The organism is Cytobacillus dafuensis, from assembly GCF_007995155.1.
Taxonomy (GTDB): domain Bacteria; phylum Bacillota; class Bacilli; order Bacillales; family Cytobacillaceae; genus Cytobacillus; species Cytobacillus dafuensis.
Genome location: NZ_CP042593.1, coordinates 228,050 through 285,720, shown reverse-complemented (window position 1 = coordinate 285,720; position 57,671 = coordinate 228,050). Strand labels below are relative to the sequence as shown.

The following is a 57,671-nucleotide window of genomic DNA, read 5'->3' as shown; positions in this document are numbered from 1 at the left end:
CTACATTTATTAAAGTAGAATACCTAATTCCAACTTTCAACAATTTCATTGTTCTTATCATAACCATAAGCATTTTCAACTTTCCCCAAAAATTCTACTGCACTTATTGTTAGATACGATGGAAATTCAGTAATAAATGTATTGTTTCTTGCTTTAATTTCCTGAGTTTCTCCATTCTTATATTCAATAACAAACCTTTCTACTTCATATTTATCTGTTTTAATTGCACCATGAATTATATTACCTACACCTTCAAAATAATTAGCTGATATAAAAAAAGGTAAACCGCTCTCTGATTCAAATGTTATTCCTACACTTTGTTCATTGTCATAACTGTATTTTCCCTTCTCATAATGATAAACACCCAAGATATGTTGAGTCTGGTCTAAATAGTAGACTAATTGTTTATCTTCATCTTGGTTGATGATTTCTATCGGAGTTTTCCATTGACTTTGTACTGCTTTTTCCAGCGAATCGTAACCATTATTACAGCCAGATAAAGTAAATAAAATGATAATAAGTACAGCCAAATACTTCATGGAAGCCACCACCTGTATGTTCCTTCTATTTCTGAATACTTTGTCACTTCACCAATTTCGCCGAGAATTACCGAAGTTTTACACTATAATGTCTCATTGATTTGGGTATTCCCTTTAACTCGAGTACCCCACTGTATATTAAATGACGAATCCTATATTCTAAAAAGGAATAATTTATATACGAATCCATTTGAGTCAATATTTCGCCAATCACACTTCCAGTCTTAATAAAATCTTTCGTACCTTGCTTATGATGCAGCTTTCCTATTGTTTCGATGATGAGTGGATCATAATGATGTTTTGGTACACCTTTAATTTCATCATCTATCCATAAACGTAACACTTCTTTAGTTTGGGACAGTTTTTCCCATTCCTTATGAAATTGAATACGCTTTTTATCTGATAATGGTTTGTTCTCTTTGTTATTTTCAAATAATAGTCTTAAATTTTTTGAAGCCATTTGGCCTGTATGGAAAATAGGTTGCTCTTCTTCGGTAGCACTATATCTCACATAGAGTTCTATTGAGTTCATAAGAAAAATCTCATTTGTCTTTTCTCGCAATAAATAGAGTAAAAGACGGAGACCAGTTTGTTCATCAGCATTATTCCCATACCAAATATAGATTGGAACATCATTTGCTATATCCTCAATCTCACGCAATGTATTGGTAAATTTATTTTCATATTCATAGTCTTCCTGCTCAAAATTAATATTTTCAAATAACCATTCTTTTCGGTATGATTGACCAATTTTTTCATCTAATTTCCACAATGGTCCAATCGAAAAGGAGTCTGGAAATCCAATTACAGTCTTTGGTCTTTCAAGACCTACTCTTAAAGATCCGGCTGCAGATTCTGAATTAACGATATGGACCGCACCAAGTTGATTCCCCATCCCCTTTAAATATCGCTTTTTTTGAATATGTTTATTTATTTCCTCCACCATCTTGTTCATATCTTCCTGATTTATAAAGAACCCTCTTCCTTCGACTGGTTGGTGTTCTTCGTGATTAAATTTCTCAAATTCAACTTTATTATTTATTTCATACGTCAACCACACGTCAATTTTGATCATATCTGATATGGTTAAATAATTATTTGTTTTAATTTGATAGACAATAACTACATTTGGTTCAATCAAAAAATAGATAAATGGGTGATTAATTTTTGTTTTAATTGGAATCAACTCCTTTTCTATAACTCCTGCTGAATTCTCCTTCAACAAACCTCCCTCAATGAAAAAAAGAAACCAAACATATTATTGATTACCCTTTTGGCATCCCCCTATGATTTCGAGAGTCTACTAAACATCTTTGAATTCATCATCTTCAAAAATGAAATGGCCGGTTTAGGATCATTCCAATCCCATATGGCATATGTCTTTTTCTTAAATAATGTAGGAATAATTTGTGGAATGGATAGTTGTCCCGTTTTCATATAATCTTTTATTGCTAAAATATCTTCATACGCATAACAAAACGCTATATTAGTATCATGTTCTATTGCTTTTGTTCCAATTTCTTGTTTCGTTAGCTCTAAATAAGTTATATAAGGAAAGTTAACGCCAACTTTATTGAGCATGTTATTAAGGGTCGTAATCCTCGCATTGATTTCAATTAAATAAAACTTTCCTGTTTCGGCATCCTTTTTGAACTCAATCTCTGCAAAACCTTTATAATGAATATCTTCTAAAAACTTCGCACCTATCTCATACAGCTCTGGAACATATTTTTGAACAGTATACACGGAAGCGCCGAAGTTAATTGGGAACTGTCGATATTTTTGACAACTAACCCAATGTGTGACTTTCGATTCTTGATTTAAATAGGCATCAAACGTGTACATATGGTCATCGAACCCTGGTATGATTCTTTGTACAATGACTTCTAAACCAGCATCATTCGCTTTTTTGATCGCTGCTTCTAGCTCTTCTCTATTTTGGACTTTAAAAACCTTCCGTCTAAATATTGCGACGAATGCAGGTGAATCAGTGGGTTTAACAATACAAGGATATTTTATGTTTTCTTCGATTTTTTCAATGAAATTCTCTTCTTCTACACGTACTGTTTCTGGTATTAGAACACCTTTTTCCTTTGCTATTTCATTCAATATTTCTTTATTCATTATATTTGTCCAAAGTCCCTGCTCTGTTTGCGTAATCAGATAATATTCTTTTAATTCTTCTAGGTGTTGATCAATGACCTCAACGTATGAATCATGACATGGAATAAGTACGGGAGGGACACTTTGCCTTTTTGCATAATCTATTAAAAATTGAACAAAATCATCTTTCTCATTTTTGTAATGGGGAGCACTAAGCCTCTCTGAACAATATTTAGAATCCGCAGCGTAATTATGTTCACTAGAATAATCCACTGCCACCGTATGAATCCCGTGCACACCTAAGCAACGAATGGCACTTAAACCAATATAATAATTGCAACCTAAAATAACAGCTTTATTATTCATTGCACAACCCCTCGAAAGTAGAATGACTTTTAAAAATCTTGATTTTTTGAATTTTTTGTTTATATTAGATGTGTTAATATTAACAAATTTTTACATGAAGGAGGAATGTTTTTTCATTTGTTACCCACTCCTGCATCACTACAATATTTTTAAATGATTTAACGTAGAAAACGATAATATAATGTCAATAATTGATCTAGTTGTTCTTTCACAAACAAGTGAAAATAGATTATACTGGACTAAATATCATATTCAAAAAGGAGGAGATTCTATGACTGAGAATAATCAATCTGAAGCACCTAAAAAGAAAATCAGCCTGCAGGAGGCAATGAAGCAGCAGCTTGAAAACAAAAAGAACCAAGCCTCCGCTGGTAAAGGAAAAGCGCATGGCGACCTTTCAACAAAAAAATTAAAAAGCCAGCAAACCAAAAAAACAAGCAATACCCGCAGAAAAATGGGTGTCTAATGAACGGACAAAACCGGAAGGACGTATTACCAGGCATGCCTGTTGATATTGTTTTAAAAGCGGATCAAAAAACGGGGAAGCTTACGAGAGGCATCGTGAAAGATATTCTCACCAAATCAAGCACCCATCCACACGGTATTAAAGTTAGGCTAACCGATGGACAGATTGGCCGTGTGCAGGAAATTCACTCTGAATAAAGTGATAAAGCATTCAAGGACAGTGCCCTGAATGCTTTTTTACTTCTTTTTTGATAATTCATGATCAATGATTTCTTTTATTTCCTTGTTTCCAATTGCTCCAGAATGAAATGTATTCGAATCAGCCCAGTAAAGTTCTCTAAAGGTGACTCCATTGTTTAGTTCAATCTCTAAGAAAACACGTTTTCCTTCTTGTTTCCCCTCTTTATATAATTTTTCTACATCCTCTAACTTTAATTGATACCAGGCATCTAGAAATTTATCTTTTGAAGATTGCGAGAAAGTGTGCATTCGACTCCCATCTTCTGTACTTTCGATATAAATATTTTTCACCAGCTGATCCATTGCGTATAATTCGCCTGCGGTTTTGGCCTTTTTATTTTCTTCTGCTACAAACACCCTATCATTCGCTACGACGACAAATGAAGATGGATATCCTTTTATTTCAAAAATTGGTGTGCCCTTCTCTAAATAAGCAGCATCACCATTTTTTGTCTTGTGATTACTACATGCACTATCCGCCATCTTGTAGGTTACTTTCCCAATCTCACTGCCTTTTTCAATTGATAGAGGAATATTCCCATCAGTCTGATCAGGAAAATGATGCTGATATTTTATATCATTGATCATTACCATATCGACCCATTCAATTTCACTATCTGGGCAACCACTTAACGGTCTGAAGGTGCTGCAAGATGATAATAGAATCATTAAGATCACAAGGATTGATATGTTTTTTATGATATTCATACTCTCCCCCATTTATGGTTAAATGACCCCGTACTTTTTTAATGCAAACTCGATCCCGTCTTCACTTGATTTTTTCGTGACGAAATCTGCATCTTTTTTTAACTGTTCAGTCCCATTCCCCATCGCTACACCAAGTCCTACTAGTCCCAACATATCTATGTCATTATCTCCATCACCAAACGCTATTGCTTCAGATTGATCAATCCCAAAATACTTTAAAACTTTTATGATCGCTAAAGATTTTGATATCTCTTCTTGCAATACATTCAACACAAAAGGATGCCATCTTTTAAAGGTTAGATGCGGGAATTTTTGAATGTATTTCTGGGCAGTTTTGTCATCGGCATACAAGCACATTAGATATACGTCTTGATTATAAATATGTTTATTGATAGCAGGATAATCATTCAATGACAAAGTTTCCTTTAATGCTTTTAAGATTTCAGTACCTTGCACACCGTTCATGCTAAAATCTTCAGTGAAGAATGACAGACCATGGTTCTCTGTGTATGCAAAATCAAACACTTCTTGAATGATATTTTTATCCATCGGCACTTTATGAATAATCTCTTGATTGTGCTTCACATACCCGCCATTTGCGGTGATGAAGGTATCTATTCCCAATTCTCTTATTTCATTGCACATAGATAACGGTCTTCCTGTTGCCGCTACCACTCTTATTCCTTTGTTTTTTAATGCTTTTATTGCTGCTTTAGTATTATTTGAAATACTGCCATCTTCATGGTGTGTAATCGTTCCATCAACATCGAAAAATACAATTTTGAAATCCATACAAATCCCCTGTCCCACATTATTCCTATTCTCTTCATATTTGGTCTATTACCTATTTGGTCGAGAGAACTTGATATCAAGCCAATTTACTCTTAATTAATTTAGCCTCTCAATCGCTTTTCTAGGTCGCTCATCTTGCGGATACTTTTGTTCGAAATAATGAATGACATGTTCAGTACAATCTGTAGCCCAGAGTACAGGCAGTTTGGTGATTTACTACTTTAAGAAGCTCTTCAATTGCCTCTTTCGTATCTGAATCTACAAATTTTTGCCCTGTCATTTTATCCCACCCATTTTAAAATTCATTACTTACTACATTTCTGTACAACAAAGATTAAATCCTTCTTCCAAAAATCTGCATTGGCTAATAAAAAAAAAAAAAGAGCTGCTATCTGCTCAATCTCCCTTGAACCTTAGCAACTCCTACTTCTGTTTTATTTAGGTATGCCGATTTCTTCTAATGGATAATATCGAAATTTCACTTCTCCAATAACCGAATCATAGGGAACAAGTCCGAAAAATCTACTGTCCTTACTCACTAAACGGTTATCTCCCATTACAAATAACATATCTTTAGGGATAATGGATTTTCCTGTTTTTTCTTCCAATAAAAAGTCCTCAGTCAGATTATTAAATGGATTATCTTTTTTATTTTCTATCAAATACGGTTCTTCTATTGCTTTCCCATTAATATAAAGAACATCATCTTTCATCTCAATACGATCTCCTGGAAGGCCAATTACCCTCTTAATATAGTGTTCACCCTCAACATCTGGTGCATCAAACACTATCATATCAAATCGTTGAATTTCAGCCGTTTTGCTCAAAACCACTTTATCTTGGTCTTGAAAGGTAGGTTCCATTGATTCACCAAATACAGTCGTAGTTGTGAAAAGAAATTGTTTACAAATAAAAGCGATAATGAAAGCAAATGCAATTGATTTTATCCAAGAATAGATTTCTTGTTTTGTAGTTTCTTGCATAGTTTCCCTCCTTACATAATTCTTGTTTTTATCTATATTAATCGTACCCTAAGTCATGGAAAATGAACAAGGTTTAGCCAGTATCTTATATATGACTTGACCCGCCGACTAAACAGTTTGCTCAATAGGCGGCTCTAATTCTCCATCATCAAATCGATAATCCAAAAAGTAAATTTTGAAAAGAAAATTAGCAATCATAAAAAGAACAAGTGCTGCTATTACAATAGATAGAAATATTACGCTCCCTATACTACATTTAATTATTTTTGATTCAGTCTCCATATCTGCCCATTTCGTAAATTTAGTCATTTTATTCACCTTTAAGACACATAGTTTTTAAATCATAAGTCATTCTTATGGTACTCAATTCTTGTAGCGATTATAGCAGATGATTTTGGTAAGTTATCTTCGCTCATACAACTGAAATTCACTTTCTGTGATTTTGGCTGCCACGTAACTTCAAGAAAGAAAAGAGCATTACTACTTTTCTAGTAACACCCCCATTCGTTGAAGAAACTTCCTATTTATCACCTAAGTAAATGGTGTTCAATTCGGTTTCAATAATTCTACGACCTTCACTTTTAACAAAGTAAGCCTTCGCTTTTGGCCTTGAGCTTACAGTCTTAGTTAAAGATTCATCTACAAAGTGTAACGCTGCTCCGTCATCAGCTGCATAGCCTTCTTGCATTTTTCCCTCTAAGATTAATTGATGATAAGAGGGTCTCCTTTTTTCCTCTCCATCATAGTGAGGGCTATGGCTTCCCTTCAAAAAACCTAAACAATTTATTTTATGTAGTGGTGCGTTTATTGGGTCTGTTAGTCCTTCTTCAAACCAGCAATTTGAACCAGCGCTTAGTCCAGAAAGAATCGTCCCGTTTTCATACGCTTTTCTCAAAGCTTTATCTAATCCCCATTCCTTCCACAAAAGAAGCATATTTCTCGTATTGCCTCCACCCACATATATAATGTCTTGCTCAAGTACATATTGCTCTAAATCTTCAAAGTTGGGCTCAAATAACGATAAGTGTGATGGCTGACATTGTAATGTTTTAAATGCCTCATAAAATCTTTCAATATAGCCTGCTGCGTCTCCGCTGGCAGTAGGAATAAAACATACTTTTGGCAACTCTTTCTTAACTTGAGCTAGTATATACCGGTCGAGCAGAAGGTTATCTGGCTCCATTGAGAAACCGCCTCCACCCATTGCTATAATCTGTCTCATTTATTAACCCTCACATTCTATAAGGAATATTCCAATGATATGACACTATTTTTATGTTGATGGCATCCGTTTGCACTCATAATTTTTCTCATGGAGAGGTTTTCTATTTTTGTTGCCCCAAGATAAGATTTTGCCTTAAATTCATGATGCAACCTGTATAACCCTATTAAATGCAGGTCCTTTCCAAATCCTTTTCCAAGAAATTTAGGATGAATTCCTATCCAAAAAATCCGTCCTTCTTGATCTGTTTCAGGTTCAATATGAGGAAACACCACACCAATAGGGTCATTGTCAATGACATAGACAGTAAACATTTTATTCACTTGTGTTGGTAATTCACTTCTCATACTCATAAGAAATTTCTCTGTTTTATCTACACCCATCACTTCAGATAAAAACGATATGGCCCTCGGCTCAGTTATTGACCATACTTCATAAGGTGGAACCGAAATAGCCAATCGCTCCGAAAAATCCTTAGTAAATATTACTCTTTCACCAACGATTTTCATTTTTTCTTTCGTATTGCTCAAATTGTTTAAGAGAGTCATAGGACATTCTAATAATATTTTTTTATGTTCACTTCTTGTTATGTTCGATATAAGCCCATTTATAAGAACGTCTATTTCACTGGAATTATTTAATTCATCATTGAAATTTTCTAAAAGAATATCAAAATCATTTTTCATAATATGGACTCCAGCTTTTTTTAGCTGTTCTAATAGTCTTTCCAATTTAATCAGACTCCCTCTACAATTGTTGGAGCAAGCATACACTATGGATCAATGAATTTTCTTAATAAAAATTAAGCATCCCTCTTTTAAGGAATGCATCTGTTTGTTTAGGCACCATTTATTTTTTTAAGTTCAATCATACCTCCAATAAATCCAATAAAGCCACCGACCGCTAATATTATAGGGGCATATGCTAAACTTGATATTGGATTCTCACTCACTAAACCATATACTCCAAAAAGGCATAAAATAAAGCTACCAACTAATCCAAGAATTACTCTTATCCTTTTATTAATTTCAAACACCTCCAAAAGATCTAGGGAATATTCGTGAAAAAGCACCTATTACAGAAATGGGCAAAGTCTTAACCTACGCGAAACCGTTACGAAGAAGAGGAATCACTGTTATAGCTGTCCATAACCATTGGCTTTTTTCAAACCACCTTTAATGTGCATGCATTGGGCAAATGTTATTGAAGCCAGTTACTTATAACGGCAAGCTCATTGTAACTGTTCTTATGCTAAAGCCCATTTTTTCGTATAATTTAATAGCATGATTCCCTGCAAATGCACTTAGTCGAACTTCAGGATATCCATCTTGTTTTAGATGGTCAATGGCCGTTTTCATTAACCTTTTAGAAATCCCGTTCCCTCTAAATTCTTCTAAAACAAATAGTTCATAAATAAATCCATTCATCCTATCGGTAAATTGATCTTTGCTTGCCCCTATAAGAATCCAGCCCATTAAATGATCGTTTTCTGTTGCTATTAAATAATAGCAACCCTTTTCAAGTAGCGGTTCAACAAGATGTTTAATTTTTTCATTTGTCGGCTTTACTTCACCCAAAGTGCCATCAAATACAGCTTGTGGAGAAAGTAACATAACCTTATTAAGCTCTAAATCGTTAGGTTTTCTAATATCCACTTGTTATTACGTCCCTTCATTATCCTTTTATAATATTAACCTAATACTCTAGAATCCTTTTTTATATAACACCTTCTACTTTATCTTTACCATGTTTGTTTAGTAGGTCGGTATGTCTTTGAAATAGCTCTTTAGCGTACTTACTTAATAAGTGAGAGTCGATTTTTTTCCATTTTTCAAGATTACTCTCATAGTCTTGGTTAAAGATTGCCTTTGATAAATTCGTACAAATGACAAAACTTGAATAAGGATGAGGATTTTCTTTATTATTGTCTGCATCTGATAAAAACTTCTTCATTAAAACTTTATTATTTAAAGGGTGATAGATGAGCTCTACTAATTTTGCTCGGTACTCTAAGTCTCGAGAAAGTAGGCAGGGGAAGTCTTCATAATCTGAAAAATGTTGTGCTTCATGAGCAAGGTATGAGTATAAAAAATCCGGTTTATCTAGAACTTTCTCATACCTTTCTTTTACACAATACAACGCATTTTTAGTTGCCCATCCCCCTGCTGTCCTTCCACCAAATGTAGCAAAATGCAGCCAGCTTTGCATAATAAAATCTGACATAAAAATGACATTTACCTTTTTAGAGCCAGTCGGAAGTGAAACTTCATATTCAACTGACTCTTCTTTCCCCCATATGTACGGACCCCTAAAAGGCGGAGTAACTCCTCCAAGAAAATAGAAACCTTTCATCTTAAACTCTTCAGCTAATCGATCTTCAACAGAATCTATATCACCAAAAGTCTCATTGGTTGGTAACAACTCTATTAGTTGCTTCATTAATAGACTTTCAGCATCCTTCTTATTCATTTTATTGGTTAATACGGAAATAAAGTATTGGTTATATACTTTGATGATACTTCTAATCCATGTATCTTTTACTTTATATTGAAATACTGGCTTCTCAGAAAAAAAGCGATTGTAGAATTTTTTTGTAAGCTTTTCTAAGCTTTTATTTTCATCCAATCTTTGCAGATAGTCATAAGCTTTATTAATATCGCCTTTTAAACAATATGAGTATAGTTGCTGTTTCAAAGAGAATAACCCCATTTTTAGAATTTTTAAATATTATTATGCGTTACATAAATGAAACTTACATACCCAAGTGGTCTCATCAGGCGTTCATGAGACCATTAAATGCTTAGATCATATGGCGAAGTGGTCTCATCAGTCATTCATGAGACCACTAAATGCTTAAATCATATGGCGAAGTGGTCCCATCAGGCGTTCATGAGACCACTAAATGCTTAAATCATATGGCGAAGTGGTCCCATCAGGCGTTCATGAGACCACTAAATGCTTAAATCATATGGCGAAGTGGTCCCATCAGGCGTTCATGAGACCATTCAACGTTTGAATTCCTTGGCAAAGCATTCCTCATAACAAAAATACTTTATTTTTCATTCCTATAATTTGGCTGAGATATAGTGAGAAACTCTTCCCCTCTTACTAATCTTTATACTTGTAGTGATTTTGCCTGCATTTGATACATTTGGTCATAAATGCCGCCATGAGCCAGCAATTCATCATGCGTACCTTGTTCTTTAATGACGCCACGATCTAATACAAGAATACGGTCGGCATTTTTAATGGTTGAAAGACGGTGTGCGATAATAAACGTCGTACGTCCTTTCTTAAGAACATCCATCGCATGCTGAATGATTTCTTCTGTCTCTGTATCAATATTGGATGTGGCCTCATCCAATATTAAAATCGCAGGGTCAAAGGCGAGTGCTCGTGCAAAGGAAACAAGCTGACGCTGGCCAGAAGAGAGTGTGCTTCCTTTTTCGATAACAGGTTCATCGATTCCTTTTTCGAGATGGCTCAGAACTCGTTCCGCACCAACTGCTTTCAATGCTTCTTCTATCTTTTCCCGTGTAATTTTTGGATCATTCAAACTGACATTGGACGCGATCGTTCCTGTAAATAAATATGGATCTTGTAAAACAATGCCCATATGCTGGCGCATCGTCTGTCTTGGCACAGTCGTTACGTCGATACCATCAATATAAATCTTACCCTTAGATGGATCATAGAAGCGGAATAGTAGATTCATAATGGAGCTTTTTCCAGAACCCGTATGGCCAACAAGGGCCACTGTTTCACCGCGATTCGCTTCAAAAGATACATTTTTCAAAACATATTCATCGTTTTTGTAAGCGAATGATACATCTTCGAATAGGACATGCCCATCATATTTTGGCATCATTTCTTGCGATACCTTTTCCCCATTTGTATCTAACACTTCAAACACCCGGTTCCCTGCCACAAGTGAGCGTTCTAGCTGTGAAAACTGATTGACGATTTGCGTAATCGGATTGAATAGTCTCGTTAAATAATCGACAAAAGCATATAGAGTACCTGATGACACAATCTCTGCTGTCGTAAGGGATTGTGTCCCAAAATAAATAATAAAAATCGAAAACATCATGAGACGAATCGTATTTACTAAGTTAAAAGACGTTGCTGAATCTAATAACAATAATTTTCGCTGATAGGCATAATGTTCATCGTTCATTTCATCAAATTCTTTCGTCATTTGCTTTTCACGACGAAAGGCTTGAATAATGGTCATGCCTTGAATGGATTCATTAATCATGGCATTAATATCAGCAATTTTTTTGCGAATCACTTTATTGTATCGCGACGCAAATCTTCGATATAGAATCATCCAAAGATAGACGATTGGAAGCAAGATTAAGGCAATGATCGCCAATTTCCAATTTAATATAAATAGCGCAATATATACACCTGCTATCGAAATAAGGCCTGTTGCAAAATTAGAAAGGACTGTCACATATAAATTTCTTATTGCTTCTGTATCATTGGTGACACGGGCCACAATTTTTCCAGCTGGCAGATTATCGAAATACTGAATCGGCAATGTTTGAATATGACCAAATACATCCTGACGTAATTTCTGTACAACACGGTTTGCACCACTTTGCAAATAAATAAACATAAAGTAACGTAAAATAGCTGTTGCAATGGCTAAAATAAAATATAAACAAAGCAGCCAAGCAATCGGCTTGATTTCAATTCTTCCAATTGTCATATGCTCATCGATAATATATTTTGCAATGAATGGACCTGCAAGATCGGTAAATACTGCGGCTGTTAAGAAAAATAATCCAAGAAAAATGGGCCGCTTAAAATCCAAAGCATATTTCAATAATCGTTTACTCGTACTCATGACCCGCCTCCTTCTAGCTGCTGACGGTCAAATTGTTCTTTATACCAGCCATTTTGTCCGATAAGCTCTTCATGTGTTCCTTGCTCTGTAATTTGTCCCTCATCTAGGACGATAATTTCATTTGCATGCTGCACACTAGACAAACGATGTGTCGTAATGATCGTTGTCTTGCCACTTCGTTCCTTTTGAATATTTTTAATAATACGAGCTTCTGTTTTGGCATCGACCGCTGATAGTGAGTCATCTAGAATTAATATTTCAGGATCTTTAATAAGGGCACGCGCAATCGACACACGCTGCTTTTGTCCCCCCGATAAAGAAACCCCTTTTTCACCAACAAGGGTTTCAACCCCCATCGGTAAATTTTCTAAATCCTTTTCAAAGTATGCAAGGCGAATAGCATTCTCCATATCAGCATCTGTTGCATCCTCTTTACCAAACAAAATATTTTCTCGAATTGTACGTGAGAATAACACATGATCCTGTGGTACATATCCGATCCAATCAAGAATCTGCTCTTTTGTTTGCGAGGCGATATCAATCCCACCAACCGTTAATTGACCTTCACCAAGTGGATATTCGCGTAGTAATTGTCTTAGGAACGTCGTTTTTCCTGCACCTGTTTTCCCAACAATCCCAAGCGTCTCTCCCTTTTCAAGTGACAAAGAGATTTGCTGTAGGTTTTTCACCTGGCTTGTTGGATATTGAAACATCAAATCATCGAATCCAATTGTACTCGGTGTCGGAATCGCAACCGGATTTTTCGTGTTTTGAACGTCTGCTTCGTAGTCGAGGGTTTCTTGTACACGATCAAGTGAAGCATTACCTTGCTGCATGACATTGATTAACTCGCCAATGGCAAAAATCGGCCATACTGCAAGCCCTAAATAGACATTAAATGTGACGAGCTGACCGACCGACATTTCACCGTTTGATACTAGAAATGCTCCGTAACCAAGTGCCACGACATAGCTAATTCCCGTTCCAACTTTCGTGATTGGTCCGAATAAAGCGTTTATCTTAGCTGTATACATATTTTTTTCGTACACTTTTTCGCTCATATCAGCGAAATTAGCCTCATCCTTCTTCTCCTGAACGTAAGCACGAATCACACGTACACCTGCAACAGATTCTAAAACACTATCATTTAGTTCGCCAAATGCGTCCTGGGCCTTCATATATCGTTCATGTACAAGCTTACCTAAATACTGAATGAGCACAGCCATAATAGGCACAGGCAGCATAGCGAAGAATGTTAATTTCCATGAAATCATAAAACCCATCGCACAAATAATGGTGCCCAAAAATAAAGTAGAATCAATTAATGTCATGATCCCAAATCCTGCTGTTAATGAAACAGAATTTAAATCATTTGTCGCACGCGCCATTAAGTCACCCGTACGATTTTTCTCATAAAATGTTGGCGTCATTTTTAAAAATTGAAGCATTAATTTACGACGCATTAATTTTTCAAGATTAAGAGCCCCTTCAAATAAACGATATTGCCACAAGAAATTCAAAAAATAACCGAAGACAATAATCGCAACGAATATGAGTATATATTGAACCAATATCGCTTTTGTCATTTCGCCAGCTGTTAAAATATCGATAATGGAGCCAAGTAAATACGGTGGAATTACTTCTAAGAAAGTAGCAATCATTAACAAGATAATCGCAATGGTATATTGTTTCCAATACTGTTTAAAAAACCAACCCAACTTCACTAATACATCAAACATTTATCAAACCTTCTTTCTCTCTCAAGCTGTGAACATAGCTACCCACTGTCCAGCAACACATTATTAAAAATCATTGTTTTTTGTCTAATCCACATCATCATCTACTCCTTCTATAGCAATTCACTAAAAAATCCCAACAAAAAAGATGCATACCCTCAAAAAGAGCATGCATCTCAAAAAAGGTATAGAAGTCGCACCCATACCTTTCTTCTCGTTATGAATTCACAATTTTACAGAAAATAGGTATGGACAATATATTAAATTAATTGTTATAAAGCAAGCATTAAAATCTCTCATTGCCCATTCCTCCTTTGTTTAGCTTCTGTTTTTCCTGTAAAATATTGTTTAGTGTTCTTGAAGATTACCACTTTTTTCTTATAATTGTCAACAGTCAGACAAGGGATTTTTTGTTATTTTTAAATATCCCTTTATTAAATAAAGTTTGAACAGATTTTTCTAGTTAGTAACAAAAGATCAATCCTTAACTTTATGTGATGCTTCCTGGTTATTAACATTTTTTACTGTATTGATTTCTTCCCATTTGCTTAAGTGCATGATTGGTAATTCTAAATTAGAGTTTTGATCTAGAACAGTAATGTATTCTAAAGAATTGCCATCAGGGTCTGCAAAATAATAACTTGCTGCAGGCATCCAAGTATGTACGATCGGTTCACTCGTATCTAAACCAAAGGATGCAGACAATTCAATTCCTAAGTTAGAAAGAAACTCAGGTACACTAAGTAATTCATCATACGTTACGCCTAAAGCAAAGTGAGAGCGTGAAAATTGATGATCTGGTACTTCCCATATCCCTAGCATTTGTGCTTTTTCAGACGGATCTCCCAGCCAAAAAAATGCAACTTTCCTATCAGGAATGATGTGTGCCAGTTCCAAACCTAACGTTTGATAAAATTCTACTGCCTTACTTAAATCTTTTGTATTAATATGTGTTTCATATAAATGTGAATGCCTCACTTTGCATTTCCTCCTTGTTTTCATCTACCTTAATCCTAGATTAAAAAATAAATAAATGAATCAAGAATTCGATTGAATAAATCTACACCTTTAGTCTTAGAAAGACTTTCATAACAAAATGTTCTTGAAGCATTAACACCAATACCCTTCTTCAACAACAAAGATTCTTCCGCCAACCTGTATGATAAAATTGTCATCTGCCTATTGAGCTTTTACTTTAAGCCATGATTGCCTGCCGACTGAATACCCTTGTTCGACAGTATCATTTATTTTTCTGCTATTGAAGCACCAGCTTTTAAAAGATTTCCTTAATCCCCTTGAATCCCTGTTAAACTACTAAAATCCCATTAAATCCTTAACTTTCTCTGTATTTTCCTTGGACGTTAACATTTCGAGCAGCATAAATGCCACATCAAAAGCTGTACCGGGATTGGAAGATGTAATAATATTTTCGTCACGGACAATCCGTTGATTCACAACTTGCACTCCGTATTGTTTTAATTGTGCTAATCGCTTGCTAGTTGGATGATTATAAGTGGTTGCCTTTCGATTTTGTAAAACACCACTATGTGCAACCATTAAGGATGCCACACAGATCGAAGCAATCGGTTTTTTATGATAATCGAAATGCTGGATCACTCTCTGAAATGGCTCACTAAATGCATCATCATAAAAGTGAGCTTCTTCAAACCCTCCGGGAATGGCTAGTGCATCAAACTCTTCTAATTCGATCTCATCCAAAAGCTTTTCAGGAGCTACTTGAAAGTTCCACGTACATTGTAGTCGAGGATGTAACCCCGCTGTAATGACCTCCGTAGAACCATCGCCTTCACATTTGTTCCACCCTAATACGTCTGTAAAGACACTCGCTTCTACAGCTTCAAACCCATTTGCTAGCAGTAATAAAATCTTTGTCATTTAGAACGCCTCCTTTATAGTAAATTGTAAATAAGCAGGTCTTCCAGTTACATAATGCAAAAAAGGAATATTCATATATATACTTTTATATTTCTTGAAAAATCGTTAAAATTATTAATAAAAAAAGGTGAGAAAATGGACCACATTGATTATGAAATATTAAAACGGCTTCAGCAAAATGCAAAGATGCCGATGAAGGAAATCGCTTCTCATGTCCACTTATCGGCACCAGCTGTTGCAGAACGAGTGAAAAAGTTAGAGGAACAGAATGTGATCGAAGGCTATCAAGCTAAAATCAATTTGAATAAGCTTGAACGTTCAATCGTTGCGCTAGTCTTATTTAAATCGACGGATTGTAAAAATCTCGCTCAATTTTGTTACACACATCCAGATGTGCTCGAATGCTATCGAGTAGCTGGAGAAATTAGTTATATTGCTAAAGTAGCGACGAAATCAGTCGAAACATTAGAGCATTTTATTGATCAAGCGATGCCATATGGTACTCCATCAACGAATATTGTGTTATCTGCTCATGAAAAAAATATATTATAGCTAATAAAAAATATGTTGGTTTGGATCAAGAAATCGTATAAAAAGGGAAAACGATTCGTACATAGTGAGGGGAAAGAGAGTATGCGCACTCTAGCACGGTTTGTAACGGGAGCTTATAAATATATTTTGATCACTTGGGTTGTGCTCACAGTAGTGATGGCGTTTTTCGCTATCCGCCTTCCTTCGATGCTTCAAGGCGATGGGTTTCGGATGGATGGGGGGCATGAAGAAGTAATGGAAATCGCTGCAAATACATTTGATATGCCTGTAGAGACAATGTTTCTTGTTTTTGATCAAGTGAGTGATGAAAAAATAAAGGCGACACTTAAAAAAATTGAGGAAATGGGTGTTACATCTCAAATTGTTTCGCCATTGGAAGATCCTTCATTATATAAAGAGCATCTTTCTTATGCGATGCTTCAATTCGATGATGAAGATGCAGATATGTCCGAAATTGTAACAAAAATACGTGACGCAATCGGAGATGAAAAAGGGATTGTTTTAACTGGAGCATCTGCGATTTCAAAAGATATTAATACGGCTAGTCAACGAGATCTGATGATTGCTGAAGCGATTGGTCTTCCGATTGCCATTATTGTTCTCTTATTTGCATTTGGAACCGTTATGGCTTCATGCATCCCATTAATTATTGGTTTAAGTACGATTATTGTCTCGTTCGGGACATTAACGATTTTAGGTGGTCAAGTCGATCTTTCTATTTTTGTCCTTAATATTATTCCAATGCTCGGTCTTGCATTAAGCATTGATTTTGCTTTGCTGTTTATTAGTCGATATCGAGAAGAACGGAAAAAGTCCACTTCGCTTGAAGCGGTCTCCACCACGATTCGAACGGCAGGACGTTCGGTTATCTTTTCTGCCTTTTGTGTGTTTATTGGACTTGGAGCAATGTTATTCATTGAAGTAGATATATTCCAAAATATCGCGATTGGCGGAATGATTGTTGTCACGATGGCGGTATTTAGTTCGATAACGCTTTTGCCTGCAATATTAATTGTGTTAGGTGATCGAATTGATAAATGGCAAGTACTGAAAATAAAGCAAAATGGTACGAATCGTTGGCGCGTTTTCGCAAATGGTGTAATCAAGCGTCCTGTTACGATAACAATATTGGCGCTCATTCTATTAAGTATTGCTCTTATCCCTGCTCGGAACATGAATTTAACCATTCCGCAAATCGATTCTTTACCTGAATCATATGACTCACGCCAAGCATATGAAATACTTGAGGATGAATTTGGACTTGGAGAGAAATCCTCTGTATATGTCGTAGCGACGCGTGAGGAAGGTTGGCAAGATTTAGAGGGCTTAGAACAAATACAGAAATTAGAAGATGATTTTCTGAATGATTCACTTGTCGATCAGGTGACAACCATCTTTTCTTTAAGCGGGATCAAATCGCCTATGGAATGGGAGCAAGCATGGGCAGCACCGGAAATGAAAGCGACTCTTGAACCAGTATGGGATTCCTTCGTAAAAGATGATAAGCTGTTCATTCCTGTAACGCTAAAAGCATCGGGAGCTTCAAATGAAGCACAAGATTGGGTACGTCATCTATCAGAGAAGGACACCTCTTTCGACCTTTTGGTCGGGGGTCAGCCAAAATTTAATCAGGAAATATTCGATGAGATCGCTAATAAAATTGGGCTTGTTCTTACTGTCATTATTGTTTCGACCTTTTTAATCTTGATGCTTGCCTTCCGGTCGATTTTAATTCCGATTAAAGCGATATTGATGAACATTGTTGGACTTTCTGCGACGTTTGGCATTCTCGTCTATATATTCCAATACGGCCATTTTGGCTTGGAGGCTGGGACAATTGCCCTTATCATTCCTGTCATTGTCTTTAGTCTTGTGTTTGGTTTAAGCATGGACTATGAGGTATTCCTTATTTCGAGAATGCAGGAGGAGTATGCGAATTCATTTGACAATGACCGTGCAACCGTTGAGGGGTTAGCGACGACGAGTAAAATAATTACATCAGCCGCTCTTATCATGATTGTTTTAACAGGGGCCTTTGCCTTTACGGATGTCATGCCGGTAAAACAGATCGGGGTTGGAATTGCAATTGCAGTTGCCATTGATGCGACCATTATTCGACTTTTACTCGTCCCTAGCTTAATGAAGCTATTTGGAAAGTGGAATTGGTGGCTGCCATTTAGAAAGGGAGAATATAAAGCAGGAAACTGGCATTAAGTTCATTTCATCATTTGCAAACGGCGCTGCCTTATTGTTGATTTAGACAAATTCGTTCACGTCATACTTTTTGAAGGAAGAACGAATACAAAATAGAAACTCAAATTGAGTTTAAAGTAAAATTAAACGAATGATCCAGAATTAAAGTAAATGCAAAAGAGCTTGGGAATTTCCAAGCTCTTTTATTATGCTGAATATGGAACGATTTTTTTGTATCCCATGATCAAGCGTTCATTAAAAATGCATATAATTCCTTCAGCCAATAATAAAAAATGCACCCATCCGTGAAGAAGCAATTATTTCATTAGGAAAAATATGTTAATATTATTCTAGACGCTTATGAACCTTTTATTAAGGGAGGATTTTATGAATCGTTTGACTTACGCCATTTTATGCATATTAGTTCTAACTGCGTGTTCTAATGAAACTACAGTACCAAAGAAAAAAAATTCACCGAATGAAAATACATATACAGAAAAAACGGAAGAAAACATTGTGATTACTAAAGATAAAAAAATTACATTTGAAATTTTCAATACAATAGGAGTCCCTCAACAGAAAGTGGATTCAATAAAGGAAGAAATCCTTAGTTCTTATGAAGTAGTTCATCAATCAATAAAACCGGACTATGTTCCGTCTGAAAAAATAAATGTTTTTTTATTGGAGGGAAATCAAGTTTCCTGGGGGTTGAGGTCAGAAATTAAGCTTTATTCTATTAGGACTAATAAGTATCCCCTAGTGCATGAGATGACACACACTTTATTAGGGTATGGGGATAATTTTGATTCTAGCAAAGGTTATTTCACACAAGAGGGTTACGCTACCTTTATGGAGAACAAATACGGAAAACAGAGTTATCCTGAACACAAAATGATGAAATATTTTATTGATAATAATAAAGCCATTCCATTATTCAAATTAATCGATGTAAACAAGGATGATGAGTTATTCCGCCCAACATTACTAGATTATAAAGACTATACTCTACAATGGATCAGCTACACTCATTCGGGTTCTTTTGTCACCTATTTAATTGATACATATGGTATAGAGAAATTTGAACAAATTTATAATAAAGATAATTTGCTTGAAAGACTTCAGAAAGTTTATGGGAAAACCGTGGATGAGTTAGAAAATGACTGGCTGAATTATATTCAACAATATGTTACAGAGTTAACCACTGAGGATAAAATGAAAATTGATGGCTTTTATGATATGAATTCAGCTATTGGCTTGATCGACATTGATGTTTTTAAAAGATAAAGAGTTTTTGATAAAAAAGCTTTAGTACATAAACGAACCCCATAATCATTATTTGTGTCTACCAATTACGAGGCCGTTCAAATAGAGAAAAAGCACCTAGCTTCTTGTCCCTCCTGAAAAAAGCGGTCAATGACTTAAGCATTTTGACCGCTAGCTTGGTTATTGTACTTTGATGCCCTTTTTGATTTCGTCAGATGATACCTGTATTTCCAGTTCTTCTATTAACTCAGGTGCTTTCTGCTGCAGATATCTCACCTCTAACTTTTCCTTAGGAAGATCAAGAAATATTTCTTCTACCATATACGTTTCATTTCCAAGATATTTTCGTTCCATTTCAATGCCATGATGCCAATTTCCATCTGCGCTTTTTAGTACGAGCGGTGAAAAGTTTTGATAAAAGGCAAAGCTGCTTTTATATTCGTAACGGATCACAGCAGAATCCTCTTCTTGCTTTATATCAGTAATTTTCATCGTCCCTCTTTCACCAAGGTTAAGAAGCTGGTTCTTTGCTTCTGGCAAGGCGATTAATTTAACCTTCGTATTAGCTAAAATATCCTCTTGGTTTTGGTTATTAAACAGCTGTATTTTAATCTCTTTGATTTCCTTATCAAGCGGTTCAAATAATTCATTTGTTTCCTCTAATGTATACCAACGATTATTTTCCTTTATTTGTGTACCAAACCATCCTATTCCATCAGGAACTTCCTTTATTACTCTGTTATCTTGATCAAGCAGGCGAATAGACATCGCCACATCATCCGGATTATTTTGATAAGGAGCTTTATATTGTAAGCTGATGACCGTTGAGATAGGGCTTAGGCTTATTTGTTTCAGTTTCAACTCCTCTTCCTCAAAGCTTTTCTTTTTATTGAATACTACTGTATCAATCTTAGTGGTCTTTTTAACCGGAACTTCAAACAAAAATTTGAATTCTTTTTGCTTATCAGATGTATAATCTGTCGTTCCTCTATAAAGAAAATCTACCATGATATCATCCGGCATTTCTGATCCTGTGTATGTAAATGTCGAGTAGCCGATTACTTCATGATCTGACACTTGCTTAAATTGATCATTGGACATAAATCCTCCTTTTTGAAAGCCGTCGAATGGGATATAAAAATTCACCATACGGCTAGTATAATTCTTGATTGGCTTTTCAGACTTGATAACATAGCTGATTGAAAGCCTTTTTCCATCATAAACAGCTTCTTGTATTTCCATGCTCATACCATCTTCACTCTTCTGATGTTGAACATTTTGCTTATTCTCTTTGGTAGCATCTTTTAAACCGCTATCTCCAAAAAATTGAAATATTGATTCAAAGAAAGGAAGCTTTGATAATGCCAATACTGGATTAGATGGCAAATAGATCCCTGCACATAAAATCATGATTCCAATGATCACAGGCACTAAAGCTCTCTTTCCTTTACCGAAAACATTCCGTCGAACCTTTCTTTCCTTAAGTACAATATGTACTTGATGGCGATCGTCCTCATTAAATGATACTTCTTCAAATAATTCACTGTTTCGAACCTTCTTATCTCTGTTCATATATCCTCCCATTCAAATCCCCCCTCTTCTAATAACTGCTTAAGCCGCTCTCTTCCTCTTTTCAGCCTTGTTTTGACAGTATTCGCAGAAACCTTCAAAACAACTGATATTTCTTCTACTGAAAAATCTTTATAGTAATATAAAAATATGACTTCCTTATACTTTGGTCTTAATGATAAAACTATATTTTTCACTTGCGTTTTCCGGTCCTTATCCAGCAAATCTGCCTCCGGACTTTGCTCTGATCGCACCACTTTTTCCATCTTTTCAATCGAGAAAATCCTTTTAAAATAACTGCTCTTCAAATAATCTTTACACTGATTAATTGTAATTCGGTATAGCCATGTTTTAATTGATGCTTCACCTTTAAACTGATTCAAATGCTGATAGCAACGAATAAAAACATTTTGCACAATATCTTTCGCTTGTGCCGCGTCCTTCACATAAGAAAAAGCGAGCGAGGTCAACTCTGTACCGTACTCCATCATCAAACCTTCTATCACAGCATCAACATTTTCATCTCTTACACATGCATAATTCGCGTTGCTTTTCTCTTCCAAATACAAAACGGCTCACCTCCCTTTTTTTCAAAATTCGTACTTAGACGATTTAATTAGTGTTCCGGTTTCATTTTTCTATTCGAAAAAAGATCCGTACCCATTAGCACGAATCTCCTAGTTGTTACTTTAAAAGTTTTACTGCTATTCATTTTTTTTAGTGTTTTTATAAATTTTCATTAATGTTGAATTGATATTATTAAGGGCCAAAAAAATAAAACCTAACATCACAAACGTGACTATTTCACCAGTAAAAAATGAAACGATACCCAATATTACAGCATATAAAATATACAGCCCGTTTTGCATATCCTTATCCCCTTTAATATTTTCCTAAACTTCTCTATTAAGTATATCTTAAATACTATTCATTTGGTTTAATATTCCTTTTCTTATTGATTTATGTACAATTACCCAATAATTCCCTTTTTAACAGGTCTGTGTTAACGCTCAGTGTTGAAAATGCTATTTTGTTGTTGATTGGAGCGGAAGGTACGAGCTCCTCGAAAATGCATTCGCATTTCCTTCGTGCGCTGTTTATTCGGGGATGATAATTCAACGTCCTGCGGGAAAAGCGAGTCAAAGGAAGACCCCGCAGGAGCGATAGCGACGAGGAGGCTTCCGGACCGCCCGCGATCGCTAAGTGCCTGCAGCGGAAATCAACAAGGAAATTTAACATAGTCTTCGGAGTTTCCGTTTTATGATCTGCTAATTCTATTAATAACATATCAAGATAGTAGACAAAGCATGTCTATTTAAACTATTTTTGCATTAGAAGATTAAATTGATGCTCTTATGAATAATTAGTATTATGACAACAAAATAGAAATGGGGGGAACTTATGAAGACGATTGGATTAATTGGCGGAATGAGTTGGGAATCTTCAGTTGAATATTATCGAATTATAAACGAAGAAGTAAAAAAAAGATTAGGTGGTTTACATTCAGCAAAATGCTTGTTATACAGCGTTGATTTTGAGGAGATTGAACGTTATCAGGCAGTAGGTGATTGGGATAAAGCTGGTGAATTATTAGGGAATGTTGCTCACTCATTAGAAAAAGGAGGAGCAGAATTTATTGTTATCTGTACAAATACGATGCATAAAGTAATTGAAACTATTAAAGAAAAAATAAACATACCTATTTTACATATAGCGGAAGCAACAGCAAATCAAATAAAAAAATCAAATATTACGACTGTAGGACTATTAGGTACTAAGTATACAATGGAACAAGACTTTTATAAATCTAGAATAGAATCTAATGGTATACAGGTTTTAGTGCCAAATCATACTGAACGAGAAATGATAAATAAAGTTATATATGAAGAGTTATGTTTAGGAAATATTCAACAATCGTCAAGATATTATTATAAAAAAGTTATTAAGAGTTTAGTTGATAATGGGGCTGAAGGAATCATATTGGGCTGTACAGAAATTGGATTATTGGTTAAACAAGAGGATTCAGAAGTTCTATTATTTGATACAACCGTCATTCATGCGATCGAAGCGGTTAATATGGCAATAGAAAAATAAACCCCAATAAAAACAGGGCTGTACAATATCCTTTTCGTACAGCCCATAGAGAAATGTATTTAAGTTTTAAAAGAGTCTTAATTTCACACATGGACCTTTCTCGGTTCTAAAATAATCTCATTCAATTTTAAGTTTACTGGGTTAGCGATGGTATCCCCAACCGGGCATGTCTTTTCAATAAACGCGACAAACTCCTCAACTTTCTCTCTAGGTGCATCTGTAGCAATATGAATGTTAAAACGAATATCAGAATACCCGCGGCGGACATCAGATTTATTCATAAAGCCATCTGTGTCAAGGTCACCTTCCACATCAATCCAAAGATCATCAAATTCAATTTTAAACTTTCTAGCGTATACACGAGCTACGATAGCTTGACAAGCACCTAATGCGGATAAAGTTAGCTCGACAGGATTCATCCCTGTATCTGTTCCACCTAATTCCTTTGGTTCATCAATGATTATCTCAAAATCACGAGATTTAACTTTAACTTGAACACCTTGCTGTAAATGAGCAGTAGCTTTAAATGTTGTCATCGGCATAATTCATTCTTCCTCCCGTTGTAGAATCATTTTACTTCCAACTATTTCTCTCTACACCTAAAATATAAGTTCTTACAACTTAATAGTCCATGGATAATTTGTGAAACATTGAGCAATTAGGTATTTTGACTGCAATAACGTATTGTATTACGTAACATTTTATATTTCCAATTAAAAACTCATTATCTTCCCAAATCCGATTGTTAAGGTACTTAGACAAAGCATTCCGGTTTCATTACTTTTTTTCAAAATAGATGAAGGATGTCATAGATAATGAAAAAGAAAGTCTTTTTACTGATTAAGTGTAAAAGACTTTCTTTTGTCATATCAATAACCTGATTCGTTCGTGATATAAACCTACTCAAAAATGATCAGTGATAATGTTTTTTGTCTTAAGCAGCTGAAGACTCAGCATGTTTTTTCTTATTAACCATTGTTAATGAAAACATTAGTAAAGAAAAAAGAACAAAGATTCCACCAACCGTTGCATTCATCTCAACAGTTGCATTTTCAATAACAATACCCCCAATCATGGACCCAAAAGCAATTCCGAAATGGAGAGCAGAGTTATTTAAGCTTTGCTGAATAGAAGCTGTTTCTGGTGCAGATTCAATTAAGTAACTTTGTATCGCTGGGGTAATCGCCCAACTTAGCATACTCCAAATCATCATCACCACTAAAAATAACGGAAAAATACTTGTTGTATACGGAATCGTGAAAATCGATACAGCAAATACAGCCATAACTCCAATAATTGTTTTCTTCGGTCCAAAGCGGTCAGACAGCATTCCACCCATACCACCGCCGATAATCGCTGAAATACCAAAGATGAGATACATCATACTAATCCATGTACCATCAAGCCCCATTGTCATTTGTAAGAATGGGGTTAAGTATGCATAAAGCGTTATATGTCCAGCTAAGAATAAAAATGACGATAATTGAATCAATAAAATCCTGCCATTCTTCAATGTCTGCAGCTGTTCCCTAAAGGGAATACCAGGTTTCGGGTTAATGCGTTCCATAAAGAAATAGATCCCGAAAAAGGACAATGCTGTTAAGATCGTAATCATGAGAAATGGGGCATGCCAGCCAAAAGCATTACCTAACATTAGACCCGCCGGTACTCCAAGTACTAAAGAAGCACTAACTCCCATAAAAACAATGCCAATCGCACGGGCACGGTATTGTTCTGAAACAATATTAGATGCAATCGTTACACATAAGGCGATAAGTAAAGCTCCGCTCATGGCAGAAATGATACGTGCAAGCATAAGCATGGCATAACCTGTACTAAACATAGCAAGTAAGTTAGCAAAAAAGAAAACACTTAGAGAAATTAATGTTAGTTTTTTTCGCTCTACTTTAGCTGTAGCGGCTAATAAAATGGGGCCAAAAATAGCAAATACTAAAGAAAAAATTGAAATTAACATGCCGACTTTCCCGAGAGAAACCCCCAGATCATTAGCTACTAAATCAAGAATTCCTCCAAGTATTAATTCAACTAATCCAACCACAAATGAAACGATCGTTAATAAATACACTCGTTTATTCATGAAAACACCACCTTTAAAAGTTACCACCATAAGGGTAACACTATACAAAAAGATAAACAACTAGAAATTATAGGAGTGTTTAGTCTATGCTATTGGTAAGGTTGTACAAAGAATAGGAGGATCTTGATGCTACAGCAATTTGGTTTTACACAATACGAAAGTCAAGTATATTCATCGCTTATTACAATTAATCAAGCACTTGATGCAACGGCTATTGTTAAACGATCCGGGGTTCCTCGTTCGAAAGTATACGAAGTTCTGCACAGATTGTCTGAAAAAGGAATTGTGATGGAGTCGACGGTTGAAAAGAAACGTCTCTATACAGCATTGCCGATGGACGCAATGATTGAAAAATTAAAAACAGATTTTGAATTACATATTGAAGAACTAAAAAAAATAAACGTGGAAGAAACCGAAGTAGATGACCGTGTATGGACATTGAAAAAAAATCAATCCATCCAATCATTCATAAAGGCATTATCTTTAAAAGCAACACGTTCTATCTTTATTTCTGCATGGGCAGATGACTTAGTTACATACTTGCCATTATTAGAATCGAAATACAAAGAAGGGCTGGAAGTCATTATTCATGTAATTGGAGAGGTTGAAACAATCATACCAACCGTCTCTACACTTATTCCTGATCAAAGCCATGAAACGCTCGAGCGAAGCAGAATTATCATTGTAGATGAGAAGGAAATGATGTTTGCCGGTATTGAAGATTCATATTGGCAAGCCATTCGAACACAGTCGCCGCCATTAGTAAAGATTTTTACTGATTTCTTCTATCACGATGTAGCTTTAACAAAGATTACCCAACGGTATAAGAAAACAGTAATGGCTGATGAAGAGATTAAAGAGGTTTTAATGAAACTTCGATATTAGAAAGACTTGGCGAATACCTTAGTTTTTCTTATGCGATCTTATTAGCAGAAATATAATTGAACACACACTTTACTTTAGTACGTTAATAAGCTTAAAATTGCTTATTAGCTTAACAAAGAAAACACTCAGCATGAGTGTTTTCTTTGGTTTTTCTGCTCAACTTTTATTTCACGTAAAAGATTAATTAGTCAAGAAATGAAAACTAGCTTTTATTCCAGCTCAATTTCATTTCTGCGTCCCATATACCACTTGTAAAACGACTCAGCAAGCTCTAATGGCACATCGTCAACACCAGCATGATGCACTGGTTTAGCCCGGTTGATGGTCCCAATTGAGGCGAGGCCCAGCAGTTTTTGAAAGATATTCCTAGTTACTTTCACTTCAATGATCTTATCCCGTTTTGACACGAATAAAGAGGTGGTCAAACTTCCTTTTTTGACCTGAATGAAATGATCATTTAAGATGTAGCGAGTATTAAAGAAATCTAGCAATCTTAACATAACGATAATAATGAACAAGCCAACAGATAGGATCAACCAAGCTTGCTCTAATTTTAGAACAGTTGGCTTGAAATAATATAGAATAATTGTAGTAATGATCCAGAGCCAACTTGGCATAAACATGCGTACCCATAAGGATTTTCGTGGGAGACGATCCATCGTTTGTGTGACTTCATAATATGGCAAAATCTCCGAAACCATTTCATATGCTCTCTTAATAGGAAGGAAGGGATATAGTGAGTTTATCTCGTGTGTATCCTCTCCTGAAGACAAACTACCTGCACTAGTCAGCTTCACTTCTGCTAGTCCGAGTACTCTTTTCAAAAATGACTGTTTAATTTCAATCGCCTGTACTTTTTCTTTTGCAATGGAAAAGGCAGCTTCATCGATTACACCTTTTGTAATATAGATACGACCATGGTCTGATGAGATTTCATATTTCCCATACTTTAAGAAGGTCCTGACGATTCCGAAAGTGGTAGAAGCAATAATAAGAACAATAAAAATGATGGTCACCATCCACCAAGAGCCTATTAGCTTTTCAAAAATACCCACTGCTTTATCTTCCACATGAAAGATTTCATTGATTTTGAAATATAAAGAGCTAAGTATAGGAATAAGGACTAGAAAACTAAGAGATGTAAAGGAAGCTTTAAAAATATCATTCTTTGTCGGCTTAAAATGAGTGATACGATTTGAGTTTCCTTCTTTAACTTCTATAGTCGAATAGGATCTATCTATATCATCGCTAGCAGGAATGGCCGTCCATTCATCACGGACAGCACTTGTCATATGCGCTTCCATCCTATCTGCTTCCTTTTGAGAAATGACTTCGAATTTAACAGCAGCATCCTCACCTGCCATTCCTGTTTCAAAGTTGATGGAAGTTACTTTAAATATCCGATGGAATAAAGAAGTATGACGATTGATGTTCTGAATTTTAGAAAAAGGAATAGTTCGTTCAGATTTGCTGAAAATTCCTTTATAAAGATGAAAGGATCTATCATCGAGTTCGTATTTATGGGTCAACCATTTCAAAATTATTGAAATAAGTGTTAATCCGAAAGCTAGGAAAAAAATAATCCTACCGTATGTAATGAAGGTTGATTCCGAACCAGCTTTGATCACAAATAAAAAAATCACAAAGAAAATGGAGTTCTTGATTAATGTCCAGAGATCAAAAAGGATAAGAAGCGGATTGTATCGTTTTGCCTTTGTCATTGCCCCACTTCCTTAATTTTTGCATATTGGGCAATCTGATTTCTTAACTCAATAGCTGCATCTTTAGGTAAAGCTGGAATTGTATGAGACGCCCCCATTGTTTCAATCGAAACAGAGCAGAGACTGTATTTTCTCAGTAACGGTCCTTGTTTAGTTGCAACCGATTGAATTTTTGTCATCGGGACAAGTTGATGTACTTCATTTAGTACACCTGATTTCAATTGTAAAAACTCTTCATCAACATCAAAGCGCCAATTTTTATAAAGTAGAAACGGATTGATAAATGACCAAACAGCTCCTATCAAAGAGATTGCTGTAATAGCAATCAGAATCCAGCCGACCCATTCCTTCCATGAAAAGCGATAGTCAAGATAAAATAAAGCCCCAAGGATAATAAATCCGATTAGATTCGTAACCGATTCAGTTATGATCCATACTTTAACTGCATCCCTGGATAATCGTTGTTGAGGTGCATTCATATGAGAATACATTAAATCACCGCCTATAAAACTACTGTGTTTCTGTTTTTATTAATCTAACACTATAATAGACTCTTTTTATTACACATGCATAAACTCCACCTTAATATCTCCTTAATTCTTAAAATTTTGGCATCTGATTAATAAGATCATTTATAAATCAACATGGAAAACTTACTAATCTTTAAAGATTATGAAGCATTTATTGACTGGATACTGGATTATGACCGAGAATTAATACACTTATTATGGTTTAATACGTATATTGGTCCCGACATATTATTATTGGATTTTCAGTGAATTGGGTATAATATTTAAATAGGGGTAATATTAGCCAATTTTGGGGAGTGGGAATTGAACATGTTAGAAAAAAGATGGTTTAAAAGTATGGTTGCCATCATTTTGTTTTTAATTATTGTGTTTTTATTAAATACAAATAAGTTTATATTAAATCCAATTTTTGTATTCCTTAAAACAATCTTTCTACCTTTCGTTGTAGCCGGTATTTTGTTTTATTTATGCCGACCTTTAGTAGCATGGCTTGAAAAGAAGAAAACACCAAGATGGTTAGCCATTTTAGCTGCTTATCTTGCCATAATATTGTTTATTATTGGCTTTATAAAATTGGTTGGACCGGTTATCAATGATCAATTAAAACATTTTGTGAATAATTTGCCAGTGATGGTTTCCACCGTAACAGATTGGTTTATGTATATTCAGGAAAATCGGAGTACTTTCCCTGACTTCGTTCAAGATGCATTGATAACTGCGAGTGAAAAATTAGAAACTAAAATTGCAGCCAATGCAGGGAATATTGCAAATGGAATTGCAAATGGGATTCTAAGTGCTTTCGGATTTATTGGCGGTTTTATCAATACGATCTTCTATCTTGTGCTTGTTCCATTTATTTTATTTTATATGTTAAAAGATAGTCATCGGTTTGCACCGAGTGTGGCTGCTTTGTTTCCAAAATCTAAAAATGAACATGTGAAAAACATCATACATGAAATGGACAAGACGATTTCTACCTATATTCAAGGTCAAATGCTCGTCAGTGTCATTGTCGGGACGCTTTTGTACATCGGCTATTTAATTATTGACCTACCCTATTCACTTGTTTTAGCTATATTTGGAATGTTCACTAACGTCATTCCGTTTTTAGGCCCATTTATTGCAGTTATACCTGCCTTTCTAGTTGCATTATTTACAGATCCAATTATGGCTGTTTACGTAGGAATTATCATGTTAATTGCTCAACAAATTGAAGGCAATATCATTTCTCCGCATATCATGGGGAAAACACTAAATATTCATCCTTTAACAATTATTGTGTTGGTTTTAACAGCTGGAAATATCATGGGTATTATTGGAGTCATATTTGTTATCCCAGCTTATTCCATGGCAAAGGTACTTGTTATTTATATCGTTAAGATGTTTAGAGTAGAGTAAAAAATGAGTGATTTTATGAATATATTCAACGGCTGATTATAAATAAAGCATTAGCTAATTCACTATTTTTAAGGATATAAACACAAATAACACCATCCATAAATATGGATGGTGTATTTTTTGTGCTCCTTGTTAACTAACAAGTGTCTTATTTAAACTTAACTGTTTTTCAATATGGTTCTTTGGGCTTTTTTAATAATCCTATTAGTTGACTTTATATCAGTATTTGTCCATTCTTCACATAAGTTGATTACCCAATCTGGTTTCGTTTTACTAGCATCATTTAACCAATTTCCAACTGAATCTTGGACATATTTAGATGGATCTGATTTAAGTAAATAAAGAATAGAAAGTGCTTTATCAGGCTCTTGTTTTAATACTTCAATATGCTTACACCATACACCCCGAGGACGAATAGATTCTATAGAGAACCTGCGTATATTCTCATCTTCACTTTTTGCCCATTCTACTAACAATTCCACACTTTTTTCTACATTTTGTGAAAGATCTTCTCTAATAGACATCCAAGCAATTTCTCGAACACCAAAATGTCGATCCGCTGCAAAAGGTCGAATATAGGTCAATTTATCTTCTAACGTGTCATTTGGTTTTTTATTCATGAACGCTGCCCAACATCGCACACTATCTGAGATATGATTGGATAATTTTAAGATTAAGTCCTCTTTTTCGTTGGATATAACTTTATCCAATAAAGATCCTGTCATTCGTATAGCTTTCATTCCAGTTTCTGCATTCTGTTTTTCCAATTCTGCTACAATAAATCTCAAACTATCTTCATGCCCTATTTTCGGTAAGACACTTTCAAGTAATCCAATATGATTTATAGCTAGCCATTCTGTAAGATTTACACTCTCTAATTTCCCTTGATTAAGTAATTGTAATACCTCATTCGGAATTTCGCTTACTTTCTTAGCTCCCTTCCTGTTGAGGATATCTTCATCCACTATCATTTAGTTCCCTCCTCACAAACAGGTTTTAAATAGATATTCAATAAATAGGGGAAATTCCCCTTCTTCCTCATTTATACGACTCTTTTCCGATTGCGTAATTTTGAGGGTATAAACACACGTAACACCATCCATTAATATAGATGGTGTGTTACGATGATCATTTTAAAAAACGTCACATTCTGTAATGATTTCTTCTGCACTTAACAAAGTAGCTTCCTGAATCGTGGTTAGCTTTATAAGGAATTTTCACATTTTCATTTGAATATATCTAGGAAAAGACTATAGATGGAGGGCTGTATATGGCATTAGTTTCAATCTATACTGTTGGTAGGCTGAACCACCCCTATGACCACCCTGCCTCTCGTGAATTTTTTCAAGTGGGAAATGAAGTATATCGTCAGGCAACTAAATCAGGACTTATAGAGGCGTTTTCACCTGAAGGAGTCTCTTCCCCTGAAGAAACCGTAAAGGGAAATGGTTCTCCTATTCTTACATTAACAATATGGAGAAGCCTTCAATCCTTATATCGCTTTACCTATTCAGGGCAGCATATGCAAGCATTACGAGATAGAAGCAGATGGATCGAGCCATATCCAGAGAAACACCTTTCTTATGTAGTTTGGTGGACAGAAAAGGTGAAGGATGTCTCATGGGAGGAGGCATTCAAGAGATACAACTATTATATTCAGCATGGTCCCACTTCTTTTGCATTTGATTTTAAGCATGCATTTGATGAAACAGGGGAGACGTTCTTGATTAAGTAGCAGGGGGACCCTCTGGAGGAAATTGTGAAGTATTACACTTATACGATCGGGTGCGTCAGTTGAAGAAGCATAAGTGTTTTTTTGAATAAGACCCTATTTTAGTTATTCCATTAAAGGGAGCAATTACGGAATAAGAAAGGACATTACATATTAGTCATATAAAATATGTAATGTCCTTTCATTTATCTATTTTTTTAATTTAGGTCTTGATAAAAAGATTGATCAAAATGGATTCTACTTTAATATTTTTATATTTATATAAAAAATTTTGATCAAACCAAAAATAACTAGTTCAAAGCATTTCTAATATGTGCCAGGTGGTGTTTGCCATGCCATGCATAAATGCCAATACTCTTTGCAAGTGTAACTAACCCAGAGTCAGGATGATGAAATGCTCTTTTCAATTGCTCATCTGTTAAGCTTTGAAGTAAATAAGTCCATCGCTCATGCAAACTATCGATGATTTTAAGTGAAATAGAAATCGGCATATTAGAATCTGGCAGCTTGGCCCATTCGTCTTGATTGTATGGCTTAATGGCAGGTGTATCTTCCGTTAATGCCAATTTGAATCGAATATAACCATTTGTATGGCTATCTGCAATGTGATGAACCACCTGACGAATCGTCCATCCATTTTCTCGATATGGCTGACTTAATTCTTCTTCACTTAAATGACATACTTTTTCTGATAACTGACTTGGAAGCAATCGTATTTCTTCCATCCACTTTAATACTTGGTCCTTAGAAATATTCTCTTCACATATAAATTCACCGATTGGATATCTATCATTTACCATATATATCCCTCAATTCTAAATAGTGCTATCATTTAAAAAGAAAATATACATAATCCGTAGGTACGCCTCTTTCACCTTGTTGATGCAGCATCGCTGTCACATTTCCACGATGATAGGTTCCATGATTTACTACATGGTGAATAAGATCGGCAAGTACGAACTCACTGCGACCATATTGAGGGTGCTCAGTAATGATGATTCGTTCTGGATCCTGCTGCTCTACAAAAAAACGGTAGTATTCCTCTGAAAGAGAATGATAGATCGCTTCAAGTTCATCTAACGACGCTCCTGATGCTTCTAGCTTTCGACGCTGAACTTCTCGAACAGTATCATGGTAGCTACTTCCCTTCATCGTCTCCAACCAGGTAATGTCTGTGGCATATAGGTGAATCATAACATCTGAGATCGATGAGAAAACACTATTAACCGTCTTGTTATAAATCCTATCAGGTAATTGCTTTAAATGCTCGAACACTTTTTGGTTAGCCCAAACGTGGTAATCGTACATTTTCTTAGCGCGGTTATTTTCCATTTGCTTGTCCCACCCTGTCTTTAAAAGAACAAATTTCTCTTAATCATTCAATAATTCCCTAAGCAATTGGAAAATCTGACCTCGATGATGTGATTCATGCTCAATTAAATGGTAAACAACCCATTCAGGTGTAACGTCATAATGTTCAAGTACCCTCGGTTTACGCCAATCCGTTAGGTCCATTGAACTAGTGTGGGAAAGAAATACTTCGCGTACCTTATTAAGGCGGTAAAAATGTTCTTCTAAGCTTTGTCCCTCAAAATGAGTCAAAGAGCCGTCTTCTGGACGGTCTTCTAATGGAAAAAGTGAACGTATTTCCGGATCCCATTCAGAACAAAGGATTTCTTCGTATAACCAATCTGCCTCGATTAATGCAATATGATATAACAGTGAGCCAATTGTTTGCCTTTCACCCATTTTTGTGTCGAGTATACTTTGGCTGATTCCAGTCAATTTTGTTATAAGGGTTCGGCGAACATCTTCTAAACACCATAGCCAGCGGCCAATTTCAGCATGGCAATTTGATAATGGGGATACCAGTAAAGCTCTTCTTTCCAACGAGATCATCCTCCTTTTATTCAAGTATTTCATTCTACCTAAATACGGATGTTCCCTTCTTTTTATATAAAAAATTTCCCCCTTATTCGGAAAAGCCAACACCCATTATTTGGGTATCGGCTTTCTTTTTTTAAAAAAGATTGATTATTTTCTTAAGTAGTAAATGCACGGTATCCATGAGAAGTAACAACCATATAAAAAATTTAAAAGTAATTATGATAATGAACTTTAAAAAGAGATATTCCAATTAAAGTAGTACCTCCTTTATGCTTTCCATAGTGAATATAAACACCTTATTAGTTCGATCTATTTCTTACCATTAGGTTAAATATTTTACTTTAGAACATTCGGATAATTCCATTCACAACACCGAAGATACCAATTGCCGCACAAATTAAACCAGCATTTGTTTTACCACTTTTTCCTTTCGTACGCTTGCCAGAGTAATAGAGGACAATCCCTAATATAACAAGCACAATACCGAAACCAACATTAATAAAGTTAAGTTGCGGTGAAATGCTTTCAAATGCATGATCAATAGCATTTTCAATTCTTTGTTCCATTTACTCTACCTCCATAAGATTTACTTTGTTTTTCAGATTGATCGAAAAGAGTATTCCGATAAACATTATAATTAAGCAGACTATATAAATAACCGTCATATTTGAAGCTGTACTTACCACAATATTGCATATTGACGAAGCCAAAAGAACAGCGGAAATAATGGTAGTGGGAACTGATTTCTTAATAAATCCGATGCCCGTTGCAATTATTCCTATACAGGCGGCTGTAAAGGCCAAGACGACTGTAATCTTTATAGCTTGCAGCATGATAGAAACAGTAAAGTCCCCACTTACAAGATGCATAAATTTTTCTGTTATACCAAATATCAAGAAAATAATAAGATTGCTGATAATCATTGAAAAAATCGTATACAGACCGACAACACTTAATTTTGAAAATAAGATCTTTTTTCTGCTTACCGGATATAAAAAAAGTAAAATCGGTCTATTTCCGGAATAATCCTCGATAATAAATTTAGAATACATAACAGCCGATAATACGCAAAAAACCGTCATATTTAATACCCCAAACAAAGGAATAAGATTGCTATAGCCCAAAAAAAACTCTAAATCTTTATCGTTTGGATCCAGCTTTGGCGCATAGGCAAAAAGATAAAGGAAACCTAACATGACTATAGCAATCATCATGCTGGCAACTACATAGGTGCTGATGCTGTTACTTCTCAATTCCAATTTAATAAGTTTTATCATTTCTTCTCCCCTCACTGTTAAGATAAGTTTATTCTAGTTCCTAAAACTCACTTATTTCTTAATCGATTCTTAAGAAATTCTTAAATTACTCCGACCAATAAAAAACAAATAACCTGCCACCCCAAAATACAGGGAGCAGGTTATTTGTTTTTCATTTCGTAAGCTTAATGATCAAGCTAGTCATTCAAAGCAATTTCTTTTCACTAAAAAAATTAAGTATTACACTTTAGGAACAGGAACGGATTGGCCACTTTTCTCAATTGCTCCCATTCCTTCTAAAATAATCTTAGCGTCTGCATTTAAGTATTGTATAGCATCTGCTCTTAAAAGCAGGTTTTCTTTTCCTTTAATAAAAACCTTTAAACCCCGTAAATCAAAGCGAGATGCATAAGTATTAATTGAATGAATTGTACTTAATTCCTGTCTATTAAGGGGTTTTACTCCTGCCTCTAAACTATTTGTAAAAAAGTCTAATAGTACTCTGGCATTACTTTTTAGTAGATTTTTATTATTATTTAATATGTCCATATTTTGCTCGATGTATCTTCTTGAGGATACTAAGTCAAGCTCATCTATACTTTCATTTAATTTGCTGATGACTTCATTAATATTCACTAATCGTCCTCCTAGATTAAACCCTATATCCTTTTATCGGACAAAAAATTGAATTTTAAAGAATTATCGACATCATAAGACAAAAGCACCTACATCCAAGTTAAGATAAAAAAATAAGTTGCCCCAAGAGCAAATACTTTTAGGGCAACCTGCTTTTACAACTAACTATGAGTAATTAATTCTTCCTGCTTCATACGGAGCTCTTCATTTATTTTTTTCAAATATTTATCATAATCAGGCTGTTCATCGTCCAATAGTTGTAAGATAAATTGACCGATACTTTCTTCTGCTTGTTTTATATTGATACTTTGTCCATTTTCAAAAGTGTTTTCTCGTTTACCATTCATGATCATCTTTTTTGCTTTATTTAACCAAGGATACATTGTATGCACGACCGAACTATTCGATAGAAAATAAGTCGCCGTATTTCCTCCTAGTAACGTGAGTTGTTCTGAAATTTCATTGGTATTAATCCAATTTAAAAACTCTATACTTTCTTGTAATTGATCCGTATCTTTTGTAATTCCGAGAATACCTCCACCTAATAAAGGCGTATCTCCCGGTACATTTGCGATTCCAATTGAATCCTTAATATTACTTTGAGATGCCACTGATAAGTAATTCATAAATCCGATGACCATTGCCGTTTTCCCATCAACAAATTGGTTGACTTCTTCTCCCCACCAATTCGCATCCAGAACGTTAGAATTTCTATAGTTTTCATATAGCAATTTCATGGCATTTATAGCAATGCTGTCATCTAGTTCAATTTCGGAATCATTTACAAGAGAGCCTTTAAGAGAATAATATCTAAGTAAATATTCAGCAGCGATCGTTCCAGCATTCCCAGTAATCATCGATGCCCCTTTTAATTCTTTTACTAAATCAAAATCACTTTCATTAAAAAACTTCAGAATTTCAGTATACGTTTCAAAATTCGTTGGGATCTTTAATTTAGATTTCGTCTTCTCATAATATTTTCGTTTCACAATCTCATTTTCAAAAATATCCTTTCGATAAAACAGCATTTGAATACTGATATCAAATGGAAAAGCATAGGTCACATCATTAATATTCGCATAGTAATCTTTTATAAAATAGGGCAAATCTTCTAAGGCACGATCCAAGTTAGTATCCAGGCCTTGTAGATTCTTATAGATTTTCTGACCATACCATGATAGCCCCACAACATCTAAACGTATAATGTCATACTTCTTCCATTTATCATCATCTTTGATAATATCAAAAACCTCAGTATATTTTTTGATATGTAAATGGACGCGTATATTCGTGTTTTTTTCAAAATGTGGAATAATTTTCATCAGTGCTTGAGTGGTTGGTGATTCAATCGTTAAAATATGAATATTCGAATTAAACTTTTTATAATGATTCTGTGCATTTAAAAAGCCAATATTACGATATTGTTTTGAATGGCTCTTCTCTTTTAAATGAATATTAAGGATCATTTTCTTAACTACACTTTCACCAAGATAGCCATAATCCTGAAAATAATAGAGCATTTCATTACTATAAGTATTTTTTAACGGTGCAATCGCAATGATTTTAGGTAAAGGTTCGGTTGATCCATAATGATAGGCCTTTATTAACATTTCTGCTTTCGTTGCGTTGGTCGTAACGATGACATCAAATGACGTATTTTGGATCAATTGAAAGGCATTTTCATATTCATGCGCCATATTTGATTGGCAAATCTCTGTATTATTATCTACTCGATTCATAAAAGATGAAATAAAGGCATTTTCATTAGAACATTTATTTTCTTCTGTAAAAACACCAATGGAATTTACATCCATATGATTCAAATACTCGGCTATTTCTTTCCCTGCTTGTTTAAAATCAAAAGAAATGAATTCTAAAGCATTTTTCGGATGACGATTGATAAAAATAATATCACTTTTATTAATCGTAAGTTGATGATAGTATTCATTCGCATCCTCTAACGAAGAAACCGATAATATTCCTGAAGGTCTTTCTTTGATAATCTCTTTAATAGTTTCTTTTTCTTTAATTGGGTTATCAAATGTACAATACAATTTGACTTGGTAATCTCTTGCAGTCGCCTCTTTTAATGCACTTTCATAAAATATGGCATACTCATTTAATGAAAGAGTAGGTAAAATCATAATAATGGTTTGACTTTTGCCCGAACGGAGTAATTTCGCATTATTATGGAGATTGTATCCTAATTCCTCTGCAGCCTTTAGAACTTGTTCCATTTTTTTAGAACTCACATTTCCTTTGCCATTCAACACATTTGAAACCGTTCCATGCGAGACACCAGCTGCTTTAGCAATATCTAATATCGTTACCATATTTTCACTCCTACAAAAACAAAAAAGGTTAATGTTATTTTATCAAATACTGCTTTTTATAAAATATTTTTATAAAAACTATACTTAAAATTAACAATTCTTGCCTTTTTAGAATTAATTCATCTCTATATAAAAAGCTGCTTCAAAACGGGTTTATTCCGAGCTTGAAGCAGCATGTACCTTTTTATAAGCAGAAATTATCTAGTGCTCTTTATCTTTTCTCTATAGTTATTTAAAAGGCTTGGCCAATCTGTTTGGATCATGTCTGCCCCTTTTTCAATTATCTTTTTCCATCCACATTCCGGACCCTTTATGATAGAAGCATCATCATCATAATCCGCAAACAAGAAATGGTCGTCGTCCAGTTTAATGGCATTGATCCAAATGAGTAAATCCTTCTCTTTTATCATTTGAATGGTTTCATTTTGGAAAAATGGACTTTCCTGGCTGACAGCTATAATTTCCATCCCTATCAGATTGATATTCTCATACGCTTCAACTCGTTCTATCTCTGCAGGCTCTATAACTATTGGCATGTACGCATACTTTACAGGATGGGCATTTAAAAGATCCAAATAGCTATTTTGAACGGGAGATTTCAATAAAATTTGCTCTTCCATATGAAACTGATCAAGAAAAGGAAGTAGTGTATCCCAATATTCCCAAGAGCGATCTATATTTAACAGAATGTCTCCCCTAAAAGTATTCAATACATTTTCCAATTTATCTACTTTATAACTGACAACAGAACCATTATTATTTCGATAACAGAGGGAGTCAATCTCGTTTGAAGACATGGTTTTAATATTATGATCTTGTCCTAAAAGTCTTTTTTCATTCCCATCATGGAAGACATAAAAGTCCCCGTCTATCGAACGGATAATATCAATTTCTAAAATATCTGCATGAGATTGAACTGCCGCATAAAAAGCAGGGATTGTATTTTCTATAATATTCCCCATGCTGCTTCCTCTATGAACAGCGATTAAAAATGGTTGGTTGTTTAGTTTTTCTTTCATTATCTTCATCATTAACCTCTTCTATAAAATATTTTTCTTGTTACTTCCTCTACCGTAAACGAAGTAAATAACAGTAGCAGATATACACATTAAGATAACGGAATAAACGAAGTTCATCGCCCTTGCATCTACAGACGCTGTTGGATCTGTGCTATTTCGAATGACAATACCCAACGGTTGAAAAAGCGGATGATATAAAAATACGGTTAAATCATATTCTGCTAATAGACTATTAAAATTTAATGCAAGTATCGCCATAGTCGTCGGTAAAACAATCGGTAATATGACTCTAATGAAGGTATAGGTCGTTCTTGCTCCTAAATTTTTTGCTGCATCCTCGAGTGAACTATCAAATGAATAATAAGCCGCCTTCAAAATCCTCAACGTAAAAGGGATTTTTTCAATGATATAAGCAATTAGTAACAAGATCAGAGTACCTGTTAAAACAATATTCCCCATAATAGGCAGCGGTTTATCATAAGTGATAATTAAACCTAAAGCCATGAGGATAGCGGGTATTAACCAAGGAATATGAAGTAAATATTCTAAAGAAGTGGTTAATTTATTATTATATTTGTGGATTAATCGAGCAATCAATAACATGGCAGCCACAACAATGATAGCCGTTAATCCTGAATAGATAAAACTAATCATAAATGGTTTATAAGCTGAAACGTCTGTTAAGATTCTCATGTAATGTTCTAAAGTAAAATGTTCCAATGATAGTGTTCCAGTGCTGATACTATATGTATCGGTAAAGGAAAAGAGAATGACGGTTCCAACTGGCAGCACATAGATGATAAATAGAACATAGGCAAAAAAGTGGACAATAAAGTTGGCAAATTTATTCGTAATTTTTTGCTTCACGATTTTCGTTTTTACTTTTGAAATAGACATATAGAAGCCTTTTTTCTCAGATCTCGTAATCACATAAAGTAAAGCAATTTGTGTAATTCCTAAAAATATCGCTAATAATGCAGCAAGATCTCTTGAACTCATACTATTAGCAAATGTGAGAATCATGGGGCTTATCGTTTGATAATCTTTTCCACCTAATATTAACGGTGCAGACATCGCTCCAAGTCCTGAGGCAAATAACAATACGGATAAAGTCGTTAGTATAGGCTTTAAAATAGGAAAAACAATTTTCGTGAGAATTTTCCAAGGTGAAGCACCCATATTTTTTGCCGCTTCAATGGTTTGATAATCTATGCCTCTAATTGCATTCGAAAGAAAGAGAATATGATTGGTTGTACAGGCAAATGTCATCACAAACACGACAGCCGGATAACCAATAAACCAATCTGGATTCATATTTGGAAAGATTCCCACTAAGAATTTCGTTAAAAATCCTGAATTTCCATATATAAATTGATATCCGAATACTAAAATGAGTCCGCCATAGATCATAGTAGTAAAATAACCAAGTTTTAATACTTTTGCGCCTTTGATGTCAAAATAATCGGTAACCAAGACGATGAAAACCCCGACAATGTTCACCGTGACCACCAATGTAATCCCTAATAAAAAGCTATTTAATAAACTTTTCATCGCTCTTTCCGATGATAATAATTTTTGAAAGGGTTCTAATGAAAAGGCACCATCAGCAAAAAAGGTCGTATAGAGAATATTTACATTTGGAACGATGAGAAAAGCAATTATGAACCAAGCGAGAATAATTCCAACAATCCATAAGGATAATTTATTTTGAACATGATCCTTAAAAAATTTATTCATGATGATTACCCTCATACTGCAGTATGTCTTTTGGGTTAATGAATAATGTTACCTCGTCCCCTTCGTTATATTGAAAATTGCCATCCTCTTTTTCAATATTGATAAAGGTTGAATCCAATATTTCATATTTATATTGAGAGTGTGTTCCATAAAATTCTTTGGATGCCACTTTTGCTTTTAGTCCAACGGAATGAGTATCCGTATTCAACACTTTTGTTTTAATTTTTTCTGTTCGAATGTAATATTTTTTTGCCGGATCTACTTTCATATCCGTTTTTTTCGCTATTTCTTCCATCACTTTTTGACTAATCCTATTGGCATCACCGATAAAATTACATACAAACTCTGTTTTCGACTGATTATAAATTTCCTCTGGTGTACCCACTTGTTCGACCACTCCATTATTAAAAACAGCAATGCGATCAGACAGTGTTAACGCTTCTTCTTGATCATGGGTCACATAAACCATTGTTATCCCTTGTTCAAGCTGTAATTTTTTTAGTTCTTTTCTTAATTGTTTTCGCAGCTTTGCATCCAAGTTTGACAAGGGTTCATCTAAAACGATAATTTTAGGGGCAAGTGCCAATGCTCGTGCGATGGCCACACGCTGCTGCTGCCCGCCAGATAATTCGGATACATTTTTTATAAGCTGTTCATCTTTTAAATCTACAACCCTAGCTAATTCTTCAACTCTCTTTTTAATCTCTTCCTTTTTATACTTTTGAACCTTTAATCCAAATGCAATATTTTCATAAACAGACATGGTCGGGAATAAAGCATAGCTTTGAAATACCATTCCAATTTGTCGTTTTTCAATGGGGATATTCGTAATATCCTCATCATCGACAATAATTTTCCCTTTAGTAGGTGTAATAAATCCTACTAGTGTCCTTAATGTCGTAGTCTTCCCGCAACCAGAAGGTCCTAAAAAAGTAAAAAACTCACCTTTTTTTACTTCTAAATTTAAGTTCTTTATCGCTACAAAATCACCAAATTTTACTTGGATATCTTGAAAGTTAATCAACTGACTTCCTCCTTCAAAATATAAACCGCCAAATCCTAAATTTGGTTCGACGGTTCATAGGGTAAAAAATGAAAGTCTTACGCCTTATCTTTTCAAGGTAGGACTGAGCGGATGAAGGGGAATCCTCCGCTCAGTCCTACCTTGATTAACCAGAGGCTAATCAAGGTGGATACGATTTTCAATATGGGTGTCTAGTTTTTCCCTATTCCCAATTAGAAAATTTCTAACTCAATTTTCTCTACCCAATCTTCAATATGCTCGGAAATGAAGTTATAATCCATTTCCTGAATAGTTGTGTCTTCAGCAATTTGTTTCATTTCGTCTGTAGCTTTTTCAAGAGCTTTTGTATTTACAGGTAAAGAACCAAATTCTTCAGCCCAAGCACCTTGAACCTCTGCACTACCAAACCAATCTATAAATTCTTGTGCAACTGCTGTATCTTGATCTTTTCCTTTATTAATAATTCCTACTTGCTCAACTGTAGTTGGTACTCCGATTTCTGGAGAAACGATACCAGCGTCAAAACCAAATGCCTCTTCATATCCTGGTAATCCACTTGAGAATGTGAATGAAATTGGCACTTTTCCTGATGCAAGGTTCGCCTTGTCATCTTCGCCTTCAGGAGTTTTATATCCATTGTCATAGAAAGTTTTAATTTCTTTCCAACCTTCATCTGATATACCTAAATCACCATTTTGGTCTAAATGTCTCATTAACATTCCATATACTACTGAACGGTTAGTACCTCCGCCCAAATTAGTTGGAACATGATACTTTCCTTTAAAATCCTCATTTTCAATTAAATCTGTCCAATCTTTTGGTGCCGTTTCTTCTGTATAAACATCTTTGTTATAAATCATAATAATTCTTTGTTCAACCAATGGATGATAGAAATTATCTACGTCACTAGAGCCTTCCGGAATTTCATTGATCCATGCTGGTTCAAACGGAACGAGTAAATCATTTGTTTGTAATTTCTCAAAGTCCATTTGATTTAATCCATAAACAACATCAGCTATAGGTTTGTTCTTTTCAGCAATTAAACGGTTGAAAATATCTCCACCGCCTGCTTCCACAATTTCAATGTCAAATCCAGCTTCGGCAGCTTTTTCAGTTAACCAATCTCCACGTCCCTCGGAAGCAGAGTTTGTATAAACGACTAAAGATTTATCTTTTGAATCTTTTGCTTCTGAAGCTCCTTTGGAAGATTCCTTATTACCACCACAAGCTGTTAAAGCAGTACTTAAAACAAGGGCAACGACTAACAACCAAATTTTCTTCATCCATGTACATCTCCTTGTTAACATATTTGAACGTGTCAATTTTGTCTTGCAAGGTAATTATATTAGCTGTTTTTTTATTAAACAATACCATTTACAGAGACTTATCATTATTAATACAGGGTTTACATTCTATAAGAAATGTCAAAGTTAAGAGAGATTGATTATTCTAAAATTCAATTGGAACGTGTCAAATAAAGGATTCCAAATTGTTAATTTTGTAAAGATTCAATGGAAATGATTCAATGGAAATGATTCAAGAATTACATGATGAAAATAAAAAAGAAACTAATTTTGGAAAGCCAAATCAGTTTCTTTTTTATTGGATCATTTTAAATTAGTATTCATTTCTCCACTCATACAAAACAATATGATTATAAACCGGATCAAAAATAGAATTAGAATGAAATTCTTTTATTTTTTTTATCTTACCGGTAAGGTCTATCCCTTGAGCAGCAAACCCTTCAACTACCTTATTCGTTATTAAAATCTTTCTGTTATGGTAATAGGACTTGTCATGTAGAAAAACTTGATAAGTTTGCACCTTTTTGGAAGGTATAGTCACATTCATGTACTGTAACACCCTCGTCTCTTCCCAGGCATAAACAACGGCTGAGTCATCAAGAGACTGCAAATAGTTACCTAATTGATACGTAGCTGGGAGTTCCTTCGCTTGTTGTTCAATCAACCTAGATGAATAATACGTTTGTGAAATGATGAGTAGATAACAAATAATGTATAGTAAAGAGTTTCTAGTATCTTTTAATACATGGATCAATAGAATAAAAAGAAAAAATATCACTAAAGGAAGGATATGTCTAGGTTTATCAATGTTTTGTGCAACAACGGCCCAGATCAAATAACAAATCCCCATGATCCATACTAAGTGAAGAGTGAATTCCTGTTTGAATTTACCCCTTTTCCACTGATAAATAAACAAGCTAACAACGATTCCGTATAACACGGCTAACAAAATCTTTTGAGCGGAAATACCCGTCCATAATACATTATGAAAGATTAATGTTTTTATCCTTTCAAGAAAAGATACATCACTGGCGACAGCCGAGTTACCCCAATCGTTAAAATGGCCGCTTGTAAAAGCTAAAGACAATTTTACAAATCCCTTTACACTGCCTTCAGAAAAAACAAGTGCTCCTACCCAAATGAGCTGACACATTATCGCAAATATGGAATAACGAACGATTTGTTTAAATGTAAAATCACCATTTTTCCATTTTTTATAAAAGAGAAGCAGTAAACCCACTGCGAATGGCAGATAGGATAATCGAATGCCTAACAATATACTTAAAAGCAGTGGCGGCAAAATATTTATTCCTACTCCCTTACCTTTCATCGCCAAATGAAGACTCCATAAATACCACCATAAAGCAGCTAGGGCTGCTCCTTCTGATATGGGTTGATTCACCATCACCATTACATACGTCGAAGAGTATATGATTGAAGCAATCACTAAACTAGATAATCTTGAAACATGTATCCTGGACAGTTTATATATTGGATACAGGGCACTGAAGTAAAACAAAATATTAAAAACAGTCAGTGAAGCCACCTTATTGTCAACAAATTGATGAATAAAATAACCGCCTAGAATAAAATAGGGATAACCTGGAAAATGCGGCTGCATAGCCATCAAATCGTATCGATCTAACGCGAGCGCAAAATCTACCTGATCCCATGTAGAAGCAAAGGAATTGATGTGGTTTAATTGAGTCCAAAGTAAAAACATGATCGAAAATAAGCTAGTAAGAGCTATTCCAATATTGATTAATTTGAAAATTTTATCCTTTTCCTCTTTTTTATCCATACCTTGTCACCGTTTTCTTAAGCAAAGGTGTCAGACACCACGAACAATATCTAGTATCAATAAGCGAATGAGATTCTAGATAAAGTGAAACTTCCATCAGTGGGGGTTTTTCGACGCACAGGACGTGCTAGTGCCGACGTTGCCACAGGACGTGGCGTTCTTAGTCGGCTTTCATCCCCCACTTAGGTTTCTTTGATTCTCTCGCAAACTTGAAGTGGGGGTCTTACTGCCCGTTAATCTGCGATAAAGGTATTATGTGGATGCCAGACACCTTATGAGTCATATTATTTTGCTTCTACTTTCAATTCTTGTACCTGATCTTCCTTGTTGAAGCTCTCATTTTTCCCACTTGATTTATATGAAGTTAATAAATATATACCAACAAAGTATCCGATATAGGCAATAACTTCTTCTACAGATGGCATAGAAGAATATCCGAATAATGCTTTAAGGAAAACACCAATATCTCCTGACAGAACGGGCGCTACTCCGTGATCACGCAAGTAGTGATCATAATCGATTGGATGTTCTGGCAAAAACCAAGTTAAATCATATAAATGCGGGTTAACACTTCCGATAATATTTAAATCTTGCATCATCGAAATCGCTTGAACTAATAGGCCGGCTGCAATAAATATGATGAAAACACCCGTTACTTTAAAGAACATTTTAAGGGAAATCTTCATCGTTCCTTTAAAGAAGATATATGAAACAACGACTGCAATGATAACCCCAGTAATGGCACCCCAGCCTTCCATTGCAGCACCAATATTTCCACCGGTAATGGCTGCAAAGAAAAAAACGGTCTCAATTCCCTCACGAAGGACAACGAGAAAGGAGTGAATAACCATACCTACTACATTCCCCGTTGTGATAAAACGGTCTAGCTTCCCTTCCATATTCGCTTTCATATCTCTACTTTGTTTAGACATCCAAAAAACCATTTGGGTTAACAACAAAGCAGAAACGAGCATAATCCCAATCTTCAAATACATTTCGCTACCCATTGAAGCAAAGCCTGTAAACACAACCTGGAACAGCATCGCTACGCCAACACTAGCAAGTACAGCAAGACCAGCCCCTAGCCATACATACTTTGTAAATTGGCTGCGTCCCACTCTTTTTAAATACGTTGTTATGATACCAACGATAAGCAATGCCTCTAAAACCTCACGGAAGGTAATTAATAATGCTTGTATTTCCATAGACTATTCTCCTCTCCCAACCATGAAACAACAAACACCTATGATTTTTTCTTTTTGCGAACCGTAAAAATAACAACAGCGCCAAGAATAACAACGATAACCACTAGAGGCAGCCAATTTTTCAAGTTGGAGACATCTGTCCAATCATTATTTTGGGTGCTAGTATTCGTGGAATTCTCATTAAAATGACCAACTTTTAAACTCTTTAAGCCAAATTCTTTTTGCAATAAAGAAAAAATCTTATCTTTACTAGCATCAAATGCATTCTTATCTGCCTCTTTTTGTCCAACGCCAAAAAGTCCTGGATTTCCTAATGAATTTAGAGCCTTATCAAATTCCGATTTAATTTCTTTATCCGTTTCAGGGTTTCTTGCTTCAATTTTTGGTGATAATGCTTCATATGTTGCAAATCCCTTTGCTAATAAACGCTTGCTCGTTTCGTACTCCGAAAAGTTTTTATCCGTATTATCCAAGCGTCTGGCAATATTTAATACGAGCAGTTGGTCCATATCTTTAATGACTTTATCTTTATCTTCATTTTCAAGATCTTGAAGAATAACTTTTGACGGCTCTGGTCCCATATGCATGTCGACTTCTTCTTTAACTGTATTATAATGCTTTTCCGCTATGGCATAATCTGGAGGATTTTTGTCAAGTTCAATGAGCATTTTTTTATAGACTTCTGCCAATGCTTCTTCATTCGGGTCTCCGTATGTATATGCCTTGGCAGTCAACGGAAACGATTGAGTAAGACTAAATAGTAATAATAAACAATAAATGAAAAGCTTTTTCATTTAGGATCCCCCTACATCATCTGAATGGATAAAGTGAAACTTCAATCAGTGGGGGGTTTTCTTTCATCCCCCACTGATGGTTAGTTGAACCAATCGGGCTTTTACGGACTTTTGATCCCCCACTTAGAAATTTATTCTTAACTCAACTTCTTGAAGTGGGGGTCTTACAGCCCGTTAATCTGCGACAATTTCAATTTTTTAAAAAACCGCATTATCAATATTTTCCTCATTTTGATAAGCATCCATATTATTCAACCTATGAGCATTTTCATCGATCTTTACATGCTGAATCTTTCTATTCGCTTCTTTCCATATGGCTGGTATGACAGATGAAAGATAGCCTTTAAAGGTAATAAACGATTCTCCCGTCGAACGAACTTGATATTGAATCGGAACTTCCTTCACTCTAAAGCCCTTTCTGACAAGGTTTAAAGTTAAAACCTGTGCATAATTATAATTATGGACGATTTCTGCATGTTCTAGAGCTTGCCTCGTAAAAGCCCTCATACCTGACTGTCCATCATGAATCCATTTTCTGAGTAACAAACTTTGAATGAAGGTAAAAAGATAATTACCTAGACGACGATGTATTTTCATACCTTGTATCGTTCCTAGAAAACGGGAACCCATTGTATAATCAGCTTCGCCTTTAAATATTGGTGCCAATAAATCGGGTATCTGGTTAGCAGGGTATTCTCCATCTGCATCGATCATGACCGCGATATCTGCACCTCTTTCATAACTTTCCTTTAATCCTGCCCGAACCGCCGCTCCTAGACCGCGGTTTTTATCAAAACTGACAATATAGTCAGCTCCTGCTTTTTTCGCCACATCGACAGTTTGATCTCTTGATCCGTCATCGATAACTAACACTTTTACCTCGACCTGATAATGAAAGGATCTAGGGATGCTTTCGATCACTTTCCCAATCGATTCTTCTTCATTATAGGCCGGCAGAAATACTATGACTTTCTGTTTTTTCATGTTTATTCCTCTTCCTTCTTTCTAATTGCATCTAACAATACTCTTCCCCTGCTGTGACTAGGAAAAGGAGCTCCCAACAAGTATGATAAAGTTGGTGCCAAGGAAACGAGGCTATGTTTTTCTTCGATTTTTTTCCCCTTTTCAATGTGGGGACCATGAACAATAAATGGTACAAATCTTTCACCCTCATCTAAATGTCCATGTCCTCCAATCCCATCCGCTTGGCCATGATCAGCACAGATGAATAAAGTCGTATTCTCCATCTTGCCCTCCTTTTTTAACCAAGAGACAAAATCTTCAATTAACACATCCGCTTCATGGATTTTTTGCAAATATTCATCATATAAAACTCCCTGACTGTGACCGACTTGGTCTGTCCCTATCATTTGAACAACGAATAAATCAGGATCCTGCTCTTTCATGATTTTCTTTGCTCTTTCCATAATGTTAGGGTCAGCTTTATCTTTATGCATGACCGCCGTTACGGTTTCTACATCGTCCCCCATGGAATCTACCAAATGTGCGATTCCAAGAAGTCTCCCCTTTTTACCTACTTTTCTTAACGAATCAAAGATACTTTCTACTTTAATCCCTAACTTCCAAACCATATTGGACGTCATCCCATGTTCAAAAGGATAGGTTCCTGTAAACATTGAACTAAAGCAAACAACGGTTCTTGCCGGATAGACCGTTTCCATATTCATATATTCTGTGCCATTTTCTTTTAAAGAATCTAAAAAGGGAGTATCCGCTTCATAAAAGCGTTCCTTTCTCATCCCATCCACTACAATGACAATGACTTTATCAGAAATGGCCTCTCCTGGCTGTGTCCCCTGATCCTTTGAAAGGGTTTCATATACTTTTGGTTTCCAATCAAATAAATACCGATGAAGAATGTAGGCAAACACAAGAATAAAAGCATAAAAGAGAATAAGAGCTACGAAATTAATAGCCTCATTTGCTCGTTCGGCTTGAAAAATCATTTCCCAAATCGATAAAATCAATAAGAACTTCGGCAGCTGTTCTTGGGCATTCCCACTAGTAGAATCACTATTTTTTAAAACAAGTTTCCAAAAGCGAGTAAAATTCAGCCAAGAAGTCCCTATTCTTAAGTGGTAATATAATGTTCCCCAGAAGAACACTGTAAAAAAGAAATAGAGGCCTATTGAAAATAAAAGTAAACTTATATTAATATCATTCCAAATGATCAAATAAACCATAAAAGGAATCCACAAATAATTCCTTAAAAAGAGCGGAAAATCAAAAATAAAATAGATTATTAATAACGGGATCACATAAATAAACGCTAACAAAAGATCCATTACTACATTTGCCGATCCCAACATCGCAGCATGGAATAAAATCATGGTTCCAAATACAAAAATGGGTGTAAATGGCTTTCCTTCATTTAATAAGTTCCAGCAGCGTGCAGCCATTTTTTCAAATTTAGATGCACTTTTCACTTGCCTCTCACTCCTCTTACCCTAACCCATTCTTTTATTGTTTTTAAAGAAACAGGAAAAATTAATATTACAACTGCTCCAGCTAAATAAGAAAATAAGAATTTCATAAAATGGGTAATAACTGCAATCGTATACCCTTCTTTCAGAGGAAACCCAAATAAACTAAGAGCAAATACAAGAAAACTTTCATAATTACCGATACCACCAGGTGTAATTTGGAAAAACTGCCCTACAATTGTAATCCCATTTGCAAAAACAGATTCCAATACGGATAGGTCTCCTTTTAACACAAGGACCGTTCCATAAAGCATTCCACCCTCTAAAACCCAGCTCAAAAAGGTTAATATAATAATGGCCAAACCATTTCTACCTGAAAAAGCCTTTTTAAATAAAGTGAAATTCCTCTTTAAAAAATCAGGAAAATATTTATATAAAACGAATAGTGCAAGGATACAAAAAACACTTCCGGCTACAATACTCCACACAGGAATTTTAAAGCCTACTTTTAGGCTTAGCAGGCCGATCAAAGTAATCGCTATCAAGCAAAGCATATCCAAAGCTCTTAATACAAAAACAGAATGAAATGCTTCCTCATCGCTTACCGTATGATCCCTACTTAAAATTTTTGCCCTTACTAGATCACCTGCTTTTATTGGAAGTAGATGATTCACTAATAAGCTATACAATATGCCTATAAGACATGTAGAAAAAAGGACCCTTCCATTTAAATAAAGCTGCCATGCCCTTGCTTTTAAACAAAAAGAAAGGAAATAAACACCCCAAATGGTGACAAGTAAATAAGGATGCTTAAGTAATTCTAATAAACCTTTCCCTACTTGTTTCCAATCAAAATATTGAAAGGTTAAGGAAGCAAAAAGAATGAGGATGAAAACAGCAAAACCAATTCTAAAGAATCGTTTCATTTCCCTTAGCCCACTTCACCGTGTCTGATAGTCCTTTGATAAAATCCACTTGTGGTTCATAGCCCAATAATCGCTTGGCTTTTTCGATATCTGCCCACGTATTTACGACATCTCCTACGCGAGAAGTTGCTTTGATTATTTTCATATCAGGGAAGTGCCATTTCAATTGGGCTAATAGTTGGTCCATCGTAATCGTTCTTCCTGAGCCAATATTTATGACCTCGCTTTTCGTTAACTTATTGATCGTTAAATAAATCCCATTCACGATGTCTTCGACGTAAGTGAAGTCACGCCCCCTTCCCTCTCCATAAAGAGTGATTTCCTCGCCACGCATTAACTTTTTGATAAAGCTGCCGATTGCCATGTCTGGACGTCCCCACGGACCATATACCGTGAAAAATCTTAATATATTTACCTGGAAACCAAATAAGGACTCATACACACGGCAAAAAGATTCAGCTGAATATTTCGAAGCCGCATAAGGAGAAATAACGTCCCCGTTTGCCATTTCTTCTTTAAAGGGCCCTGATTGATTGCCATAAACAGAGGAAGATGAGGCAAATACAACTTTGGAAACGCCTGACTTACCTGATGCTTCAAGCACATTAATCGTTGCTTTTATATCATAATCAACATATTTAAGGGGCTCTTCAATTGAATAAGCAACACCTGGCAAAGCTGCTAAATGAACAACTACTTGTGGAGATATTTGTTTAAATACAGCCATCATTTCTTCTCTATCTAAAAGGTCCTTTTGAATAAATTGAAAGGAACCAACACGCGCTACATCCTCCAATTGTTTCTTTTTTCTTTCAGGTGAATAATAGGGATGAATACAATCAATCACATATACTTCATGATTTTCCTGAATGAGCCTCTTAGCAAGGTGACTCCCTATGAAACCAGCACCACCCGTTACAATAATCTTCATCTGAACACCTCATTGTTAGGAATCCCTCTTACAAACTATATACTGGGATAAACAGGGAAAAACCTTGTAAAATTCACAAGGCTTCCTCCCAAAAATATTCATTATTTTGCTTTTTCAATAACTGTTTGTAAAGTAGCTTGAATTTCTTTCAGTAATGGCTCACCAGTTTGTTTATCTTTTGCTTTAGCTGCTTCTAAATATTGTTGAGTTTTTTCGGTAAGTTTGCTGTATTCTGCTTCTCCAATTAACCCTTTAATATCTTCCCCAATGATGTCTATAAATAGTGCACCTTCTAATGCTGTTACAGGAGATTTATCTTCTCCCCAAGTTTCTACACTTTCCTCATACTCATCAAGAGCGATTTTAGAGAAGCCACGAATGAATGCCTTATTAACTTCAGCAGCATTCAATGTCGAAATATCCGTTTGCAAATCAAACTGCTCTTGAATGAAAGCTGCTTCTTCTGGAGCGTGCCCATTCAAGTAAGGGAATAGAGACTGATAGAAAGCCCAACCTTCTGCTTGTTCGATAACCGCTTCTTCCTTATTTGTCTTAGCTGCCTCTGACGCTTTTGTTGCATATCCATTTGGAATAGCACCAGTTGCTAGATAAAAAGTTTTCATAAGTGTTTTATCAACCACTTGCTTACCTAGTAAGAAACTTAGTTGATCATCAGCTTCTATAGCTTTTTCGATCTCATCAAATCCACCGTCAATCACACTCACCATATTTGTGCCATACGCACTATCACGTTTTTCTACTGTAGATTGAAGAATTGAATAATATGCCTTCGCCTCTTCCATTTCCTTTGCTACTTCTTCTTTATTACCCCATTTTTCATTTATCTCATTAAAGTCATGTTTAATCGATGTGTAGAAAACTTTTTGCATTAATTTATCAAATATTTGCTTAACAACGACCTTGTCCATCGTACCTTCTTTACCAGCTTGTAAAGCGGTAGTAATATGCTGATCTATTTTATCTTCGTTTTCTGAATCTCTATCTTGTACTAAGCTTTGAAGGTCGTTTTGATAAAGTTCAATCACTTTATCAAAGTCTACTTCTTTTCCTTCTTTAGCTTTTGACAATTCCGTAACAGCTTCTTCGAAAACCTCTGCATAATTCACTTCTTTAGCTTCTGTTTCATTCTTTGTTTCTTCTTTATCAACTGATTCTTCCTGTTTTTTCTCTTCAGTACTTGCCTCTTTATCACTAGTACTGCACGCTGTTAAAACATTACCCGCCAATAAAAAACTAGCAAAGATCGCTGTTAGTTCTTTTTTCTTCACAATAATTTCCCCCGACTTTTAGAGTAATATACAATTGATAATGATTTTCATTCACGATTGAATTATAATAAGAACGATTATCATTGTCAATGAATAATTTCTTCCAAAGACCACTTTTTTGATTAGGCAAAAAACGGCCTGTAAAAATTAAATTAGGATATCATTTTTAGTAAAGAAACACTGCATTAAACGAATTTTTGATTATCATTTATTTTTTAACTTATAATATCTTATATAAGTGAATACAGTAGTATACAGCAATGAGAGGAATACATATGAAGAATATAACGATTGTTGGGACTGGGCATGTAGGACTGGTTACTGGCGTGACTCTAGCAGAAATAGGCCATCAAGTTATTTGTTATGATATTAATGAACATAATATTGCACAAATGAAAAAAGGGATATCCCCCTTTTATGAGCCTGATTTAAATGATTTATTGAAAAAAAACCTTACTAACAACCAATTATTCTTTACAAATGATTCTAAATTAGCATTAGCAGATGCCGACGTTATTTATATTACAGTAGGAACCCCTACTGCCCAAAATGGAAGTGTTGACCTTAGCAATATCAAAGAGGCCGCAAAAACGATTGCTGAAAACATTAAGAAGCAAGAAACAATCGTAGTCACGAAAAGCACTGTTCCCGTTGGCACAAATACATTCATTAAACAGTTAATTGAAGAGAATTTAACAAATGAAGTGATGATCAATATTGTATCGAATCCTGAGTTTTTAAGAGAGGGTTCCGCAATTTATGATACCTTTTATGCAGATCGGATTGTGATCGGGTCCGATAGTAAAGAAGCAGCATCGATTATTGAGGAAATACATCGACCTTTCGGAAGAACTATTTTTATGACGGATCTACTAAGTGCTGAGATGATTAAATATAGCTCAAATGCTTTTTTAGCAACCAAGATCAGTTTCATTAATGAAATCGCAAACTTATGTGAAAATATTGGCGCCAACATAGAAGATGTATCACTTGGAATGGGACTAGATTCACGAATAGGAACTCCATTCTTAAAAGCTGGAATTGGATTCGGGGGCTCTTGCTTCCCTAAAGACACTCGTGGTCTAATTGAAAAAGCTACTGAAGCTGGACAATCACTTGATATTTTAGAAGCTGTACTAAAGGTAAATAAACAACAAAAATATTTATTACTGAATAAAGCACTGCAACGTTTTGGCAATTTAAAAGATAAAAAAATAGCATTACTAGGGTTAGCTTTTAAACCGAATACAAGCGATGTACGTGGATCCATTGCCATTGAAATAGCTTCCGAGCTAACTATGCAGGGCGCAATCGTAACGGCTTATGACCCGTTAGTACTGGAAGAAGCAAAGCAAGTTTTGGGCGAAAAGATTCATTATGCTCCATCCATTGAGGAAGCCATAACAAATTCAGACATGGTTTTTATCGCGACTGAGTGGGATGAATTCAAAGACTTCCCTCTCGAAAAATATGAAATATTAATGAATCATCCAATTATTTTTGACGGAAGGAATTGTTTTTCCTTAGAGATGGTTTCTAAATATCATATTGAATATTATTCAGTAGGCAGAGCTATTTTAAAATAATTCTGTAGTAAGAATAACCTTTTTGCCTCCCGTACATTTTCCAATTCCATAAAATTTAAAGATTCACCCTTGACTTTAATGCTTAAAAGCGTTTAAGATAAAAAGCATCATATCTATACTTAAATGCTTTGAAGGAATTGAAGTAGTGATATCTTCCCTGTTGCAGAGAGCTGGTGGTGCTGCGAACCAGTACAAAGGAGATCATGAATTACGGTTCTGGAGCTTCTTATTTCTTTTTCTGAAATAAGACGGTTTATCCGTTATTCTGTTAAGTGGTAAGTTCTTTGCTTACAATCAGGGTGGTACCGCGAGTAAACTCGTCCCTGCTGAATATTCAGCAGGGATTTTTTTTATACTTTTACTTTCGTACTTAAAAGCGTTTAAGTAATAAATAACCATGTAAGGAGATTTATATTATGAAACAATCCATACCCGTACACTTACGACCATTTATAGCAAGGCAGCATTACAATGCATACAGTCCCATTGATCATGCGGTTTGGCGTTATGTAATGAGACAGAATCATCATTTTCTTGAAGACATTGCTCATGATGCCTTCACGACTGGTTTAAAATCATCAGGAATTAATATTGAAAGCATTCCGAGAGTGAGCGAAATGAACAAACATTTAGGAAAAATCGGCTGGGGTGCCGTCATTGTTGACGGATTGATTCCCGGGACAGCCTTTTTTGATTTTCAGGCACATGGCATCCTCCCGATCGCGACGGATATCCGTCAGAAGACCAATATCGAATACACTCCTGCCCCCGATATTCTTCATGAGGCGGCAGGTCATGCACCGATTATATTCGATGAAATATACTCTAAGTTTGTAAAATTAATCGGAAATATCGGTGCGAATGCTTTTGCTACAAAAGAAGAGCATGAGGTGTTTGAAGCGACAAGGCATTTATCGATTGTCATGGAGAGTCCGACATCAACAGAGAACGAAATCAAAGCAGCCAAAAATAAATTGAGGGAAAAGCAGCAGGCAGTAAAGGGTCTTTCTGAAGCCGAACAAATCTCCCGAATCTTTTGGTGGACAGTTGAATTTGGTCTGATTGGTAATCTTCATCAGCCAAAAATCTTTGGAGCCGGGCTACTATCTTCTGTAGGGGAAAGTAAACATTGCCTGTCCGACGATGTGACGAAACGACCGTTCACCATCGAGGACGCGATTGCCACTAGCTACGACGTTACATCCATGCAAACCCAATTATTCGTTTGCAAAAGTTTTGAACAATTGATTGAGGAAGTAACAAAATTCGGTGAAACGATGGCCTTTCGTCAAGGCGGCACAGAAGCCATCGAGAAAGCGATCGCTTCCTGCCAAATTGCTCACATTGAGTACAATTCAGGCATTCAGATTACTGGCCTATTCAGTGACATCCTTAAAGATACGAATGGAGAAGCCATTTATGTTAAAACATCTGGTCCTAGTGCCCTTTCCATTCAAAATGAACAGCTCAATCATCACGGAACCGATGTACACCATGATGGCTTTAGTGCACCGATCGGAAAGCTTCATGGGGGCATTCATTTAGAGAATCAAACGGAAGAGAGCCTGAAGAAGCTGGGCATTGAAATCAATAAGATGATGCAAATTACTTTCGAAAGTGGTATTGAAGTTTCTGGTCATGTGACCGACCTAGTTTTTCATCAGGGTTCACTTGTCTTAATCACTTTAGCGGAATGCTTTGTTACACACGGGGATGAAGTATTATTCCATCCAACCTGGGGTACGTATGATTTAGCGGTGGGTAGCCAAGTCATATCTGCGCGCCCAACCGCGGCCGATTACCTGTCATTCCATGGTGAACCAATAATAAACGAATGCGATGAACAAGAAGGAAAAACTCATACTCCTCTTGAAGATTTATATGCAGAAGTAAGGCAAATTCGGGAAACAAATTTCACGGATGGACATCACATCCAAATCATTGCAGGAAAAGTTCTCGATGAATTCCCAGAAGAATGGCTTCTTCAGCTTGAAGTCCTTGAACTATTAGAAAAGCATGACAGGGAATCATCACTTAAACAGCGAATACTAGATCAGCTTAAAAAATTGAGTAAGGAGGATCGCTACGTCCGACTAATTAAAAATGGATTAGATGTCATCTTCGATCGGAGGAATGTAACCGTATGACACTATTAAGTGAAGAAGAAGTATCCCTGCAACTAACCACACTACCTAAGTGGAAAAGAATCGACAGCAAATGGATTGAATGCCGCTTTCGTTTCAAAGAGTTCTTAGACGGGATCGCTTTCGTTAATCAAATCGCATCCCTTGCGGAAAAGGAAAACCATCACCCTTTTTTCAATATTCAATACAAAATGGTGATTGTCTCCCTCACCTCCTGGAGTGAAAATGGTTTGACGGAGTTGGATTTCAAGCTTGCTCGGGAGATTGAAGATTTATTTGATGCGGAGTAGATGAGATTTAAACTTTTAATAATATGGAAAGCTCAGTGTTGCCCTGAGCTTTCTATTAAATCCAGGACCCAATTGTGGAGGCTCAAAATTCATACAATTGCTATCATTTTAAATTACGACCCTAGTTATTGTTTAGATGAAATTGTATCTTGTAACTCTACATTCCGAAATTTTTTAATAGAAAAAAAGTAGCATAAACCTCCGAGCATCCAGTAAGGCTCCCAAAAAACTAATCTCCAGAAGGCAGAGTATCTGTCTAATGTAAAGTCTAAAACACCAATTGCATTCAAGGAGATTGTTATGAAATTGAACAAACCATATAAAAAAAGTAATATTCCACAAATTTTTATTCCAAAATAGAGTGACTTTTGAATAAGAGAATTTCTCCATTTCATTAACGGCATTGTCAGCAATACTGCTCCGAGCAATTTTATGAATCCAGTCATCCAAACAATTGCTAAAAACGATTGTGATGGATTTAATGCCATTTCATAAATTGAACCTCCTAGGGATCTAACGCCAAACATTCCCCCCATTGCCCAATAGAAACTCAAGAAAGCAAATAATAATGTCCATGCAACTCCTAAATACAAAAACCTCTTATTGATTTCCATAGATAGCTCCCATATAAAATGAATAAAAACAAATTTACGACATGAATAGGAAATAAAAGCATAATGATCATCAATTCGGGTTGAATCTATAAGAAAAACTTACATTTTTCTCGATAGGCACCCAACTTGCTTCGATATCTTCTCCTATTTCATACACCAAAGCAGCATATATCAATGTATCAATAGAATCTTGTAAAGTTGATAGTCTCAAGCCATATTTAAGTTTAGGAGTAAGACTTCTTATAAAACTCCTCACTGACAATTTAATTTTTACATCTAGGCTTCGTAAATTATCTCCTCTTTTTACATATTACTTGACTAATAATACTTCTACGAATTTTTTACAATTTTTTCACAAAATCCTTAAAGTTTAACAATTTCTAAATCAAAACCTATTCATATATAGATAACTCTATCCTATTCAACCATCTGTCTATAGATGTTCAATATTTCCCGTAAATGAAGCTTTAAGAAATTAAGTTCTTCCCCGCTTTATCCTCCTGCTTGAATCCGA

At 35.3% G+C, this 57,671-nt stretch carries 55 protein-coding genes and 1 other annotated feature; of the genes, 12 read left to right on the top strand and 43 right to left on the bottom strand.

All coding sequences use genetic code 11. The features are described from left to right. Nucleotides 1-23: 23 nt before the first annotated feature. The 3 genes from FSZ17_RS01470 to FSZ17_RS01460 form a co-directional block, all read right to left on the bottom strand. On the bottom strand, nucleotides 24-539 hold the full coding sequence (locus FSZ17_RS01470) for a hypothetical protein (RefSeq protein ID WP_146846326.1): 516 nt from the start codon (nucleotides 537-539) through the stop codon (nucleotides 24-26). 67 nt (nucleotides 540-606) lie between these two features. Continuing rightward, nucleotides 607-1,761, bottom strand: coding sequence for a DUF1835 domain-containing protein (locus FSZ17_RS01465; RefSeq protein WP_057776153.1), 1,155 nt, complete (start codon nucleotides 1,759-1,761; stop codon nucleotides 607-609). 62 nt (nucleotides 1,762-1,823) lie between these two features. Further along, nucleotides 1,824-3,008, bottom strand: coding sequence for a carboxylate--amine ligase (locus FSZ17_RS01460; protein WP_057776152.1), 1,185 nt, complete (start codon nucleotides 3,006-3,008; stop codon nucleotides 1,824-1,826). A 271-nt stretch (nucleotides 3,009-3,279) separates the two neighbouring features. On the opposite strand from FSZ17_RS01460, the gene FSZ17_RS01455 reads away from it, so the two are divergent. Together FSZ17_RS01455 and FSZ17_RS01450 are read left to right on the top strand one after the other, a co-directional pair. After that, on the top strand, nucleotides 3,280-3,474 hold the full coding sequence (locus tag FSZ17_RS01455) for a hypothetical protein (protein WP_057776151.1): 195 nt from the start codon (nucleotides 3,280-3,282) through the stop codon (nucleotides 3,472-3,474). Beyond that, on the top strand, nucleotides 3,474-3,671 hold the full coding sequence (locus tag FSZ17_RS01450) for a YwbE family protein (RefSeq protein ID WP_057776150.1): 198 nt from the start codon (nucleotides 3,474-3,476) through the stop codon (nucleotides 3,669-3,671). The genes FSZ17_RS01455 and FSZ17_RS01450 overlap by 1 nt, the downstream gene beginning before the upstream one ends. 39 nt (nucleotides 3,672-3,710) lie before the next feature. Here the strand turns inward: FSZ17_RS01450 and FSZ17_RS01445 are convergent, their stop codons facing one another. From FSZ17_RS01445 to FSZ17_RS01385, 13 genes are all read right to left on the bottom strand, one after another. Continuing rightward, on the bottom strand, nucleotides 3,711-4,421 hold the full coding sequence (locus FSZ17_RS01445) for a hypothetical protein (protein ID WP_057776149.1): 711 nt from the start codon (nucleotides 4,419-4,421) through the stop codon (nucleotides 3,711-3,713). Nucleotides 4,422-4,439: 18 nt separating this feature from the next. Then, a complete protein-coding gene (locus FSZ17_RS01440) occupies nucleotides 4,440-5,213 on the bottom strand; it encodes a Cof-type HAD-IIB family hydrolase (protein WP_057776148.1) in 774 nt (257 codons plus the stop codon). Nucleotides 5,214-5,309: 96 nt separating this feature from the next. Then, entirely contained in the window at nucleotides 5,310-5,378 is a 69-nt protein-coding gene (locus tag FSZ17_RS24060; RefSeq protein WP_407643437.1) for a hypothetical protein, read from the bottom strand. Nucleotides 5,379-5,647: 269 nt separating this feature from the next. Then, nucleotides 5,648-6,196 (bottom strand): signal peptidase I, encoded by a 549-nt coding sequence (lepB, locus tag FSZ17_RS01435; RefSeq protein ID WP_057776147.1) that lies wholly within the window; start codon nucleotides 6,194-6,196, stop codon nucleotides 5,648-5,650. A gap of 108 nt (nucleotides 6,197-6,304) precedes the next feature. After that, nucleotides 6,305-6,505, bottom strand: a complete 201-nt coding sequence (locus tag FSZ17_RS01430) for a hypothetical protein (protein WP_057776146.1) — start codon at nucleotides 6,503-6,505, stop codon at nucleotides 6,305-6,307. Nucleotides 6,506-6,716: 211 nt separating this feature from the next. Continuing rightward, nucleotides 6,717-7,418: a Type 1 glutamine amidotransferase-like domain-containing protein gene (locus FSZ17_RS01425; RefSeq protein WP_057776145.1), complete on the bottom strand. Its 702-nt coding sequence runs from the start codon at nucleotides 7,416-7,418 to the stop codon at nucleotides 6,717-6,719. A gap of 17 nt (nucleotides 7,419-7,435) precedes the next feature. Continuing rightward, nucleotides 7,436-8,149 carry a GNAT family N-acetyltransferase gene (locus tag FSZ17_RS01420; RefSeq protein WP_057776144.1) on the bottom strand — a complete coding sequence of 238 codons (714 nt, stop codon included), beginning with the start codon at nucleotides 8,147-8,149 and terminating at the stop codon, nucleotides 7,436-7,438. A gap of 486 nt (nucleotides 8,150-8,635) precedes the next feature. Then, nucleotides 8,636-9,073, bottom strand: a complete 438-nt coding sequence (locus FSZ17_RS01410; protein ID WP_057776142.1) for a GNAT family N-acetyltransferase — start codon at nucleotides 9,071-9,073, stop codon at nucleotides 8,636-8,638. Nucleotides 9,074-9,134: 61 nt separating this feature from the next. Further along, complete coding sequence (locus tag FSZ17_RS01405; protein WP_057776141.1) at nucleotides 9,135-10,112, bottom strand: hypothetical protein; 978 nt, start codon at nucleotides 10,110-10,112, stop codon at nucleotides 9,135-9,137. 421 nt (nucleotides 10,113-10,533) lie between these two features. Further along, nucleotides 10,534-12,270, bottom strand: a complete 1,737-nt coding sequence (locus tag FSZ17_RS01400) for an ABC transporter ATP-binding protein (RefSeq protein ID WP_057776140.1) — start codon at nucleotides 12,268-12,270, stop codon at nucleotides 10,534-10,536. Further along, nucleotides 12,267-14,009 (bottom strand): ABC transporter ATP-binding protein, encoded by a 1,743-nt coding sequence (locus FSZ17_RS01395; protein WP_057776139.1) that lies wholly within the window; start codon nucleotides 14,007-14,009, stop codon nucleotides 12,267-12,269. The genes FSZ17_RS01400 and FSZ17_RS01395 overlap by 4 nt, the downstream gene beginning before the upstream one ends. 474 nt (nucleotides 14,010-14,483) lie before the next feature. Further along, on the bottom strand, nucleotides 14,484-14,984 hold the full coding sequence (locus tag FSZ17_RS01390) for a VOC family protein (protein WP_228460262.1): 501 nt from the start codon (nucleotides 14,982-14,984) through the stop codon (nucleotides 14,484-14,486). A gap of 336 nt (nucleotides 14,985-15,320) precedes the next feature. Continuing rightward, the gene (locus tag FSZ17_RS01385) at nucleotides 15,321-15,902 is read right to left on the bottom strand and encodes a DJ-1/PfpI family protein (protein ID WP_057776137.1); all 582 of its coding nucleotides are present in this window, start codon (nucleotides 15,900-15,902) and stop codon (nucleotides 15,321-15,323) included. Between the two features lie 135 nt (nucleotides 15,903-16,037). Here FSZ17_RS01385 and FSZ17_RS01380 point away from each other — a divergent pair, with 135 nt between their 5' ends. The 3 genes from FSZ17_RS01380 (at nucleotide 16,038) to FSZ17_RS01370 (ending at nucleotide 19,931) form a co-directional block, all read left to right on the top strand. Continuing rightward, nucleotides 16,038-16,454 carry an Lrp/AsnC family transcriptional regulator gene (locus FSZ17_RS01380; protein WP_057776156.1) on the top strand — a complete coding sequence of 139 codons (417 nt, stop codon included), beginning with the start codon at nucleotides 16,038-16,040 and terminating at the stop codon, nucleotides 16,452-16,454. Between the two features lie 81 nt (nucleotides 16,455-16,535). After that, nucleotides 16,536-18,668 (top strand): MMPL family transporter, encoded by a 2,133-nt coding sequence (locus FSZ17_RS01375; protein ID WP_057776136.1) that lies wholly within the window; start codon nucleotides 16,536-16,538, stop codon nucleotides 18,666-18,668. A 366-nt stretch (nucleotides 18,669-19,034) separates the two neighbouring features. Then, nucleotides 19,035-19,931 (top strand): gluzincin family metallopeptidase, encoded by an 897-nt coding sequence (locus FSZ17_RS01370; protein WP_057776135.1) that lies wholly within the window; start codon nucleotides 19,035-19,037, stop codon nucleotides 19,929-19,931. Between the two features lie 159 nt (nucleotides 19,932-20,090). On the opposite strand, the gene FSZ17_RS01365 is transcribed toward FSZ17_RS01370, so the two are convergent. Both FSZ17_RS01365 and FSZ17_RS01360 read right to left on the bottom strand, forming a co-directional pair. Continuing rightward, nucleotides 20,091-21,494, bottom strand: coding sequence for a DUF4179 domain-containing protein (locus FSZ17_RS01365; RefSeq protein WP_057776134.1), 1,404 nt, complete (start codon nucleotides 21,492-21,494; stop codon nucleotides 20,091-20,093). Next, a complete protein-coding gene (locus FSZ17_RS01360; protein ID WP_082625408.1) occupies nucleotides 21,479-22,048 on the bottom strand; it encodes a sigma-70 family RNA polymerase sigma factor in 570 nt (189 codons plus the stop codon). The genes FSZ17_RS01365 and FSZ17_RS01360 overlap by 16 nt, the downstream gene beginning before the upstream one ends. Before the next feature lie 832 nt (nucleotides 22,049-22,880). Between FSZ17_RS01360 and FSZ17_RS01355 the strand changes: the two genes are divergently transcribed. Further along, on the top strand, nucleotides 22,881-23,573 hold the full coding sequence (locus FSZ17_RS01355; protein ID WP_057776133.1) for an aspartate/glutamate racemase family protein: 693 nt from the start codon (nucleotides 22,881-22,883) through the stop codon (nucleotides 23,571-23,573). 83 nt (nucleotides 23,574-23,656) lie between these two features. Here FSZ17_RS01355 and FSZ17_RS01350 read toward each other — a convergent pair whose 3' ends face one another. Beyond that, on the bottom strand, nucleotides 23,657-24,115 hold the full coding sequence (locus FSZ17_RS01350; protein WP_057776132.1) for an OsmC family protein: 459 nt from the start codon (nucleotides 24,113-24,115) through the stop codon (nucleotides 23,657-23,659). Nucleotides 24,116-24,507: 392 nt separating this feature from the next. Further along, the gene (locus tag FSZ17_RS01345; RefSeq protein WP_057776131.1) at nucleotides 24,508-25,671 is read right to left on the bottom strand and encodes an MFS transporter; all 1,164 of its coding nucleotides are present in this window, start codon (nucleotides 25,669-25,671) and stop codon (nucleotides 24,508-24,510) included. Nucleotides 25,672-25,797: 126 nt separating this feature from the next. Here FSZ17_RS01345 and FSZ17_RS01340 point away from each other — a divergent pair, with 126 nt between their 5' ends. Beyond that, complete coding sequence (locus FSZ17_RS01340; RefSeq protein ID WP_057776130.1) at nucleotides 25,798-26,556, top strand: TrmB family transcriptional regulator; 759 nt, start codon at nucleotides 25,798-25,800, stop codon at nucleotides 26,554-26,556. A 209-nt stretch (nucleotides 26,557-26,765) separates the two neighbouring features. Here FSZ17_RS01340 and FSZ17_RS01335 read toward each other — a convergent pair whose 3' ends face one another. Continuing rightward, the gene (locus FSZ17_RS01335; RefSeq protein WP_057776129.1) at nucleotides 26,766-28,277 is read right to left on the bottom strand and encodes a PH domain-containing protein; all 1,512 of its coding nucleotides are present in this window, start codon (nucleotides 28,275-28,277) and stop codon (nucleotides 26,766-26,768) included. Next, a complete protein-coding gene (locus tag FSZ17_RS01330; protein WP_057776128.1) occupies nucleotides 28,274-28,768 on the bottom strand; it encodes a PH domain-containing protein in 495 nt (164 codons plus the stop codon). The genes FSZ17_RS01335 and FSZ17_RS01330 overlap by 4 nt, the downstream gene beginning before the upstream one ends. A gap of 348 nt (nucleotides 28,769-29,116) precedes the next feature. On the opposite strand from FSZ17_RS01330, the gene FSZ17_RS01325 reads away from it, so the two are divergent. Next, on the top strand, nucleotides 29,117-30,205 hold the full coding sequence (locus FSZ17_RS01325) for an AI-2E family transporter (protein WP_057776127.1): 1,089 nt from the start codon (nucleotides 29,117-29,119) through the stop codon (nucleotides 30,203-30,205). A 158-nt stretch (nucleotides 30,206-30,363) separates the two neighbouring features. Here the strand turns inward: FSZ17_RS01325 and FSZ17_RS01320 are convergent, their stop codons facing one another. Next, nucleotides 30,364-31,176, bottom strand: a complete 813-nt coding sequence (locus FSZ17_RS01320; RefSeq protein WP_057776126.1) for a DNA alkylation repair protein — start codon at nucleotides 31,174-31,176, stop codon at nucleotides 30,364-30,366. Between the two features lie 299 nt (nucleotides 31,177-31,475). On the opposite strand from FSZ17_RS01320, the gene FSZ17_RS01315 reads away from it, so the two are divergent. Continuing rightward, nucleotides 31,476-31,940 (top strand): DUF3291 domain-containing protein, encoded by a 465-nt coding sequence (locus FSZ17_RS01315; protein WP_057776125.1) that lies wholly within the window; start codon nucleotides 31,476-31,478, stop codon nucleotides 31,938-31,940. Nucleotides 31,941-32,227: 287 nt separating this feature from the next. Here FSZ17_RS01315 and FSZ17_RS01310 read toward each other — a convergent pair whose 3' ends face one another. From FSZ17_RS01310 to FSZ17_RS01220, 19 genes are all read right to left on the bottom strand, one after another. Beyond that, nucleotides 32,228-32,737, bottom strand: a complete 510-nt coding sequence (locus tag FSZ17_RS01310) for a YfiT family bacillithiol transferase (RefSeq protein WP_057776124.1) — start codon at nucleotides 32,735-32,737, stop codon at nucleotides 32,228-32,230. Between the two features lie 28 nt (nucleotides 32,738-32,765). Then, entirely contained in the window at nucleotides 32,766-33,269 is a 504-nt protein-coding gene (locus FSZ17_RS01305) for a DinB family protein (RefSeq protein WP_057776123.1), read from the bottom strand. Between the two features lie 39 nt (nucleotides 33,270-33,308). Then, the gene (locus FSZ17_RS01300) at nucleotides 33,309-33,827 is read right to left on the bottom strand and encodes a DinB family protein (RefSeq protein ID WP_057776122.1); all 519 of its coding nucleotides are present in this window, start codon (nucleotides 33,825-33,827) and stop codon (nucleotides 33,309-33,311) included. A 338-nt stretch (nucleotides 33,828-34,165) separates the two neighbouring features. Beyond that, entirely contained in the window at nucleotides 34,166-34,390 is a 225-nt protein-coding gene (locus FSZ17_RS01295; protein ID WP_057776121.1) for a hypothetical protein, read from the bottom strand. Beyond that, nucleotides 34,391-35,101 (bottom strand): ABC transporter permease, encoded by a 711-nt coding sequence (locus FSZ17_RS01290; RefSeq protein ID WP_057776120.1) that lies wholly within the window; start codon nucleotides 35,099-35,101, stop codon nucleotides 34,391-34,393. Nucleotides 35,102-35,320: 219 nt separating this feature from the next. Further along, on the bottom strand, nucleotides 35,321-35,716 hold the full coding sequence (locus tag FSZ17_RS01285; RefSeq protein ID WP_057776119.1) for a hypothetical protein: 396 nt from the start codon (nucleotides 35,714-35,716) through the stop codon (nucleotides 35,321-35,323). A 161-nt stretch (nucleotides 35,717-35,877) separates the two neighbouring features. Then, nucleotides 35,878-38,049, bottom strand: coding sequence for an extracellular solute-binding protein (locus FSZ17_RS01280; RefSeq protein WP_057776118.1), 2,172 nt, complete (start codon nucleotides 38,047-38,049; stop codon nucleotides 35,878-35,880). A gap of 197 nt (nucleotides 38,050-38,246) precedes the next feature. Then, complete coding sequence (locus FSZ17_RS01275; RefSeq protein WP_082625406.1) at nucleotides 38,247-39,080, bottom strand: glycerophosphodiester phosphodiesterase family protein; 834 nt, start codon at nucleotides 39,078-39,080, stop codon at nucleotides 38,247-38,249. Nucleotides 39,081-39,089: 9 nt separating this feature from the next. Then, nucleotides 39,090-40,805, bottom strand: a complete 1,716-nt coding sequence (locus FSZ17_RS01270) for an ABC transporter permease (RefSeq protein ID WP_057776116.1) — start codon at nucleotides 40,803-40,805, stop codon at nucleotides 39,090-39,092. After that, entirely contained in the window at nucleotides 40,798-41,829 is a 1,032-nt protein-coding gene (locus tag FSZ17_RS01265; RefSeq protein WP_057776115.1) for an ABC transporter ATP-binding protein, read from the bottom strand. The genes FSZ17_RS01270 and FSZ17_RS01265 overlap by 8 nt, the downstream gene beginning before the upstream one ends. A gap of 212 nt (nucleotides 41,830-42,041) precedes the next feature. Beyond that, the gene (locus FSZ17_RS01260) at nucleotides 42,042-43,112 is read right to left on the bottom strand and encodes an extracellular solute-binding protein (protein ID WP_057776114.1); all 1,071 of its coding nucleotides are present in this window, start codon (nucleotides 43,110-43,112) and stop codon (nucleotides 42,042-42,044) included. 334 nt (nucleotides 43,113-43,446) lie between these two features. Continuing rightward, a complete protein-coding gene (locus FSZ17_RS01255; RefSeq protein WP_057776113.1) occupies nucleotides 43,447-44,934 on the bottom strand; it encodes a hypothetical protein in 1,488 nt (495 codons plus the stop codon). 284 nt (nucleotides 44,935-45,218) lie between these two features. Further along, nucleotides 45,219-46,139: an FTR1 family iron permease gene (locus tag FSZ17_RS01250; RefSeq protein ID WP_057776112.1), complete on the bottom strand. Its 921-nt coding sequence runs from the start codon at nucleotides 46,137-46,139 to the stop codon at nucleotides 45,219-45,221. A gap of 38 nt (nucleotides 46,140-46,177) precedes the next feature. Then, the gene (locus FSZ17_RS01245) at nucleotides 46,178-46,933 is read right to left on the bottom strand and encodes a hypothetical protein (protein ID WP_057776111.1); all 756 of its coding nucleotides are present in this window, start codon (nucleotides 46,931-46,933) and stop codon (nucleotides 46,178-46,180) included. A 198-nt stretch (nucleotides 46,934-47,131) separates the two neighbouring features. Beyond that, nucleotides 47,132-47,917 carry a glycosyltransferase family 2 protein gene (locus FSZ17_RS01240; RefSeq protein WP_057776110.1) on the bottom strand — a complete coding sequence of 262 codons (786 nt, stop codon included), beginning with the start codon at nucleotides 47,915-47,917 and terminating at the stop codon, nucleotides 47,132-47,134. A 2-nt stretch (nucleotides 47,918-47,919) separates the two neighbouring features. After that, nucleotides 47,920-49,380: an alkaline phosphatase family protein gene (locus FSZ17_RS01235; RefSeq protein ID WP_057776109.1), complete on the bottom strand. Its 1,461-nt coding sequence runs from the start codon at nucleotides 49,378-49,380 to the stop codon at nucleotides 47,920-47,922. Continuing rightward, nucleotides 49,377-50,303: a lysylphosphatidylglycerol synthase transmembrane domain-containing protein gene (locus FSZ17_RS01230; protein WP_057776108.1), complete on the bottom strand. Its 927-nt coding sequence runs from the start codon at nucleotides 50,301-50,303 to the stop codon at nucleotides 49,377-49,379. Before FSZ17_RS01230 ends, FSZ17_RS01235 begins: the two co-directional genes overlap by 4 nt. Next, nucleotides 50,287-51,234, bottom strand: a complete 948-nt coding sequence (locus FSZ17_RS01225) for an SDR family NAD(P)-dependent oxidoreductase (RefSeq protein WP_057776107.1) — start codon at nucleotides 51,232-51,234, stop codon at nucleotides 50,287-50,289. The genes FSZ17_RS01230 and FSZ17_RS01225 overlap by 17 nt, the downstream gene beginning before the upstream one ends. 101 nt (nucleotides 51,235-51,335) lie before the next feature. After that, a complete protein-coding gene (locus tag FSZ17_RS01220) occupies nucleotides 51,336-52,529 on the bottom strand; it encodes a hypothetical protein (RefSeq protein WP_057776106.1) in 1,194 nt (397 codons plus the stop codon). A gap of 269 nt (nucleotides 52,530-52,798) precedes the next feature. Between FSZ17_RS01220 and FSZ17_RS01215 the strand changes: the two genes are divergently transcribed. From FSZ17_RS01215 to FSZ17_RS01205, 3 genes are all read left to right on the top strand, one after another. Further along, complete coding sequence (locus tag FSZ17_RS01215; RefSeq protein WP_057776105.1) at nucleotides 52,799-54,109, top strand: UDP-glucose dehydrogenase family protein; 1,311 nt, start codon at nucleotides 52,799-52,801, stop codon at nucleotides 54,107-54,109. Nucleotides 54,110-54,228: 119 nt separating this feature from the next. Continuing rightward, nucleotides 54,229-54,437 (top strand) — a binding site (T-box leader). Between the two features lie 88 nt (nucleotides 54,438-54,525). Then, nucleotides 54,526-56,256, top strand: coding sequence for an aromatic amino acid hydroxylase (locus FSZ17_RS01210; protein ID WP_057776104.1), 1,731 nt, complete (start codon nucleotides 54,526-54,528; stop codon nucleotides 56,254-56,256). Continuing rightward, nucleotides 56,253-56,543 (top strand): 4a-hydroxytetrahydrobiopterin dehydratase, encoded by a 291-nt coding sequence (locus FSZ17_RS01205; protein WP_057776103.1) that lies wholly within the window; start codon nucleotides 56,253-56,255, stop codon nucleotides 56,541-56,543. Before FSZ17_RS01210 ends, FSZ17_RS01205 begins: the two co-directional genes overlap by 4 nt. A 125-nt stretch (nucleotides 56,544-56,668) precedes the next feature. Here FSZ17_RS01205 and FSZ17_RS01200 read toward each other — a convergent pair whose 3' ends face one another. Continuing rightward, the gene (locus FSZ17_RS01200; protein WP_057776102.1) at nucleotides 56,669-57,157 is read right to left on the bottom strand and encodes a DUF3995 domain-containing protein; all 489 of its coding nucleotides are present in this window, start codon (nucleotides 57,155-57,157) and stop codon (nucleotides 56,669-56,671) included. Nucleotides 57,158-57,671: the final 514 nt, after the last annotated feature.

Excerpts from the sequence above, each read along its gene's own strand:
- FSZ17_RS01470 (WP_146846326.1), bottom strand. The coding sequence starts at position 539 with ATGAAGTATTTGGCTGTACTTATTATCATTTTATTTACTTTATCTGGC.
- FSZ17_RS01460 (WP_057776152.1), bottom strand. The coding sequence starts at position 3,008 with ATGAATAATAAAGCTGTTATTTTAGGTTGCAATTATTATATTGGTTTA.
- FSZ17_RS01455 (WP_057776151.1), top strand. The coding sequence starts at position 3,280 with ATGACTGAGAATAATCAATCTGAAGCACCTAAAAAGAAAATCAGCCTG.
- FSZ17_RS01450 (WP_057776150.1), top strand. The coding sequence starts at position 3,474 with ATGAACGGACAAAACCGGAAGGACGTATTACCAGGCATGCCTGTTGAT.
- FSZ17_RS01445 (WP_057776149.1), bottom strand. The coding sequence starts at position 4,421 with ATGAATATCATAAAAAACATATCAATCCTTGTGATCTTAATGATTCTA.
- FSZ17_RS01440 (WP_057776148.1), bottom strand. The coding sequence starts at position 5,213 with ATGGATTTCAAAATTGTATTTTTCGATGTTGATGGAACGATTACACAC.
- lepB (WP_057776147.1), bottom strand. The coding sequence starts at position 6,196 with ATGCAAGAAACTACAAAACAAGAAATCTATTCTTGGATAAAATCAATT.
- FSZ17_RS01430 (WP_057776146.1), bottom strand. The coding sequence starts at position 6,505 with ATGACTAAATTTACGAAATGGGCAGATATGGAGACTGAATCAAAAATA.
- FSZ17_RS01425 (WP_057776145.1), bottom strand. The coding sequence starts at position 7,418 with ATGAGACAGATTATAGCAATGGGTGGAGGCGGTTTCTCAATGGAGCCA.
- FSZ17_RS01400 (WP_057776140.1), bottom strand. The coding sequence starts at position 12,270 with ATGAGTACGAGTAAACGATTATTGAAATATGCTTTGGATTTTAAGCGG.
- FSZ17_RS01395 (WP_057776139.1), bottom strand. The coding sequence starts at position 14,009 with ATGTTTGATGTATTAGTGAAGTTGGGTTGGTTTTTTAAACAGTATTGG.
- FSZ17_RS01385 (WP_057776137.1), bottom strand. The coding sequence starts at position 15,902 with ATGACAAAGATTTTATTACTGCTAGCAAATGGGTTTGAAGCTGTAGAA.
- FSZ17_RS01380 (WP_057776156.1), top strand. The coding sequence starts at position 16,038 with ATGGACCACATTGATTATGAAATATTAAAACGGCTTCAGCAAAATGCA.
- FSZ17_RS01375 (WP_057776136.1), top strand. The coding sequence starts at position 16,536 with ATGCGCACTCTAGCACGGTTTGTAACGGGAGCTTATAAATATATTTTG.
- FSZ17_RS01370 (WP_057776135.1), top strand. The coding sequence starts at position 19,035 with ATGAATCGTTTGACTTACGCCATTTTATGCATATTAGTTCTAACTGCG.
- FSZ17_RS01365 (WP_057776134.1), bottom strand. The coding sequence starts at position 21,494 with ATGGGAGGATATATGAACAGAGATAAGAAGGTTCGAAACAGTGAATTA.
- FSZ17_RS01355 (WP_057776133.1), top strand. The coding sequence starts at position 22,881 with ATGAAGACGATTGGATTAATTGGCGGAATGAGTTGGGAATCTTCAGTT.
- FSZ17_RS01350 (WP_057776132.1), bottom strand. The coding sequence starts at position 24,115 with ATGCCGATGACAACATTTAAAGCTACTGCTCATTTACAGCAAGGTGTT.
- FSZ17_RS01345 (WP_057776131.1), bottom strand. The coding sequence starts at position 25,671 with ATGAATAAACGAGTGTATTTATTAACGATCGTTTCATTTGTGGTTGGA.
- FSZ17_RS01340 (WP_057776130.1), top strand. The coding sequence starts at position 25,798 with ATGCTACAGCAATTTGGTTTTACACAATACGAAAGTCAAGTATATTCA.
- FSZ17_RS01335 (WP_057776129.1), bottom strand. The coding sequence starts at position 28,277 with ATGACAAAGGCAAAACGATACAATCCGCTTCTTATCCTTTTTGATCTC.
- FSZ17_RS01330 (WP_057776128.1), bottom strand. The coding sequence starts at position 28,768 with ATGTATTCTCATATGAATGCACCTCAACAACGATTATCCAGGGATGCA.
- FSZ17_RS01325 (WP_057776127.1), top strand. The coding sequence starts at position 29,117 with ATGTTAGAAAAAAGATGGTTTAAAAGTATGGTTGCCATCATTTTGTTT.
- FSZ17_RS01320 (WP_057776126.1), bottom strand. The coding sequence starts at position 31,176 with ATGATAGTGGATGAAGATATCCTCAACAGGAAGGGAGCTAAGAAAGTA.
- FSZ17_RS01315 (WP_057776125.1), top strand. The coding sequence starts at position 31,476 with ATGGCATTAGTTTCAATCTATACTGTTGGTAGGCTGAACCACCCCTAT.
- FSZ17_RS01310 (WP_057776124.1), bottom strand. The coding sequence starts at position 32,737 with ATGGTAAATGATAGATATCCAATCGGTGAATTTATATGTGAAGAGAAT.
- FSZ17_RS01305 (WP_057776123.1), bottom strand. The coding sequence starts at position 33,269 with ATGGAAAATAACCGCGCTAAGAAAATGTACGATTACCACGTTTGGGCT.
- FSZ17_RS01295 (WP_057776121.1), bottom strand. The coding sequence starts at position 34,390 with ATGGAACAAAGAATTGAAAATGCTATTGATCATGCATTTGAAAGCATT.
- FSZ17_RS01290 (WP_057776120.1), bottom strand. The coding sequence starts at position 35,101 with ATGATAAAACTTATTAAATTGGAATTGAGAAGTAACAGCATCAGCACC.
- FSZ17_RS01280 (WP_057776118.1), bottom strand. The coding sequence starts at position 38,049 with ATGGTAACGATATTAGATATTGCTAAAGCAGCTGGTGTCTCGCATGGA.
- FSZ17_RS01275 (WP_082625406.1), bottom strand. The coding sequence starts at position 39,080 with ATGATGAAGATAATGAAAGAAAAACTAAACAACCAACCATTTTTAATC.
- FSZ17_RS01270 (WP_057776116.1), bottom strand. The coding sequence starts at position 40,805 with ATGAATAAATTTTTTAAGGATCATGTTCAAAATAAATTATCCTTATGG.
- FSZ17_RS01260 (WP_057776114.1), bottom strand. The coding sequence starts at position 43,112 with ATGAAGAAAATTTGGTTGTTAGTCGTTGCCCTTGTTTTAAGTACTGCT.
- FSZ17_RS01255 (WP_057776113.1), bottom strand. The coding sequence starts at position 44,934 with ATGGATAAAAAAGAGGAAAAGGATAAAATTTTCAAATTAATCAATATT.
- FSZ17_RS01250 (WP_057776112.1), bottom strand. The coding sequence starts at position 46,139 with ATGGAAATACAAGCATTATTAATTACCTTCCGTGAGGTTTTAGAGGCA.
- FSZ17_RS01245 (WP_057776111.1), bottom strand. The coding sequence starts at position 46,933 with ATGAAAAAGCTTTTCATTTATTGTTTATTATTACTATTTAGTCTTACT.
- FSZ17_RS01240 (WP_057776110.1), bottom strand. The coding sequence starts at position 47,917 with ATGAAAAAACAGAAAGTCATAGTATTTCTGCCGGCCTATAATGAAGAA.
- FSZ17_RS01230 (WP_057776108.1), bottom strand. The coding sequence starts at position 50,303 with ATGAAACGATTCTTTAGAATTGGTTTTGCTGTTTTCATCCTCATTCTT.
- FSZ17_RS01225 (WP_057776107.1), bottom strand. The coding sequence starts at position 51,234 with ATGAAGATTATTGTAACGGGTGGTGCTGGTTTCATAGGGAGTCACCTT.
- FSZ17_RS01215 (WP_057776105.1), top strand. The coding sequence starts at position 52,799 with ATGAAGAATATAACGATTGTTGGGACTGGGCATGTAGGACTGGTTACT.
- FSZ17_RS01210 (WP_057776104.1), top strand. The coding sequence starts at position 54,526 with ATGAAACAATCCATACCCGTACACTTACGACCATTTATAGCAAGGCAG.
- FSZ17_RS01205 (WP_057776103.1), top strand. The coding sequence starts at position 56,253 with ATGACACTATTAAGTGAAGAAGAAGTATCCCTGCAACTAACCACACTA.
- FSZ17_RS01200 (WP_057776102.1), bottom strand. The coding sequence starts at position 57,157 with ATGGAAATCAATAAGAGGTTTTTGTATTTAGGAGTTGCATGGACATTA.